The 57,671-nt window shown below is 40.6% G+C and carries 53 protein-coding genes and 3 pseudogenes (2 of these 56 only partly in view); 8 read left to right on the forward strand and 48 right to left on the reverse strand.

Annotated features, from left to right (window positions below):
- From tkt to C0638_RS01125, 3 genes are all read right to left on the reverse strand, one after another.
- Positions 1–1,702, reverse strand: partial view of a transketolase gene (gene tkt / locus C0638_RS01115; RefSeq protein WP_013369972.1) — the 5' portion only. Its footprint begins 344 nt before the window's first position; the window shows 1,702 of its 2,046 coding nt (coding positions 1–1,702); the start codon lies at positions 1,700–1,702; its stop codon lies off the left edge, out of view.
- Positions 1,703–2,104: 402 nt separating this feature from the next.
- Positions 2,105–3,004: a formyltetrahydrofolate deformylase gene (purU, locus tag C0638_RS01120; protein ID WP_058711837.1), complete on the reverse strand. Its 900-nt coding sequence runs from the start codon at positions 3,002–3,004 to the stop codon at positions 2,105–2,107.
- 22 nt (positions 3,005–3,026) lie between these two features.
- Positions 3,027–4,154 (reverse strand): deoxyribonuclease IV, encoded by a 1,128-nt coding sequence (locus C0638_RS01125; RefSeq protein WP_058711838.1) that lies wholly within the window; start codon positions 4,152–4,154, stop codon positions 3,027–3,029.
- A gap of 294 nt (positions 4,155–4,448) precedes the next feature.
- Here C0638_RS01125 and C0638_RS01130 point away from each other — a divergent pair, with 294 nt between their 5' ends.
- Positions 4,449–5,357, forward strand: a complete 909-nt coding sequence (locus C0638_RS01130) for a TIGR01777 family oxidoreductase (protein WP_040101851.1) — start codon at positions 4,449–4,451, stop codon at positions 5,355–5,357.
- 212 nt (positions 5,358–5,569) lie between these two features.
- Here C0638_RS01130 and C0638_RS01135 read toward each other — a convergent pair whose 3' ends face one another.
- The 10 genes and pseudogenes from C0638_RS01135 to C0638_RS01180 all read right to left on the reverse strand — a co-directional run bounded on the left by C0638_RS01135 (position 5,570) and on the right by C0638_RS01180 (position 15,954).
- The gene (locus C0638_RS01135; RefSeq protein ID WP_040101852.1) at positions 5,570–7,354 is read right to left on the reverse strand and encodes a DUF6382 domain-containing protein; all 1,785 of its coding nucleotides are present in this window, start codon (positions 7,352–7,354) and stop codon (positions 5,570–5,572) included.
- 61 nt (positions 7,355–7,415) lie between these two features.
- Positions 7,416–7,928, reverse strand: coding sequence for an A24 family peptidase (locus C0638_RS01140; RefSeq protein WP_013369967.1), 513 nt, complete (start codon positions 7,926–7,928; stop codon positions 7,416–7,418).
- Between the two features lie 88 nt (positions 7,929–8,016).
- Positions 8,017–9,012 (reverse strand): pilus assembly protein, encoded by a 996-nt coding sequence (locus C0638_RS01145; RefSeq protein ID WP_058711839.1) that lies wholly within the window; start codon positions 9,010–9,012, stop codon positions 8,017–8,019.
- A complete protein-coding gene (locus C0638_RS01150) occupies positions 8,981–11,197 on the reverse strand; it encodes a DUF5702 domain-containing protein (protein ID WP_058711840.1) in 2,217 nt (738 codons plus the stop codon). Before C0638_RS01150 ends, C0638_RS01145 begins: the two co-directional genes overlap by 32 nt.
- 40 nt (positions 11,198–11,237) lie before the next feature.
- Positions 11,238–11,906 (reverse strand): TadE family protein, encoded by a 669-nt coding sequence (locus tag C0638_RS01155; RefSeq protein WP_019686580.1) that lies wholly within the window; start codon positions 11,904–11,906, stop codon positions 11,238–11,240.
- Positions 11,906–12,100, reverse strand: a complete 195-nt coding sequence (locus tag C0638_RS01160) for a Flp1 family type IVb pilin (RefSeq protein WP_013369963.1) — start codon at positions 12,098–12,100, stop codon at positions 11,906–11,908. Before C0638_RS01160 ends, C0638_RS01155 begins: the two co-directional genes overlap by 1 nt.
- A gap of 10 nt (positions 12,101–12,110) precedes the next feature.
- Positions 12,111–12,995 carry a type II secretion system F family protein gene (locus C0638_RS01165; protein WP_082689660.1) on the reverse strand — a complete coding sequence of 295 codons (885 nt, stop codon included), beginning with the start codon at positions 12,993–12,995 and terminating at the stop codon, positions 12,111–12,113.
- A gap of 6 nt (positions 12,996–13,001) precedes the next feature.
- On the reverse strand, positions 13,002–13,793 hold the full coding sequence (locus C0638_RS01170) for a type II secretion system F family protein (RefSeq protein WP_058711842.1): 792 nt from the start codon (positions 13,791–13,793) through the stop codon (positions 13,002–13,004).
- Positions 13,790–14,197 (reverse strand): annotated as a pseudogene (locus C0638_RS01175) (ATPase, T2SS/T4P/T4SS family); the annotation flags it as partial. The gene C0638_RS01170 and the pseudogene C0638_RS01175, both read right to left, overlap by 4 nt.
- Before the next feature lie 41 nt (positions 14,198–14,238).
- Positions 14,239–15,954, reverse strand: a complete 1,716-nt coding sequence (locus C0638_RS01180; RefSeq protein WP_158657691.1) for a recombinase family protein — start codon at positions 15,952–15,954, stop codon at positions 14,239–14,241.
- A 164-nt stretch (positions 15,955–16,118) separates the two neighbouring features.
- Between C0638_RS01180 and C0638_RS01185 the strand changes: the two genes are divergently transcribed.
- Positions 16,119–16,673: a hypothetical protein gene (locus C0638_RS01185; protein WP_102163294.1), complete on the forward strand. Its 555-nt coding sequence runs from the start codon at positions 16,119–16,121 to the stop codon at positions 16,671–16,673.
- 64 nt (positions 16,674–16,737) lie between these two features.
- Complete coding sequence (locus C0638_RS01190) at positions 16,738–17,316, forward strand: hypothetical protein (protein WP_102163295.1); 579 nt, start codon at positions 16,738–16,740, stop codon at positions 17,314–17,316.
- Between the two features lie 334 nt (positions 17,317–17,650).
- On the opposite strand, the gene C0638_RS01195 is transcribed toward C0638_RS01190, so the two are convergent.
- From C0638_RS01195 to C0638_RS01260, 13 genes are all read right to left on the reverse strand, one after another.
- On the reverse strand, positions 17,651–18,484 hold the full coding sequence (locus C0638_RS01195) for a hypothetical protein (RefSeq protein ID WP_102163296.1): 834 nt from the start codon (positions 18,482–18,484) through the stop codon (positions 17,651–17,653).
- 103 nt (positions 18,485–18,587) lie between these two features.
- Positions 18,588–19,331 (reverse strand): ankyrin repeat domain-containing protein, encoded by a 744-nt coding sequence (locus C0638_RS01200; protein ID WP_102163297.1) that lies wholly within the window; start codon positions 19,329–19,331, stop codon positions 18,588–18,590.
- Positions 19,332–19,407: 76 nt separating this feature from the next.
- Complete coding sequence (locus tag C0638_RS01205) at positions 19,408–20,436, reverse strand: hypothetical protein (protein WP_102163298.1); 1,029 nt, start codon at positions 20,434–20,436, stop codon at positions 19,408–19,410.
- 49 nt (positions 20,437–20,485) lie between these two features.
- On the reverse strand, positions 20,486–20,929 hold the full coding sequence (locus tag C0638_RS01210; protein WP_102163299.1) for a DUF1617 family protein: 444 nt from the start codon (positions 20,927–20,929) through the stop codon (positions 20,486–20,488).
- The gene (locus C0638_RS01215) at positions 20,929–21,165 is read right to left on the reverse strand and encodes a hypothetical protein (protein ID WP_102163300.1); all 237 of its coding nucleotides are present in this window, start codon (positions 21,163–21,165) and stop codon (positions 20,929–20,931) included. The genes C0638_RS01210 and C0638_RS01215 overlap by 1 nt, the downstream gene beginning before the upstream one ends.
- Before the next feature lie 179 nt (positions 21,166–21,344).
- Positions 21,345–22,277: a Gabija anti-defense Gad2 family protein gene (locus C0638_RS01220; RefSeq protein WP_102163301.1), complete on the reverse strand. Its 933-nt coding sequence runs from the start codon at positions 22,275–22,277 to the stop codon at positions 21,345–21,347.
- Between the two features lie 807 nt (positions 22,278–23,084).
- Positions 23,085–24,602, reverse strand: coding sequence for a DEAD/DEAH box helicase (locus C0638_RS01225; RefSeq protein ID WP_102163302.1), 1,518 nt, complete (start codon positions 24,600–24,602; stop codon positions 23,085–23,087).
- A gap of 891 nt (positions 24,603–25,493) precedes the next feature.
- On the reverse strand, positions 25,494–25,715 hold the full coding sequence (locus C0638_RS01230; protein ID WP_063208064.1) for a hypothetical protein: 222 nt from the start codon (positions 25,713–25,715) through the stop codon (positions 25,494–25,496).
- Between the two features lie 11 nt (positions 25,716–25,726).
- Complete coding sequence (locus tag C0638_RS01235) at positions 25,727–26,803, reverse strand: WXG100 family type VII secretion target (protein ID WP_102163303.1); 1,077 nt, start codon at positions 26,801–26,803, stop codon at positions 25,727–25,729.
- A gap of 492 nt (positions 26,804–27,295) precedes the next feature.
- A complete protein-coding gene (locus C0638_RS01245) occupies positions 27,296–27,850 on the reverse strand; it encodes a hypothetical protein (RefSeq protein WP_102163304.1) in 555 nt (184 codons plus the stop codon).
- A 52-nt stretch (positions 27,851–27,902) separates the two neighbouring features.
- Complete coding sequence (locus C0638_RS01250; RefSeq protein ID WP_102163305.1) at positions 27,903–29,039, reverse strand: hypothetical protein; 1,137 nt, start codon at positions 29,037–29,039, stop codon at positions 27,903–27,905.
- A 393-nt stretch (positions 29,040–29,432) separates the two neighbouring features.
- The gene (locus C0638_RS01255; protein WP_102163306.1) at positions 29,433–30,851 is read right to left on the reverse strand and encodes a helix-turn-helix transcriptional regulator; all 1,419 of its coding nucleotides are present in this window, start codon (positions 30,849–30,851) and stop codon (positions 29,433–29,435) included.
- A 545-nt stretch (positions 30,852–31,396) separates the two neighbouring features.
- The gene (locus C0638_RS01260; RefSeq protein ID WP_102163307.1) at positions 31,397–32,011 is read right to left on the reverse strand and encodes a recombinase family protein; all 615 of its coding nucleotides are present in this window, start codon (positions 32,009–32,011) and stop codon (positions 31,397–31,399) included.
- A gap of 278 nt (positions 32,012–32,289) precedes the next feature.
- On the opposite strand from C0638_RS01260, the gene C0638_RS25100 reads away from it, so the two are divergent.
- The gene (locus C0638_RS25100) at positions 32,290–32,463 is read left to right on the forward strand and encodes a hypothetical protein (protein WP_158657692.1); all 174 of its coding nucleotides are present in this window, start codon (positions 32,290–32,292) and stop codon (positions 32,461–32,463) included.
- Positions 32,464–34,110, forward strand: coding sequence for a recombinase family protein (locus tag C0638_RS01265; protein ID WP_102163308.1), 1,647 nt, complete (start codon positions 32,464–32,466; stop codon positions 34,108–34,110).
- 458 nt (positions 34,111–34,568) lie between these two features.
- Here C0638_RS01265 and C0638_RS01270 read toward each other — a convergent pair whose 3' ends face one another.
- The 7 genes and pseudogenes from C0638_RS01270 to C0638_RS01295 form a co-directional block, all read right to left on the reverse strand.
- On the reverse strand, positions 34,569–34,910 hold the full coding sequence (locus tag C0638_RS01270) for a hypothetical protein (RefSeq protein ID WP_102163309.1): 342 nt from the start codon (positions 34,908–34,910) through the stop codon (positions 34,569–34,571).
- A gap of 119 nt (positions 34,911–35,029) precedes the next feature.
- A pseudogene (locus tag C0638_RS25485) lies at positions 35,030–35,502 on the reverse strand (hypothetical protein).
- A gap of 40 nt (positions 35,503–35,542) precedes the next feature.
- Positions 35,543–36,451, reverse strand: coding sequence for a restriction endonuclease (locus C0638_RS01280; RefSeq protein ID WP_102163310.1), 909 nt, complete (start codon positions 36,449–36,451; stop codon positions 35,543–35,545).
- Positions 36,452–36,473: 22 nt separating this feature from the next.
- Entirely contained in the window at positions 36,474–37,028 is a 555-nt protein-coding gene (locus C0638_RS01285) for a hypothetical protein (RefSeq protein ID WP_102163311.1), read from the reverse strand.
- 47 nt (positions 37,029–37,075) lie between these two features.
- Complete coding sequence (locus tag C0638_RS01290) at positions 37,076–37,441, reverse strand: hypothetical protein (RefSeq protein WP_102163312.1); 366 nt, start codon at positions 37,439–37,441, stop codon at positions 37,076–37,078.
- Positions 37,442–37,475: 34 nt separating this feature from the next.
- The gene (locus C0638_RS25270) at positions 37,476–37,619 is read right to left on the reverse strand and encodes a hypothetical protein (RefSeq protein WP_199771163.1); all 144 of its coding nucleotides are present in this window, start codon (positions 37,617–37,619) and stop codon (positions 37,476–37,478) included.
- Between the two features lie 683 nt (positions 37,620–38,302).
- Entirely contained in the window at positions 38,303–38,758 is a 456-nt protein-coding gene (locus C0638_RS01295) for a hypothetical protein (RefSeq protein WP_233902264.1), read from the reverse strand.
- 326 nt (positions 38,759–39,084) lie between these two features.
- Here C0638_RS01295 and C0638_RS01300 point away from each other — a divergent pair, with 326 nt between their 5' ends.
- Positions 39,085–39,531, forward strand: coding sequence for a helix-turn-helix domain-containing protein (locus tag C0638_RS01300; RefSeq protein WP_158657693.1), 447 nt, complete (start codon positions 39,085–39,087; stop codon positions 39,529–39,531).
- A gap of 396 nt (positions 39,532–39,927) precedes the next feature.
- On the opposite strand, the gene C0638_RS25105 is transcribed toward C0638_RS01300, so the two are convergent.
- The 9 genes and pseudogenes from C0638_RS25105 to C0638_RS01350 form a co-directional block, all read right to left on the reverse strand.
- A complete protein-coding gene (locus C0638_RS25105; RefSeq protein WP_158657694.1) occupies positions 39,928–40,221 on the reverse strand; it encodes a hypothetical protein in 294 nt (97 codons plus the stop codon).
- A gap of 754 nt (positions 40,222–40,975) precedes the next feature.
- Positions 40,976–41,290, reverse strand: coding sequence for a hypothetical protein (locus tag C0638_RS01310; protein ID WP_080561176.1), 315 nt, complete (start codon positions 41,288–41,290; stop codon positions 40,976–40,978).
- Positions 41,291–41,759: 469 nt separating this feature from the next.
- A pseudogene (locus C0638_RS01315) lies at positions 41,760–42,626 on the reverse strand (CpaF family protein); the annotation flags it as partial.
- Between the two features lie 12 nt (positions 42,627–42,638).
- The gene (locus C0638_RS01320; protein ID WP_058711856.1) at positions 42,639–43,805 is read right to left on the reverse strand and encodes an AAA family ATPase; all 1,167 of its coding nucleotides are present in this window, start codon (positions 43,803–43,805) and stop codon (positions 42,639–42,641) included.
- Positions 43,806–44,325: 520 nt separating this feature from the next.
- Positions 44,326–46,653, reverse strand: coding sequence for a histidine kinase (locus C0638_RS01330; RefSeq protein ID WP_040101859.1), 2,328 nt, complete (start codon positions 46,651–46,653; stop codon positions 44,326–44,328).
- A 219-nt stretch (positions 46,654–46,872) separates the two neighbouring features.
- Entirely contained in the window at positions 46,873–47,760 is an 888-nt protein-coding gene (locus C0638_RS01335) for a metal ABC transporter permease (RefSeq protein ID WP_058711845.1), read from the reverse strand.
- A complete protein-coding gene (locus tag C0638_RS01340) occupies positions 47,757–48,686 on the reverse strand; it encodes a metal ABC transporter permease (protein WP_058711846.1) in 930 nt (309 codons plus the stop codon). The genes C0638_RS01335 and C0638_RS01340 overlap by 4 nt, the downstream gene beginning before the upstream one ends.
- Positions 48,687–48,691: 5 nt before the next feature.
- Positions 48,692–49,456, reverse strand: coding sequence for a metal ABC transporter ATP-binding protein (locus C0638_RS01345; protein WP_058711847.1), 765 nt, complete (start codon positions 49,454–49,456; stop codon positions 48,692–48,694).
- A 14-nt stretch (positions 49,457–49,470) separates the two neighbouring features.
- On the reverse strand, positions 49,471–50,442 hold the full coding sequence (locus tag C0638_RS01350) for a metal ABC transporter solute-binding protein, Zn/Mn family (protein WP_058711848.1): 972 nt from the start codon (positions 50,440–50,442) through the stop codon (positions 49,471–49,473).
- Positions 50,443–50,678: 236 nt separating this feature from the next.
- On the opposite strand from C0638_RS01350, the gene C0638_RS01355 reads away from it, so the two are divergent.
- Positions 50,679–51,458: a DUF3153 domain-containing protein gene (locus C0638_RS01355; RefSeq protein WP_058711849.1), complete on the forward strand. Its 780-nt coding sequence runs from the start codon at positions 50,679–50,681 to the stop codon at positions 51,456–51,458.
- A 5-nt stretch (positions 51,459–51,463) separates the two neighbouring features.
- Here C0638_RS01355 and C0638_RS01360 read toward each other — a convergent pair whose 3' ends face one another.
- The 3 genes from C0638_RS01360 to C0638_RS01370 all read right to left on the reverse strand — a co-directional run bounded on the left by C0638_RS01360 (position 51,464) and on the right by C0638_RS01370 (position 52,883).
- Positions 51,464–51,889, reverse strand: coding sequence for a thiol-disulfide oxidoreductase DCC family protein (locus C0638_RS01360; RefSeq protein WP_058711850.1), 426 nt, complete (start codon positions 51,887–51,889; stop codon positions 51,464–51,466).
- 125 nt (positions 51,890–52,014) lie between these two features.
- A complete protein-coding gene (locus C0638_RS01365; protein WP_013369949.1) occupies positions 52,015–52,341 on the reverse strand; it encodes a hypothetical protein in 327 nt (108 codons plus the stop codon).
- 122 nt (positions 52,342–52,463) lie between these two features.
- Positions 52,464–52,883 (reverse strand): organic hydroperoxide resistance protein, encoded by a 420-nt coding sequence (locus tag C0638_RS01370; protein ID WP_058711851.1) that lies wholly within the window; start codon positions 52,881–52,883, stop codon positions 52,464–52,466.
- A gap of 455 nt (positions 52,884–53,338) precedes the next feature.
- Here C0638_RS01370 and C0638_RS01375 point away from each other — a divergent pair, with 455 nt between their 5' ends.
- Positions 53,339–54,658, forward strand: coding sequence for an Nramp family divalent metal transporter (locus tag C0638_RS01375; RefSeq protein ID WP_013369945.1), 1,320 nt, complete (start codon positions 53,339–53,341; stop codon positions 54,656–54,658).
- Between the two features lie 104 nt (positions 54,659–54,762).
- On the opposite strand, the gene C0638_RS01380 is transcribed toward C0638_RS01375, so the two are convergent.
- The 3 genes from C0638_RS01380 to kdpB all read right to left on the reverse strand — a co-directional run.
- Positions 54,763–55,638 carry a GNAT family N-acetyltransferase gene (locus C0638_RS01380; protein WP_058711852.1) on the reverse strand — a complete coding sequence of 292 codons (876 nt, stop codon included), beginning with the start codon at positions 55,636–55,638 and terminating at the stop codon, positions 54,763–54,765.
- Positions 55,639–55,805: 167 nt separating this feature from the next.
- The gene (gene kdpC / locus C0638_RS01385; RefSeq protein ID WP_058711853.1) at positions 55,806–56,534 is read right to left on the reverse strand and encodes a potassium-transporting ATPase subunit KdpC; all 729 of its coding nucleotides are present in this window, start codon (positions 56,532–56,534) and stop codon (positions 55,806–55,808) included.
- A 19-nt stretch (positions 56,535–56,553) separates the two neighbouring features.
- Positions 56,554–57,671, reverse strand: the 3' portion of a protein-coding gene (gene kdpB, locus C0638_RS01390) for a potassium-transporting ATPase subunit KdpB (protein WP_025679881.1). It continues 913 nt past the right edge of the window; 1,118 of the gene's 2,031 nt are visible here — the last part of the coding sequence; its start codon lies beyond the right edge, outside the window; the stop codon is at positions 56,554–56,556.

The following is a 57,671-nucleotide window of genomic DNA, read 5'->3' on the forward strand; positions in this document are numbered from 1 at the left end:
CCGGTTTGCCGTCTGCTGCATCTGCAACCACATAAGCACCGCGTTTGATACCTTCACGTGCATGCTCAGCAGTAGCAGCCAGGATTGGCAGGTTTTGACGAGTCAATACCAGTGCAACCGGGTTTTTCTTGTTTTCCAGCGTGTAAGCCCAAGCAGCAGAAGTTTCATTACCGTCAGCCGGACGAATGACCGTCAGGTTCGGAATAATACGCAGAGAAGCCAATTGTTCAATCGGCTCATGAGTTGGACCATCTTCACCAACAGCAATACTGTCGTGAGTCAGAACGTAGGTTACAGGCAATCCCATCAGAGCTGCCAGACGAACGGCCGGACGCAGATAATCTGTAAATACGAAGAATGTACCGCCAAATACTTTTACACCTTGGTGCAACGCCATACCGTTCATTGCAGCAGCCATACCGAACTCGCGAATACCGAAGTAAATATTACGGCCAGCGTAGTCTTCTGGCGTAAAGTTCGTCAGGTTGTTCAAGTGTGTCATTGTGGAGCTTTCCAGGTCAGCAGATCCGCCTGTCAGGAAAGGAACGTTTGGAGCCAATCCGTTCAATGCATTACCAGAAGCTACACGAGTTGAAACTGCTTTGTCTTCTGTGGAGTATTTCGGAAGATCACGATCCCAACCTTCTGGAAGATCGCCGTTTACAGCTGTTTCGAACTGAGCTGCCAAATCAGGGTGAGCCGCTTTGTATTTCGCAAATTGTTCATCCCATGCTTTATTAGCAGCGATACCACGCTCTTTTACTTTAGCAAAGTGCTCGCGAACCTCTTGTGGTACGTGGAAATCCTCTTCGTATACCCATTTGTAGAATTCTTTAGTCAGTTTAGCTTCTTCTGCTCCCAGCGGGGAACCATGAGTACCGCCGTGTCCGCCTTTACCTTGTTTGTTCGGGCTTCCGTAACCGATGACTGTTTTTACTTCAATCAACGTAGGACGAGTCGAGTCGGCTTGTGCTTCTTCAATTGCTTTTTGGATCGCTGGAAGATCATTACCATCTTCTACGCGCAGCACTTGCCAGTTGTAAGCTTCAAAGCGTTTGGCAACACTCTCGGAAGAAGACAGATTAAGCTTGCCATCCAGTGTAATATCATTGGAATCAAACAATACGATCAGCTTACCCAGTTGAAGGCGACCAGCCAGCGAAGCAGCTTCGTGGGAAATACCTTCCATTAGATCGCCATCGCCACAAATAGCATATGTGAAGTGATCCACAACTTTAAATTCGTCTTTATTATATGTTGCACCCAGTTGTGCTTCTGCCATAGCCATACCTACGGACATTGCTAAACCTTGTCCCAGAGGTCCAGTTGTAGCATCTACACCGGCAGTGTGTCCAAACTCAGGGTGACCCGGTGTAAGGCTGCCCCATTGACGGAATTGCTTCAGCTCTTCCATAGGCAGATCATATCCGCTCAGGTGCAGAAGGCTGTATAGCAACATAGAACCGTGTCCTGCAGACAGTACAAAACGGTCACGGTTCACCCATGTTGGGCGATCTGGGTTATGGTTCATTGTTTTAGCAAAAAGTTGGTAGCCCATTGGCGCGGAGCCCATCGGCATACCAGGGTGTCCTGAATTTGCTTTCTCGATGGCATCAATTGCCAACGTACGAATTGTTGTGATGGACAAATTGTCGATAGTGGAGTTTTCATCCTTTTGAATCGCTTGATTCTGGTCAGTCATGGTTTGCCTCCTCATATTGTATGAAGTATGTCAATTGCATTCGGTCATACTCTTCAAAATCACCGTCTCATATAGAAACAGAGACTATTGAAGTGAGTGAATCTGCTTGAATGTTTCAATATGACTTATACACTCATAAGTATTGTACCATTTGCCGTGGAAGTTTGCCAGATCGTTTGTAAAGATGATTGTCGAAATGCTCGAAATATAGTACAGCCCTCATATCAATATACCCGTTATGTATTAACATCATTTAAAAGATAATGAAATCGTAAAAAAATTTATATAGGGCCCAGAAATAATGCAAATACCCCAAACAAAAAAAAAAGCCCATTATGCACTGGGCTTTGTTTAATCCAAAAGGTATACTCGCAAGTTTTCATCAATTTGAAATTTTTAAGTTCAATTAAAAACGACCGTTTTGTTCTCATGAACCAGTATACGATCCTCAGTATGCCACTTCACGGCTCTTGCCAACACGACCCGTTCAATAGTACGACCGATCCGTTTTAGCTCATTTACATCATCTCCGTGGCTTACCCGCTGTACGTCCTGCTCAATGATCGGACCACCGTCCAATTCCTCGGTTACATAATGCGCAGTAGCACCAATAATTTTCACACCACGATTATAAGCTTGGGCATACGGCTTACCACCCACGAATGCAGGTAGAAAGGAATGATGGATATTGATAATCCGGTTGCGATAATGCTCAATAAACTTAGGCGAAATAATCTGCATATACCTAGCCAAAATGATCACATCAATCTCTTCGCCAATGACCTCTAGCTGACGGCGCTCTGCCTCTGGCTTCGTATCGGCTGTCACCGGGATATGGTGATATGGAATGCCAAAGGATTCCACATACTCCTTCATATCCGGATGATTACTAACCACCAATGCAATATCCGCCTCCAGATCGCCTGCCTGCCATTGCCACAGCAGTTCTACCAGACAGTGATCTTCTTTAGAAACGAAAATAGCCAGTTTTTTCTTGCGGCTGACCGCAGAAATCGTCCACTCCATACGGAATTGCTCGGCAACAGCGACAAAGTCCTGCTCCAGTTGCGACTGAGCTGCACTCAAATTCGGCAAATCAAATTCAATCCGCATAAAAAACATACCGCCGGACGGGTCCATTGTATATTGGTCAGATTGAACGATATTGGCCCCATGCTCGTACAAAAAGCGGGACACAGTCGCTACAATACCTGGACCATCTGGACAAGATACAAGCATGCGCGCACGGTTTTCATGTGTAGATACAGTGCTGTTTGACTGATTTTTTACGTGAAGTTCCATGTGGCTATTAGTCCCCCTTATCTTATACCGTCACTGGCAGATGACTACCGGCAAAACAGGCAATCAACCGTTGATTAATGTGTTCTTCGCTCATCTCTGGAAACAGTCCTGCTTCCGTTATCATGTCATACAGACGCTCCAGCGGCTCACGTGGGTCTGCTTTTCTTGCTTTGGCATCATTTTTCAGCAGAGTCCAGGTGTCCAGTACAAATTTACGGACATCCACATCCTGTTTTTTGAAAAACGAATGCAGCTGCTCCACCTGACCCAAAAACTCATCCCCAAAGCGTTCCTTTACATTACCACGAAGCAAAGCAATCTCAACTTCATACATTGGTCGTTGAGTTTTGGCTTCTTTTCCAATCCACGGCGTCTCCAAAATAAACGGACGTCCTTGAAGTGCTTCATGATGTACCACATTATGAATAGTCTGATAACCAATCCAACCTGATCCAATCGGAGTATGGCGGTCTTTATGCGCGCCAACTGGGTTCTTACTGTCATTAATGTGAACAACTTGGATGCGATTCAAGCCGATAATACGGTCAAACTGCTCCAGTACACCGTCCAAATCATTGACAATGTCATAACCCGCATCATGAATGTGACAGGTGTCCATACAAACCGTCAGACGCTCGTTGCGCTCTACTTTATCTATAATGGAGGCAATTTCCTCAAAGCTACGACCCATTTCTGTGCCTTTGCCAGCCATCGTTTCAAGTGCAATGTTGACATCTGTCTCCTTCACACCGTTCAGTACCTCGTTTAAACCATCGGCAATACGCCCAATTCCGTACTCTGCATCTTTATCTGTAAAAGCCCCCGGATGCAGCACGATATTTTTCACACCAATCGCATGTGTGCGCCGAATTTCCTCCTGAAGAAAGCTGACCGCAAGCTCATAGGTATTTTCTTTGTAGGAGCCGAGATTGATGATATACGGAGCATGCACCACGATATCTTCCATTCCCTTTTCCGCCATTAGCTGCTTGCCTTCCTCTAAATACATGGACTCCATCGGCTTACGGCGCGTATTTTGCGGTGCCCCCGTGTATATCATAAACGAGCTGGACCCGTAAGAAGACGCTTCTTTTGTAGCGCTGAGCAAACCCTTGTCTGAGAAAGACACATGAGAACCAATTTTCAGCATGATTTTGACTCATCCCCCTATCCTGTTATGCTTGTCTTATTTTAATTTATTCATTTTAACGTGATTATTGAAATCAAACAACATAGCGTTTATGGCAACTTTTTTAGGTGACTCCCTAAGGGAACCTACAGACATAGCGCACATCAGAATATATGTTATTGAAATGTAGGTAGATTAAAGCATGAATGGACTTTCTTTTGCGTACACCAGATACATTCAATATGAAGCTTTTGTATCAAAAAGGGTTATATTTTATAACAGAAACATTTTTTGAATTGGAAGGAGAATAACTCCATGAATATCATCGTATGCGGAGGAACTGGATTGGTGGGGAGTGCACTGGTCAAAAGTCTGCTAGATGACGGATATACCGTGAAAGTCATTACACGCAAGCCGCTGGTTGGACATGAAGCGAGCCCTCGCTTGCAGTATATGAGCTGGAACGAATTAAAACAAAAACCTGAATTACTGGAAAGTACAGATGCGGTCGTTAATTTAGCAGGTGAGACGCTGAATCAGCGCTGGACGGACAAGTCCAAACAAAGAATTCTTCAATCACGACTGCTGTCCGTTGCCCGGTTGGCTCAAGCGTTGAATGCTCTGCAAAAAAAACCGAAAGTTATCATTCAGGCTTCGGCTGTTGCCGCCTATGGTACTTCCCTGACCGAAACATTTGACGAAAAAAGTCCGCGTCGTTCGGAGGATTATCTGTCTCAGGTAGTTGAGCAGTGGGAGGAAGCAGCCAACGCCTACCCTACCGATGCCCGTTTAATTAATTTACGCATCAGCCTAGTGCTGGATAGAAAAAAAGGAGCATTTCCACTCATGAAGATGCCTTACGTCTTCGGATTCGGTGGAAAAATAGGTAGCGGCCATCAATGGATAAGTTGGATTCATATTGCCGATATCGTTCGTCTGATCTCGTACTGCATTCATACACCAGAGATTTCCGGGGCAGTGAACGCTTCATCACCACACCCCATGACGAACGACCAATTTGGGAAAACAGTAGCTAAGGTATATCGTCGTCCGCACTGGTTTCCCGTTCCTGGCTTTCTAGTCCAAAAGCTATTGGGTGAGATGAGCACGCTTGTATTAGACGGTCAAAAGGTAATACCGCGTAAAGCGCTGGAGCACGGATTTAAGTTTAAGTATTCTTCACTGAAGGAAGCGCTAGAGGAACTCCATTCTTCTCACAAGTAGCGTTGAATTAAAAAATGAACTCTATGGATGATAGATAATATCTTTGTATCTCTACCAGCTTAGGGTTCATTTTTGATTTAGACATAATCTATCAATTAAACTTGAGATCTTTGAGTTGTCTTGTTTTAGGCCTATGAATGGTCTTCTAGTTATAAAAAAGAAGCCCAGAATATAACAGGCCTCTTCTTAACATATATCCATTTAACGTTTACTCAAGATGCATTAGAGGATTTAAAAGAGTCCAATCGATAAATATAAGAGACTCCAGCGATTTTAAAAGTATCTCCATCCTTCATAGTATACTCCTTATAAGGCACCATAGGCTCTCCATTCAGCACTGTTCCGTTCGTCGAGGATAAATCTTTAATGATATGGCTTTGTCCTCCTGTAACTATACAAAGCTCAATATGAGAACGGGAAACTCCATCGGTATGCTCTACAAACTGGACCAATTGCGGATCTCTTCCGATGATAAAGCTACCTCCAACGAATTGGTCTGGCTGCAACCGTATGCGCTCGGTTTCTCCACTCCCAGATAACTTACGATCCAAACAAGCAATCGGCGAGTGCTGAACAGTTGGACTCGGTATCTCTTGATCCGGACGAAGCAGCACGGTTTCCTGCTTGGATATAGTATTGAGTAGCTCCGTTACCCCGGACAAGGACTTATAATAAGCCTCGCTAGTATCGCTGTCGTCCAATTCATTTCCCCGCATGGCACCTTTCCTCGAAGGCTCGTGCAAGTCATAATTTGTACTTACTTTCCCTCCATCCTCCGTCGTTCGGCTTCCCATGCTTTTAGATTCTGAGTCTGGAAAAGTCCAACGCCAGCTTTCCTGTCCTTGATCACTTGAATCGGATGATTGCTTGTCATGATGATGGCGTCCCGCTACAAACCCAGTTAGCTTATCTACCTGATAACGGTCATTTTTTCGCTGTGCTGGAGAAGCACCTCCTAACCATTCCGAATCCAATACAGGTACTGCCTCGCTATAAAAAGGAGATAAAGCTCGATTGCGCTCTAATTTCCCCGTCCAGCTTATATAAGCAACAGCGACAAGCACTAAAGTCAGCACAATCGAAATAAGCAAGGGAACCGTCTCTGGATGATCCAAATAAATATAACGCCAAACAATGGCCGAGGCGAGCAAACATCCGAGAGAAATGTATGTTTTATATTTTTGTAATTTAGGCTCCACCTCTTCATTTTCCATTTCGTTGTCGGCTCCTACCTCGACATTCTCCTCTGATTTTGCGGACTGCTTGAGTCGATTGACTCGCTTAAGCCCCTGAATTTCCTGCAGAGTCTCCCGATGTTCTTGGCCGTACGTTCTTCCGCCACGATCTGTATCGTTATCCTGTATGGTATGAGAGGAATGAACAGATGATCTACCTTCAGCCTGACCGCTGATGCTCTGTTCACCAGTCGCCATCCCTTGTAATAGTAGTTCCTTCAACGCGCTCAACTCAAATTCATTTCTATCGCATAGATCAAGTATGCGCTGTATAGATTCTCCCTGAAGGTGAGCCACACGAGTCATCAAACGAATAACCATCTGCTTAAAATAGCTACCTGTTTGTTGCGTATACTGTACACTGCACAAAGGAACATAGGTTAAACTAACGTTCTTCCTTGTGCCTGAACCGCTTATAAAAATGTAATCTTCGTGCAAAATAAACTGGCGGATATTTAACATATATTGTGGGCTACGATGAAGAGCATCTACTACTTCAAAAAGAATCCGGTAGAAATCAGAAGTCGACACATTCCCACCTTTCCATACTTGGGAAAGCATACGTTGCCCCGAAATATCGTAATGTAACTCGATCTGAAAATCGACTTCTTTTATTCTAAGTTCCAGCAGACCGGGAATCCGATTACCAGTCATCATTCGGGTCTGTACAGAATTTAAATCATCGGTCTTGAGCCCGCCTTCCTTGTTTAGAATCATAAACGTCCCGCCATTGCGAGCAAAATCCCTGCTTAAACCAAACAATTCATGACCTCCTTAACAATTCTTATTCCCTGAGGTAGCATGATCTCCCCAAGCGGACACGTCATGACAAGAAGTAAAGATAAGCGCTGACCGCTCCTGGAATGACTGCCGTCATAAAGGGAAACCTGAGGTGCGCTTCTCTCCCACTAGTCAGCGCTTTGCCGCTGCGAAATAGGAAAAATCCTCCTAAATTAAACGCCACGCGTCGTAATCTCATGATGGTTTCCCTCCTCCATAGCAAAATCCCTATACCAATAATGCCTGCAAAAAAAATCGAATATAGAGCCGATTGCCACGCAAAAGCTGCACCTGTCCATGCTCCAATTAAGCCAAACAGCTTTACATCTCCTGCACCAATTGCTCCCATCCAGTACAAAATCAGCATGAATCCAAAGCCGGTGCCAAGACCAGCAATAGCAAATAAAAAACCGTGCCAGCCTCCGAACAGAGTATTGAACAGCAAACCCACCGCTATGCCGGGCAATGTAAGCTTATTAGGGATTTTCATGCTTCGTAAATCTGTCACTAGCGCGATCGCCAGCAGAACTCCACACACAATATACATCCATGTCAATGCGGTCTTCCCCCTTCATAACAATGAAAATTAGCAGGCCTGCCAAATCATTTTTCATTGTAGTTAACTCTATAAGTCTATATCTAGCCTATCCATCAGTTGTCTTCTGCACAGAAAACGGAACCTCAATACGTTGGCCATCCTCCGTTTCAATGACAAAGCTCCATTGACCTGGTGTTGTGTTTGTTCCTACAAACCAGTTCCATTCAACAATCCCGTCTGCATTGGCTGAGGTCCAGCCCAAGTGCTGAGCTGTGCTTTCACCTGACTTATAAAGTACAGAAAGGGTAGCATTCGTCCCAGGTTCAACCTTGGCCTTGATCAAATTGTATACACCCTTCACAGCAGGCTCAGGCTTGACAAGCAACTGTATGGAATGCTGCGCATCCTTATCCCCTGTTTCATCACCTGTACCTGCTCCCTCTCCTGTATCACCAATCCAAAGACGTTCCTCAGCCGCCGCTTGGAGCACAATGTTGCGATACAAAAAGGGGACTTTCATCGGTAGTTCATACGATAGCTCTACTCTAAAATAAGGGTCCTTAGTTTCTGTAAGAGAGGGTACATGTACGCTCGTTATATGAATACGGTCATACTCCAGAATACTTTTCTCCATAAAAGGCTTTAGCATCGGCTTCAGAACAGGATCAAGTGCAGCCTCCGTCAAGCGTCCCCGCAACTCCTCCAGCGGCTTTTGACCGCCTTGAACAGCGTTTTCTACCCAGTCGCCGATTGGAGGTGGCAGTTGGGCAGCGAATTGGCTTGCATATTCACTCACAGATAACTTAGGAAGTTCATCTAGCGGTTTGCGGACTGCATCTATTTTAGCGGACGCCGCCTCCACGGCTAGAGACACCGGGTAGATTTTAGCCGAAACCTGCTTAACCGTTTCTGAAGCGGTAGTCTGCAAGGCTGTGGAGACCAGTGTCATTTGGACCATATAAATGAGAAAAATAATAAAAAACAAAAACAATGGCAATACCAGTGACGCTTCTAAAACAATACTTCCTTGTTCACGCTGCTTCAATCCACAAGCCTGCCGTAGATAATGATTAATAGGAAAAATGCGCTGTTTTCGTGACATAGTACACACTTCCCTTAATACTCTCGTCTTCTTTGGAGGCGGTTCCGAGCATTTTCATTACTCCAGGTAGAAACCACAGCCTCATCCCATTCTTGACCTCACCCTTCGCATACGTCCGTCGCTCAGCTGGATTGACATCTGTATTCAGGCGGATCAGAGCAAGCATACGGGACATTTTTCGTTCATTATTGCTATGGAGCATCAGGAACAATCGCAAATGATCCTTGTAAGTCATTCGAAATTTCAGAAAATCAGACAAAGGCACATCCCCTTTTTGTGCCAGCATGATTATATCTTCAATCGCCTTCTCTACTCCATATAACAAAGCTGCCGCCAAAACGACCAACGGGTTACCCTTTGAACTGTTTTTGACCAGTCCCTCCATCGTTCGAATGGCAAGCCTCATAGCAAAAATCTCCCCATAGGCAGATGCCAGATTACCCGTCGGATTATGAAACCCATACAAGATGTACTCAACTTCCTGATTATTCACCTCCAGCTGGTCCCCTAAAATCTGTGCAGCATTACCCACATTTCCACCTGATCCGGCCAAACTACCAAATCGGCTGAAATCCACATGATGGAAGTAAGAAAGCGCGTACTCATTCTGGTAAAACTCGTCTCCCAGTTGAATCAGTAAGTTAGATGCCGCCTCATATAGACCATCCATTCTATCCATGGAAGCCCCCGTTGCATCATAGGTGTCATAGGACAAATCAGCGGATACAGATGGACTGGATGAAGACTGATTGAACGAAATACTTTCATTGTAATACTGCTCCACTACTTGGAATTGCTCAGCACTTTGTTTACCTTTAGAAAGAACCTCAATGATCCGATAAGCTTTCTTGAGCTTGTTTTTTGCCTCTCTTTCCATTTTTTTGCGCTCTTTGTCAGGGCCGCGTCGCGTATCCATCGTTCTGGCCTCACCGTCGAGTACATTGGCGGGTCCTGCCCAAGCATATGCATTTAAGTATTTATCTATCTCCTTGAGCGTTGAAGCAACTTCTTGCTTGAGCATGTCTGCATTCAAAAATGGATCTGTATAAAAAGACAGCGTACGCATCATGCTCGTTATTCTATTGTTAGCAGTATTTATTGCGATCCTTTGCTTTTCGATTCCTGCTTCCCATTGCTCAAATTCATTGCTCGGAACCAACAAATCCTCTGCCCTTTGCCGGGCACTTCCTACAGACGGATCAGCGTTGGAGCCTGCTCCGCTTGGGGTGGGGGCTGCAGAAACCTCGTCATAGCCTGCATTGGCCGCCCTCTGCTTATATTGAACAATGACTTTGCGCATTTCTTCATTAATCTGCCGGGCTTCATTTAACGGTTCCTTGGCTTGCAGAAGCAGCTTATCATGCTCCTCTCCAGTCTGAACCATGACCTGTCGCAGGCGATCCAGTGCTTTCCTTGCCCTTCTTGCATATTTCTCCATCTGCATGATTTTAACGTCATCCACACTCTTCTTGTTGTCCTCATATACATGTACGTAATGCTTATATTGAGCAGCAATGTCGGCTACAACTTCAAGTGGGTCCCATATATACTGATTAGGCATATATGTCCCCCTCTGTTTAATAATCCGTTTGCGAACCTCTTCCATATAAGCTCCTGCCTTACGCTGTTTCTCCAGCATGTCATCCAGTTTGGCCTCACGTCTGTCATACAGCTTTTGCAGCCGTTTCAGCAAATCTACCGTGTGTGAAGCCTCCTTCATATTTTGAGAGAGTGGCTTTAGCTTTTCTAGCACTTCCATCGTAAAATCGACAGGCGCTTTATACTTCATCTCTTCACGGATCTGCTCGTTAAATATGGCATATTTACCAAGCTCCCTTTCCATTTGCAGTGAACTGGAATCCAGCTTCATATTCATTAGCGGTAGCGCTTCCGCGCGCGCCGTACGCCGCGCACTGTCATTCAGCACTTTAACCATAATTTGTTCTCCGCCGCCTTCACCATAAGCAAACAAACCATACTCCTGTTGTAATGCCGGATCATAAGCAGACATCACTGACCGTACCGCTGCATGGGTCAGCCGTTCGGTCTGCACATGCAGCGCAGCAATTCTCGCGTAATCAATAAATACAGCAATAAAACCGAACATGACCGCCAAAATCAGAATGAGGAATACCGTGACAGCACCTGATTCTCCGTCCTTTGTATTTCGTCCCTTACCAAACACCCGCTTCCTCCTTTCCAGTTATATTCCCGTTAACTACTCCTTACTGACCGTTTTGCCCATATTGCATCAATACTTTCCCTACAATTGCCGGATCTACCTTTTCACCTGAGCCTCTACCCATAAACTTCGCACCATAATAACGGACCAACTCGACTGTACGAATCCATTCCACAGGTTCCACCACACCCGAGCTCATTTTTCCTTGTAAATCTGTCTGATCTAAAAACTGATTCAACAAAGGTACCTCCACGATCTTATTTAGCTCTGTGGTCACCTTACGGTGAATCATACTGTTCTCATATGTCATCTGCCCATGCATACCCGCAGGCATTCTATTTTCTGCATTGGACAGCTTCTGAGCAGGTAACGAGCCTCCTTCATTGCCGCCCGGTACCTGTACACTTTCCTGATTATTGGCTCCGGCCCAGCCAAACAGGGCGCCTAACATAACGTCATCCTTCAAGCGCCAATAAAGAGAATCCCGTTGCCCTTGCGCAAATGCTCCCGTACGCGGGTCCTTAAAGCTGTTATCCCAACTGTAAGCGGCTCTTTCCGAAGCAGTAGAGGCAACCTGCACCAATATAGATTTTTGATATATATACAGGCAAAAGAATAACATTATAAAAATAACCAGCAGCAAAATGGGAAAGACGAGGGAAGCCTCCAAGGAGAAGCTTCCGTCCTCTTTTTGTACCAATTTGCACAGCATTATGAATCCATAAAATCGTTACTTTTTTTATCCGCCTTTTTCAACAGCCCTTCTACAATTTTCTTGATCTGATCTTTAAAAATAATGGCCACCGCAATTAGAATCGCAATGATCAGGATCATTTCTAACGTCCCCAAACCATCCTCATCCTTGTGCAATTTACGAATACTACCTGCTACAATTGTCATCATCATTTTATTCCTCCTACATATTCATCATCATTAAAGCCGGAGCGCCCACCAGCACAATGACCGTTAGCAAAATTAGTGCCATCGGGAAGACTAACTTTGAAGAAGCCTGTTCCCCTCTTGTGCGGCTAATCGAAGTCCGCTTGCTCCATAACGTCTGAGATAACTCACGTAAAGCCATTACAAAATCGCTCCCGCCACGCCTCATATTCAATAAAACTGTTGTTGTAAATATCGTCACTTCTTGAATACCACAACGTTTGCTCAGATGTTCAAATGCCTGTTGAAAGGAATAGCCACTTTCCCATTCCCCCACTGTCTGCAGCAATTCCCGATACAATGGGTGTACCGTATCCGCCCCTTTACGCTCCACGCAATGAAGCAAAGCCCGTTGTACTGTCTCTCCCGCACCAACCAAAAGCATCATTTTACTCAATAATTCAGGCAATTCCATTAAGATTTGCTGATCCCGCTTCTGTACTTTTCCATGCAAATCCTTGACCAGCGCTACTGGCACCAGAACACCGAGCCCCAAGCCAAGCACCAGTCCGGTCGCTTCCCCGCCCATCATAATGGATATTAAAGCTCCACCAGCAGTCACCATATATCCGTACCCCAACATTTCTGCCAGAAAAAGCATCGTTTTTTCTCCGCTGTTGCGCATACCATACAGTTTCTGTATGGAACGCTGTAGCTTGAACATTAGCAAAGGCAACCTATGAGTGGCACGTGAAACATGAAGCATGTGTACAAAAGGCACCGAAAGTTTTTGCAGCCGCAGTCCTTCCAGCTTCAAATGGCGAAAATGTGCATACTTAGCAGTGTACATTTGGTTCAGCACCACCCAACCTCCCACTTGCAGAACCAGCATAACCAGACAAACCAACGTCACCACACCCATCACTCCTTACACTTCAATCTTCATAATGTGGTTGATCCACACAAGACAGCCACCAAGCACCAGTAGGCAAAAGGTTGATAGAATCATACCTGTACCGCTGTATAAGGGCATCATGTAGTCTCCTGCTGTCACTGTCATAAACAAAACAAACAAAAAAGGCGCTGCAAACATAACCCTCGATTCAAAACGTTTCTGCGCAATCATTACACCGATCTCCTGCTGAATTTCCAGCTTCTCACCAATGACACTTGAAGCCCGTCGTACGACTTCCACCAGATCACCTCCGGTTCGTTTGCAAGCCGCAAATACGTCCGCAAAATTCGTAATATCCTCAATCTGAGCCCGACGAGCCAAATCCTGCAAAGCAGCCTCTACAGGCTGTCCGATTTCGAGGCAGGCCGTAATAATGTTAAATTCAAAAATCAGATCGTGATCTCCATCCGGACTAAGCAACCTCAAATCCTCTACAGCCTCACGAAACCCATTCTCCACCGACCTTCCCGCTGAAAGAGAAGACGAAAGCGAGTATAAAGCCTGCTTAAATTGAATGCTTAAAGCAGACCTACGTCGTTGCAGCAAAAACTTTCTAAAATAACGAGGCATCACCACAGCTCCAGCAGCACACAGCAACGATAATATCCATTGGTGATAAAATAGATATCCGATCGTCGCGAACAACACTCCACTAGAGAGAATGCACATACTTTTTTGTACAGTCGATAATGTATACACCGTATAATCTGGCAGAGAAGGGACCTCACGTGACACTTGCTTGGCAGTCGCCTTTCCTGTTCTCATGCCGATACTCCTCCCTTGTGCCAGATTTCCGGCTTGATCCCGGCCATTTGCAGCTTCAATGTATGTTGTAGCCCCCCACCACAACGTTCCAGTTCCCCTACAATTTGTCCTTTACTTTCTCCGTGTTCCTGGAAGCGATAAAGGGGATTCAGCGTCACCTCACCATGTTCAAAACCAATCACTTCGCTAATTTCCAGCACCCTTCTGGATTTGTCGCGTAGCCGTGACAGATGAACGAATATATCAATGGCCGAGCTGATCTGCTGCCGTACTACTCCAAGCGGAAGCTCTGCCCCACCGAGTACCATCGTTTCCAGCCGGCTGACCATATCGCGGATATTATTCGAGTGCCCAGTTGACAACGATCCATCATGTCCCGTGTTCATCGCTTGTACAATGTTTATAAAAAGGTCATTAAAAAACAAAAAAAAGTGAGAGATACCCCTCACTCTCCATACTGCTCCATAAAGGCTATTTCCTCCTCATAGAGCATTTCCTCTTCGTAGATCTCTTGCTTTATAGTTGGGTTATTATTTATAATGTCATCCTCATCAGAATCAAGAAGTCTCCAGTTAATTTCTCTAAAAGTTTCACCCTCATAAGTTGTTATGGTAATTCGTTGAAGAAATTTACGTAATACCACATTACTTAAGTCATTCAAATCGAGGTTATTCAATTCTTTATTAAAATCTTCAAATTTTAACTTTAGACTATATATTTCATCATCAATAAAGTTCAATCTTTTAATTTCATTTTGTAACTTTTGCATTTCTGAATCAATAGATTGATTTCTAGTATTATATTCTTCGTCAGAAATAAATTTTTTAACTACCAACCTAAAGTTAGTCTCCTTCTCTTCAGCTAATTCAGTCAACCTTTCAGTATGTTCCTTTATTGTTTTAGCAAAGTCAACTGTTTGATATCTATTTTCAATTAGCTTTGTGTAGTACCAATCATTTACTTCTGGAGCATTGATACGTTCCTTTATCTCTTCTTTTATCCATTCAAGCATTTCTTCTTCTCTTACTAAATTACGATATTCACATACAGAATTTCCATATTGTTCATGATTACGACAATAATAATAATGGTGCGTCTGACGAGTTGTTTTTTGTACTTTTTTTCTCATCATCCCACCGCAATTTCCACAACATAATAAATTACTAAATAAATGAGAGGTTGAATATCTTCCCCTACCATTTGTCTTGGCACCTGTTCTAACCTTTTTCCCATCATCATGTTTTGTGTTGTATGTGAAGCTCTCAATATGCGGTCTACTAGCCATTTCAGCCTTTGCCCTAAAGAAAGTCTCGTCATCTATGATTCTAAGTAGTTGGTCATCATAAATAATCTGCTTATCGATTGGAATTTTCTCAATTAGGTTAGAATTAATATCAGACTTTCTTGTTCTATGCTGTCTAACTTTACCTAAATAAATTTCATTTTTTAAAATCTTAGCAACATGTGAACCAGTCCATTTCCCTCCTCGTTTAGTTGGTATTTGATCATCTACATACAGTTTTTTAGCTATTTTATTTACTCCATATAAATCATCAATGTATAACTTATATATATTTCTGACTACTTTAGCTTCATACTTATTAATAACTAATTTTCCCTGAACAATATTATAGCCGTATGGTTCTCTACCTGACCAAATCCCTTTTTTTGCCGCTTCTTTCTTTGCCCACTGTATACTATCACTCTTTGATGTACTTTCCGCTTCAGCTAAAGTTGCAAACAGTTGAATCTTAAGCATATCTGCATTATTTAGTGTAAAAGATTGTATATCTTCAAACCATACGCCTACACCAATTTTTTTCAGTTCGTCAATGTGAATCAACATCTCTTTTACATTACGACCAAATCTGCTGACTGATTTAGTTAATATAACATCAAAGAATCCAGCTTTAGCATCTTTCATCATTTGAAGAAAAGCTTTACGGTATTTAGTGGATTTAGCACCGCTAAAACCTTCATCGACGTATCCCTTGTATGGGATATTCCCTCCATCCCTACTACTAAAGACACCAGACTCAGACAATATATAATCATGATCCTCTGCGTATTTCATTAAACCACTAATTTGATTATCTATTGACTGCTTTTGCTCTTCTTTGTCTGTTGAGCATCTGGCATAGTATGTAGCTATTCCCTTCATATAAACCTCCATTTGTAAATAATACAATATCTATATAAAGGTTATCATTAAAACAAAAAAAATAATAGCTTAAATACGTATCAGACACACTACAACATGTTAATTGTAGATATTTTTTTTATTACCACATAAAATGTATTTATCAAACATAAGGAAGTGTACCAATGAAATCATTAAATCAGCAAACAACGGTAATTCTATTATCATTCTTATTATCTGTATTCGGAATTTTTATATTAATTTTCCCCATATTCGAAAAAATACTCTTTATCTTGTCATATGCTGCTCTTCTTCTTTTTTTAATAATACAACTACTACAAATTTTTTATTCTAGGAAATTCAATAAGCTTCCTGCCAAGTGTCAATACAACTGGTTTAACCGAATTGAAATACACATTGGAAAAAAAATAAAATACCGAAGAGATTTCATTAGGCAAATGCACAAAGTATTAGTTATATCGAAAAAAAGAAAAGCGAAAGTAACTGCATATACTTGGCTAGTTTCATCTAAAAACATCAAAAATTTATTAGGAGATTGCGCAACAGTAACAACGCCTAGTCCTTTCGAAGAATTTTCCCAAAAATTTCTAAATAAGATATATAGAAAAGTTCTAAAAGAAAAGAAGAATATCCTCCTACCTTTCATAAAGGTTGAGATAGATACTAATAAAATAACTCAAAATCAGTTAGATGACATTGCGCTTAAATATAAATTATAACCTGCGATATCCTTCTATTCTATTTGTTAAAAAGTTTAGACAAGATTACGAGGAGATAATTTATATGACATTTACTGCTTGGATAATTCTCACAATCATTATTCTGATTATAATTGACATTAATGTTCTTGACAGTTTTGAAAAGACACTTATACATCCAATTAAACAGAAATTTAAATCCTGCTCCACATTCTATAACTATAGAAAAACTAAATTGTTGTATCAAGCATATCAAGGCGAAACATCCTATGACTTAAAGCTTCATAAAGATTATTTAGAGCATATTACCCCCACCAGTAATATTTTTTTAATCCTTATAGACTCATTTATTAAACTTATCTACCCTCTGTTCACTTTTATTATTCTATTTCTTTTAACATCTAATAGTACTTTATTCCAATTAAGAATCAATAAATCTGATAAGGACAATGCTCCTACACTCATTGAAAATTTTACTAAAGTAATTAATAATATTGTTGAGAATAACGTAACAAGCATTTTGCTTATCTCTCTTGCTGTAGCACTTTTATTCGTTTGCACAAGTTTAATTCACAATAGGAAATTAAAAATTGTTGAGCTTCACAAGAACCTTATTAACCGAATAATTGAAGAAAAAAAAGAGGAAAAAGACTCTTTAGGTTAAGCTTAAACAATGTAAACCCAGATGTGCTCTGATTTGGGTAATTGGTTTTTCACAAAAAAGAGTCAACCCATAATTGGGTTGGCTCTATCTACTCCTTCTATATATTTTCTCAAGGACATTAATCAGATCATCATTATAAAGGATACCTATAAACTTCAAAATCTTATTATGATGTAAAGGAACCATTTAACTACACCGAGCGACCACTAGATATCTAAAAAACAATTTGCTTGTAATTCTATCATTTTTTTATATATAACCTTGGTTCCTACCCCTAGCTCTAAACCTTCTTAAAACAGCCTTTACGTTTGTCTGAAGCGACTTCTATGTATGTTCACTCTACTGGTGTTTCCTTGATTATTACCGCTGACTGAGTATATGTAAATTCTTTGCTTATTGTTGCGGTACGTCCGTCGCCAAGTTCTATTGTTGCTATTAAAATTGATCCTCGATATGTCTTTTCTTTATTGTCGTCTTCTTCTTTCTGAATCAATTCCTTCTCCCCATGCGTAAGGGCAGATGATTGCAAGAGATAGACACAACCATCTGCTTCATAATACTTTCCACTATCTGATTCTGTTTGAGACAGGCCAATAGCCTTTAGAGCTTCCCTCTTAGTATCGTATTTCCTGAACGTTCTTGAGCTTTCAGGATTTTTAGAGTCGTACATTTTTATCAAAAAGTGAGGTTGAGCTGTCGCCCGTTGGGTATTGTCATGTTGACTCATCGCTGCTATGTTAGAAAAAGTATAGCCCTCTGTTTCATCAGTTCTATCTATACTTGGGCGTAATCCCCTTGGCTTACCCTTTTCTAGATATATATCTGTGAGCCGCTTCCATTCTAACCACATTTCAGGCTTACACTTGATAATCTGCTCCACTGTCTCTTCAGGAATAGTCCACTCGCAGGGTATACGTCGATAGTACTCATCACCATGTTTCGTGTTATTGATCCTCGAATTAACCGATCCATAAAGTAAGAAATAAGCAAATTCCTCATCCTCACTGATCAGACCACTTTCTCTTGCAATCAAACTATACTTTATTCCGCGCTTTTTATAATCCACGATTTGGATATCTTCACCATATTTACTGATCCACCGTTCAATTTGTTTTTCACTCAGAATCCTAGGTCTGCCTCTACCTTTATCTTGTTTTGATTCGTTCAAATTATTGCCTCCAATTTTTGTGATCAAATGTTGATTTTATCCGCTGTTCTCTTCTATAGGAGAAGGAAAGCGCCCAATTGTTGGACGCTTGGATTCATGCTTATTATTGTGTTCCTAAGCGAAGCATTAGAATTTTTAAGAATGTTTTGTCAGCAGAGTTCTTTGCTTCGTCTATTGGCATTCTACCATTCTTATTTTTTGTCGTTGGGTTTGCTTTCATATCTTCTAATTCACCCAAATAAAAATTATTCCCAGATAGTACAGCAATATGCAAGGCTGTATTTCCCTCGTTATCCTGCAAATTTGGATTCAATCCACTTTTATGAATAATTTTATACAACTCATAGTCATTTTTTTCAATAGCATACATCAACAAGCTTTTACCTGTAGCTGCTTCCTGTGAATTAATCGTCAACTCACCACTAGCAATGGCTGCTGCAATCTTCTCACTGTCCAGCTTATCTCCTTTTAAAAATTGCTCCACGTTAAAGGTTTTACCTCCTTGTTTAACCGCTGTAGTTGATGCTGTGTCAACCTTTGTTGATTGTGTTGTTGCTGTCGATTTACTCGAATTAGTCCCATCCTGAACCAACTCAATTTTGCTACCACTTGCCGACTTAACACTGTAGCCCATTGCTGAAGATACGTCTCTTAACGGTAAATACGCCTTACCATTAACGCTGATAGGACTGTCATTCAATTTTGCTTGCTGTCCGTTGACCACAATCTTTGTATCTGGAGTAAGTTTAGCTTTGACAAAATTAGAAGCACCAACTGAAGCACTAGCAGTTAGAATCACTCCTGCTCCTAGACCGACAACAAAAGTAAAAGCTCTATTTTTAATCATTATGTACTCCCATAAATTTAGAATAGATTTCATCAATGTTATCGGTTTTTGGAGTGGAAAATTTTAGATGTGATTATTAGACAAAATCATAACGGGGCGCGTCAAATTTCATCCCTTTGCTACTTTTAATGCTTACCGATCCCTGAATATTAGCATTTAAACCTTGATTAGTTAGTTCGAATAAACTTCCACTATCCATAATTATTGATATGTTTTTTCCACTGATAGTAATTAAGGCACCTTCTGCTGAAATCGTAACATCATTATCTCGTAGTTTAACGCTTCGCTCTTTTCCAGTATTTGAAGAGTAATACAAAAACTCATATGAGCCTTTTGGCTTAATCATAAACCCCTTACTGCTCATCGGCTCACCAATCATTGCTGGGTCGAATGCATTAGAGGAGTCGAATTTTTTTGCTCCATCACCCTCACCAGCTATTGTACAGGGAAAAGCGTCTTCGCCATCACCAATGAATGTTGAGTGATTTCTAACCTTTTTCATACTTGCCTTACGAATATCTACAGGGTCAGCAATAGGAATTTCCTCTGTGCGTCCGTGTTCATCGAACTTAATATGATACATGTAGATTGATCGTCCAATGCCTTCATCTGCTACAGCTTCGTAAATAGGAATGAAGAAATCAGGAGTAATATATGTGGTTTTTAGGTCAATATGACTCCCTGCTAACCTCATTTTCGACCCATAGGTAGTAAACTGAATATTGGAACTCCCATAATATATTGGCTGAGGTTTGAAGTCTAATTCGCTATTGTTAAATTGCATCGTAGCCTTTCCATCTTTATCAAACCCATATTTAGCGAAGGCTAGTTTATCGCCGGGATCAGCGTATTTATCAAACAAGTCTTTTGCAATCTCAGTTAATTTAGTAAAACTTCTGTCCTTCTGTTCCATAAAAGTAACCTGAAGCATTAGACACAATTCAATATCTCCGCTAAAAAAATAGGCTTCTCCATCAATAATTTTAATTTTCTCGGAAAACCCATCTACGTTACGATAAACAAGACCATTTTTATGAAATGAAACCGCCGTATCGACTGCCAAATAGTGCTCTCTCTCAAATGAAGCTGCTACACATAAACTCATATTTTTTATCCACCTTTTATTATGTATTTGTTAAATCTATTGGTATATGTTACTTGCTAATCTCTTTGACTTGCTTATCAAAAAATTCCTCGAACTCTATGCAAATATAGTGATAAAAATCGCTTTCAATCCCCAAAAACATGTCCTCATGATTTAGATAAGCGTCACCGACTACTTTTAACATCAAAATATTCTCTTTCGTCATATTTATGTAATTATATTCCAGTTGTAGCTCTATAAATTCTTTCATATAGCCATTCTTGTCTTTTACGTCATAACAACGCTCTCCATTATCAACAACTATCAACGGTTCCCCATGCGCATCCTTTGTTGCGTACAGTTCAATTAACTCCTGTCGATGCTTGCGGTATTCCTCTATCTTATCCTGAAGGATTCTTATAAACTTAGAACGCTGACGACTCCCCTTAGCATTCATCTCAAATTTCAAGCAAAATTGTACCAGCCATTCAAGTTGCTGATTTTGAATTCTCATTAATGTACCTCGGCTTCTACAATAAATTCCACAGAATATAGGTCAGAATATCGTTTCGTTACCTGCTCATCATCCAGCACGACATCAATTTCCGAGTTATTTCCCATTCCAATAGCAAAACCATTAACCCACTTCAATAATTCATCTTGCTCTGCTTGAGTGTTGGTATAATTAAAACTGCCATTAGCCTTGTATTTCTCTCCACTTTTAAAATTGAAAAGTACACCTAATTTCATTTCACTTTATCCTCTCTAATTTTGTTTTTTTGCATTCACTTCACTTTTACCAACTAATTCAACAAGTCAACTCGGTTCAAATCTACATCGGACTCACCCCCCTTCCAGCTGTAGCAAAAGTTGGTTTCTACTTATTCACATTTTATATATCTCAATCACGTTCAAATTCTATATATGTATTATTCGTAATTCTCGTCGTCTTCACATTCAATGGTAATGCCAGTGTTGCTATTGGTACTGCTATTGCTATCACTACTATATGTATCTGATTCTTCATTCTTTGTAATACTGTTATTAAAGCTCAGAATCTCTCTCTCACTTAGACCAACATCATTTAGTTTAATCAACAATTTGGAAAGCTCTTTATGTGAAATCGTCCATCCACGTTCTACAAACTTAAGAACGCGAATGAAAGTATGACCTATGTTTCTTCCTCGGTCATCATTGTAAACCAACTTTTTTTCATCAAGGTATTTGAAATCACTCAACGTTCCAATCTCACCATTGTAGTAGTAGAACATATTGTGCTTGAAATCAAATTCTGAAACTACATCATGAATGTTTCCCACCCATTGGGTAATGATCTGATACTTGCCAATTGAGATAGCGTTGTCTGTGATGATTAGCGGCAGTCCTTTATACGCGCCTTTCTTTGCATTACCTTTCTCTTCCAAACCTTCAATATTATCAAAATACTCCTTTAGGGTTTGTGCATACTTCTTGTTGGTAAGAAAAAAGTCATAATCATTCGGCTCTTCCCCGTTGTAAATGCTATGAACACATCCTCCAGCAATGAAGGAGTAAACTTCAAATTTGGTTCGTAGATGGTTTGGTAATAGTTCTTTAAGCGTTCGCTTTGCCTGTTCATATAAATTATCCTCAATCTCTTTTTCTGGTTCTGACAGATGGACATCATAACTGTCATTCAGGATCTGCTTATATTTTTTATAGAATGAATCCCTATTTTTAATCTCTTTTCCCTGCTCAAAATGTCTCACTTTTTTATCTGAACAATTCATCTTATAACCAATACTTTGTTGAGATAGCCCAAGCTCAATACGCTCCGCCTTCATGCTTTTCCCGATGGTCATCCAGTCATGTTTAGTTGTCAATTCTTCATTCTCCCTTTGTATGTATTTTTTTATTTTATATAATTCTGGCTTACTTCATGTGAAAACAGTCCAACACTAGCTCAATCCACATCACCCCTTTCAATAAACCGCCTCTATGGTAAGTCTATGCGGCTATATGTAAAACGTAAAGATGAGTCCCTAAATCAATTTTAACGCCCTAATCCCGATGGATTTATCTATAAATAACAGGTGTTATCCTTCCCTATACAAATACCCATCCTAAAACGAAGCATCTTAATTTCTATAGATTATTCAGAAAATGGACGCACTAAAGACAAGTCCAAATATCATTCCATTTTGACCAAGTGTATTGCTTATTTGATATCTACCTGTCAACTAATCTGGCTCTGTGACTATAATCCCTATAATTTATGTACAACAAAGCAATGGAATCAAAATCAGCTTCCACATCTATTTTCTACTTATGTAACTGTAATTAATAAAGAGATCCAAAAATACAGACAGTCACTTGTGACTGGATGACGTAGCAATAGCGTAGCGCTTGCGGAGACTCTTTTGGCCTCGATCTTTAAAAGCTCTAAGTGCAAGGGAAACTCAATGGCAATAAAACTATTCCGCTACGCTGCATAGTAGTATTGCTTGTCACCGTTTCCCCTCTTGCCTTTGGCAATTCACCCCTATGCTCCTAATTTTTGATTTCATCAATTTGAGTATGCTATCCATGTTCTGGACGCACAAAAAGCAATATAAACAAAGGATTATTTATCAATTTTGTAGTTTGAGGGTGTCTATATAGGTATTTTTCCACGTTTTGGACGCAACATATTAGTCAAAAACCATATGCTTAGCTAATATCCAGTACCTCTTGTTATAGTTTGGATTGGCATTACCATTATCTAATCGTCTTCTTCTGTCCTTGTTCATTTTAGAATCATTGTTGATATTGTATGGTAGACTATTCTTTTGAAAGTAGATATTCAACTGTTCAACATCTTTCTGTCGCCTACCTCTTCCATCGCGCAAATTTACTTTTTTAATTAGTTCTGCTTGTTCTTCCTTGTATAAACGTTTACCTATAATCGTATCTAAGTAATCGGTAATATCGGCCTTGTCATATGTATCATCTAGTATTATATATGTATCTTGTTGAAGCTTCGTTTTTATGTAGTTCATATATCCGTTTTCTTCACTGGCTATTTGTTCAAAAAACTGCTTGTCATAGATTTCTTTGAAGAACATTAAATCATTGATGGCTTTATCATATCCAACTTCATTATTTACTGGACGATCATATACAATTCGATTAGACTGCTTCCTGTACTTCTCCACATAACTTGATGTGCCATGTTCTTGTAGGTACAAAGCAGGCTCAATCTGTTTGTCACAGTCTCTAATCAGCTTATTCAACATCTTATTTGATATATTTTTGATTATTACAGTAAGTTTGTCTGACTTATCGATGATCCTCTTTCTACCTAAACATTGTATCAAAATGTCTACATCCATAATATCGGCAACTATGTATTTGATTTGTTTGTCTCTCAGATTGATTCCATTATCTAGGGTGGATGTGCTGAATACAAACTGTTCATCGAATTTTTCATCAATTAGCATCTTAGTTACTTTGTCTTTGTCCATGTGACTTTTCTCTGGAGCTACTCCAGAAGGTGAACACACAAACATGGAGTTTTTAAATGTAGCATGTAGCATGAATGCCTTTTTTGCACTCCCAGTGAAGCAGATTACTTTATGATTCTTGGGTATTTGATGTAGAAACTTTTCTAACACTTTGTCGCTCTGATAAAAAATCAATTCCTTAATGTGACTGTAATCATGAGGAATAGAATAACTTTCGTGTTTTATATTTTTATACTTAAAGAAAGCAATCATAGCGTAAGCAGTTGCAGACATACATATTCTTATCTTACTTTTTTCATTGATCATCGCATAGAATGAGTCTTCTGTGTTTTTGTTGTACCTTGATTCAGTTAAAAAGTAATGAAACTCGTCACACACTATATATTTATAGTCCTCTTTCACAACTGCACTATTTTTTCGTAGCTCCCATTCATACTTTTGATACAGAATAATTGTGATTACATCTGACTTGCCATCCCGTTTAATTTCCTCTCGAAACTGTTCATTTAGCCTAGTCCGATTGAGGAAGAAAAGAATTCTAGCTCTCTCCTTCTTCGCTATGGGATAGAGTTCATTTTTTATAAAGTGACTTTTACCCACACCCGTACCAGCTTCGATTGTTATAATGTCTCCACGTTGCCATTTTTGGATATGTTCAGTTAGTACATCTGAAACAGTAATCCTTTTCTTTGTTGATTGTGTCAAAATTTCTCCTTTCTGCTCAGCACATAAGTATCTTTATTTGAAGATAAATGGGCAGTTTACTCAACCTAATGACATTGTTACCTATAGAATATAGACTACTCCCGTTTTTTTATAATTCCTCAAAAAAGCATACAACAAATAACTTTAGATCATAATTAGATAAGAAATAACATCAAGCTCCACAAGCTCGATATAAATTCCGCTCCCAAAACTGATTCAAGCCTTGTCATAATTGAGCAAACTATAATGAAGCGCACACAAAAACAAAGCTTTCCCAGAAACAAAGAAAGTCCACCTAAGTGTGTATCATTAATTCAGTTTTCAAAGATCGCACAACAAATAAACTTAACGATCTATTTTAGATAGAGCAAATAAAACAATATTATGTTTTCCAAACCTAAAACTATTTTAATCCATCTATCTAATCTAGTATACATTCTATCTACTTGCTGTGTTTTGAATCTACTTTTTTGGTTGTATTTGTGGTAAAGCTTATGTATTTTCAGCTATTTAACTTCATTTCCTTTGAAGTGGTTTCACCTTCGTTTCAAATTTACGTCTCCTTTCAATTTATTTTATCGATTCATTTCTCTGTTACTATTTTAGTATAGCATATATCCCATTAAATGCAAGCATTTCTTATATACTCTATTGATATACTTTTTGACTATAAATTTTATTGCTACAAAATAGTACATATAATGAAGGAAAAATGCTGATCACCATTTTATCGCGCTCTGATCCCCCACCCAAGCACAACAATTTATCACGGTTGGGAGCATGGTGTATGCAAATACTATCCCTCTATCCCCCTTTATTGAGATTAGATAACTACGAAAAAAAGCTTACTCCCATTTTATTGTCAAAGGAGCAAGCTTAAATTGTACTTTTTCAAATCTCTATGTTATCCCACAATTCTAAAATAGTCTTATCGTCAATCTTCCCATTAGCAAACAACTCTCTTGCTGATTCAAACGATTGCGAAAAACCGTCTCTTTCACGAGTAAGAAAATACTCTTCTTCATTCTGGCTAATCCAGTAGCTATCATTTTTATAGTAGAACTGAAATTCTTCCCCCATTTCAAAACGTTCCACCAATTCATTGTACTCCAAAGCAATCCCTCCTACTTCTTGTTAACTCGTTTAAATGTCCCATCTTCTTTCCATTCAAAAACATGTTCATGAGGCCACTCTGGATGCTGCTTTGAATTCCCATGATTTGTGTAGTCTACATCGCGTGTAGCTCTTCCATTCTCATCATAATATCTTCTTGTTTTTATCTCACCTGTATTTTTATCCAGAATATCAATAGATGAGTTAGGTTCACCTTTTGCTGGATGTGGATTCGTTGTCGTACTTGTATGATTAGATGAAGGAGTAACATCTATCGACGTTCCCTTGTTGGAAGTAAGTGTTTGTTTAGATGAGCCTCCACCTTCTCCTTTCGCCATCTGCCACAATTCTGCTGAGCTTTCCCCTACTCCTTTTGCACTTTTAACCGCAGTTGTAGCTCCATGAGCCGCCAAAGCTGCCGATCCAATTAATCCGGGTACCCCAATAATACTCCCTACACCTGTAGATGATATAGCAACTGATAATCCTTCTCCACCCAATCCAGCTACTACCTCACCAGCCCCCTGCAATGTTGTAGCTACATTCCCGAGGAGTTCTCCTACTTTAGCTGCCATGGGATGATCATAATCTCGTTCTTTATCAGGCCATATCCCCAATGTCAAATTTCCCTGAATAGCTCCTTTTGCTCCCTGTGCAGTATCCCAAAGGATTTCTCCTTGAAGTTTGCTAGCTTCCAATTGAGCTTCAGCCTTGGTGATCTCAGCTTGTCCAATCTGTTCAAAGATTTTATGTAACCAACCTTCACCTGTGGATGCCGTTTTAACAGGGGTGCCAAGCCACGGCACATCAAGTACCACTTTCTCTCCATCTACCTGTGTAAAACTTTTTGAAATAAAGATGAGTTCTTGTGCAAACATAGATAGTCGTTCAAGCGTCACGCTCATGGATTGTCGAGAAACCTGAAATTCCTGAAAAAATCTCTCTTGGGTGGCTCCAGACCAGCCTTGTTGCACAAAATCAATTCGTCCACTCAAATGATTCAGCATACGTTCCATTTCATGCTTTCCGTGTAAGAACTGATCAGCAACTTCCATCAGTTTGTCAGGTGGAACTAATATTCTCCCCATTCTACCACGCCCACTTTAATTTTGATGGAAATAATCTTATCAGAAGGGGTGATTTAGGGAAATCCATCTACTATCCTGTTATTTCCTTTTAATCCATGTGACCTTTGAACTGAGCTAAACAGATTTACTATGTCTAAAGTATTATAATCCTTTGTTATAAGATACATTTATCAACGTAGCACTATTAACCTTAAACTTCGTTCTGGAACCGTATCTTGCAATTCAGGAATAAGAGTGAGAAGTTTTTTGTAGTTATGTAACTGCTGCTTCGTGATATTAAGTTCTTGAGCTATATCAGTCTGCGTTTTTTTGTGAGTAAAATTATTTGACTCACCAATTCCATTTGTATACTGGTTACTCCCTTCTAGATTGGCGCTCCCATCCCTCACTCCATAAATTCTTTCCAACTCAACAATACATTTAGTAAGTTTCATAGGGTTCACAAATAAAAAAGAGGTGCAGTTTTTAAGAAGCAACCACACCCAATTAAGATTATTTATTGTTGTAAACTACATTCACAAATAAACCATCACTTTTGACATCAGGTAAACCAACCGTTTCTTTAATATTTAAAAATGATAGTTTGTCTTTCCATTCCTCTCTTTCTGAGTCTTTATAAGCATCTCCCTCACGGTCAAAAATATAGGCAACAACAGAAGATTTTATCTGAATAGAACCATTGGATAATCGAATCCATTCTGAAGGAGCTACAACTTGATTATCAGCAGATCTAATCATTCCTCCAGAAGCATTCAAGATTAATTCTGAGCCTTGATTTTTAATTACTACAATCTTCTTTTTACCATCCCACGTAATAGAATCAACATAATCACGAAATAAATCTTTAACAGGAATGTATCCAGAATTGTAATTGTACTCTTTCTTCTTTTTGGCACGAGAGATGACTAAAAAAGTCTTCTTTAAAGATGAACTATAAATTTTACTAGCATTTTTTTCAAGCGATTGTTTACTGTTTGCTGCGTAACTAGTGGTCGATAACACTAAGATCAGACACAATGAAAGCATGGTTACAAATGTTTTCCTCATTTCAACTCCTCCTTATAAATCCAAACGGTAACTAGTGTGAAAAAGTTGCGCTTTAGAATCCTACAGTATTTACGGATACAGTTTGTGAAGATACGCTACCTGATTTACTTACAGCCCCACTTGGAGTATCACTAGTCCCATGAATCTTGCCCCCAAAATTATGAGAGCTAAGCATGCCTTGTGTCATTTGCGTAGTTGTCCCATCAAGTCTCGTTACCTCGGTACTACTATAGTTTACAGTTACCTTACCAATATTCCCACCTGAATAATCATTCTTTGCTAGAGCAGTGACTCTTTTGACAGCTAGATTAGAAATTTCAGAATTACTTAAGGACTTACCATAAGTAAAAAGAATGTATTGGTTCACACCGTTTACATTAGTACCATTCACAAAATATTTGAATTTCGAGGTAGTTGTATCATATAAAATATTACTAATTATAGAAGTACCTGCTTTGTATCTTGGTGCGGCACTAGAATAGCCATCTGGAATTGGATTCTGAGTAAGCCCCTTTGGACGAATGATAGCCTGATAATCATTTTTCGCCTGACTATATTGAACCCCTCCTTCAATTTTGTAACCATCAGGATACAAAGAAGAAAGTACATCAATACCATTATACAAATACCCAGATACACTATTAGGAGTGTTTATAGCGGGAGATGACGGGAGAACGAACGAAGTCCGGATACCCTTATAACCAGTAGATGTAACTTGTCTAGCAAAAGCACCAGTGTCAGAACCACCGATAGTGGGATCAACATATGCTTGTAAAGAAATGCTATCTGAATTATCAAATTCTTGTTCGTTTATGTCTACTTTATTTACAACTTCTCCATTTTTGTCATAAACAAATCCATTGTCATCCATTGTATAAATATAGGCATTGTCCAATAAGTTTTCAAACTCATCTTTTACTGATTCATTATTGTATGTAGACTCAGATGCAGAAATGCTTTTTTTATTCACTTCAATACCGAACTCGCTTAAGTAGTCACTCCCATCTGTCTTGTTCAGGTGTGCAAGCTCATTAAGATGGAACTTCACTTGATCAATACGATCCTTGTCAATTTGTTGTTTGACGATTTCCTTATCCAACGGTACAGCACTACCTTCTGCTTTTACTGAGGTGAGAGGAGCCATACCAATTATTAAGGCTAGCCCCGCAATTGCTAAATGCTTTTTCATCTAAAAACCTCCCAATGTTTGATAGACACAGGATATAATATACAATGTTATACATTCTTTTACAATATTTTTTTATAGAAAAAGGAATTTTTATAATAATTTTAAAAAACCGCGAACAATTCATTGTCACATTTACAAAACAAAAAGGCTAGACGGACAATTCCATCTAACCTCTTTCTAAACTGATTATATTAGTGTACTACCCTGTTTACCATTGTATCCATATTAAGAATGATTAAATTTCACCGTGTTCATAATTAGACCTATTTCAGGAGTGCAGTTTTAACGAACTTTAACCTAATTCGTATTTAAGAACCTCCATGTTGTGCAAAGATTTGAAATCCCCCATTATGACTGTCCAGATAAATAGGTACAGCTAAGGTAAACAAAAAACTACTCGCAACGATCAGCATTACCACTTTTTTCAACATTGTTTAACCACACCTTTTCAATGAGATTGTAAAACTCTGTTTTGGTTTCAGATACCGCATGGGCTTTGAAACGCACAAACAACCCCATACAATTTATAAAATATGTCTCATTATTTAGTATATGCGCTTTTACCATTGCACAAAACAAATGATTAAAGCCATCATAATGCATCCCATGATTTAAATAATAATAAGCCAATTCATATCCACACAATGCCGAATAATCTGGTAACACTTGCTGGGTATACATGTCATCTGATGATAGTCGCTGAGATAAAGACGCAATCTCAGTTTCAAATCGTTTTAGTATATCATTTACATCTAGCTTATAACGGTTAGCTGCTGTCATAATGTTAAGTAGTTGAGTGACCCTATCTTCTTGAATCGTATCTGATGAGTCATCAATAAAGTTTATATATTCATGAAGCACACTCACATCACCAGATAAAAGCTTATTTGCAAGTATATTAGCTTTTGACCAGTGTAAATACAGTTTCATCCAATGCAGAGCATCCTCATCGGTCTCTCTAACCCAATCTAAATTGGAATAAGCATTTGTATAATGTAATGCCCCCTCATAATCACCCAGCTCTTCACATACATTCGCGCGCAGCAAATCGGCATAAGTAATGTATACAAACAGGGGACGACTTAGCTTATAACTTGATTCGCTCTGTGCTCGGCTGTTCTGTTGATGTTTCAGTGCATATTGTATTTCCGCTTTAGCTCTCATTTGCCTTGCCATTTCGTCTACCTTGTCCCATTTACGCAAAGACCTGTACACGTTTGCCAAATCCTTTAATGCGTCAAGTTGGTCTATTTCGTCCAGACGTTCCACAAAAACTTCAAATATCGTAGCTGCACTAAGGTTTTTACTTTGGTCGTCTCCAATTTGGATTTTGAATATACGATATTGACAGACTGCTAAACGTTCAGAATGTTGATATTTCTCCGCTTCAGCTACCCCTTCATAGAGTATCAATGCCGCTTCTAGTCGTCCCTGCGCCAGTAATTCCTCTGCAATTTCGAATAGCTTGGGTATATAGAGTAGATTATCCATGATGGCTCCTACCACTCGACGGATTGCATCCAACTTGTCCAACTCTGCACAGCGAAACAAAAACGGCTCAATTCGCCTCATATTCGGGGGGTGGTCGATGATGAAATTTTCTATAAATAGATCATAATAGTAACCTTCTGGTAAACTCATAGCCTCAGTAATTAGGTCAAGCTGTTTAACAGACATCGACTTATTCCCTGACACAATGGCACTTACCGCTCCCCTATTCATCCCTGCGATTTGTCCAAATTGCGATAATGTTAAGTCCTCTTGTTGTAGAAATTGTTCCAATTCTGCTCTAATCGTGGGTGTAATTTTCATCGATAAACCACCCTTTCAACATAGACTAACAATACGATGCATAGTTAAAATTATTATGTAGTTGTGAAACAAGTAGTAAAATGCTTTAATGATCTTGATTGTACCATCTTTTGGAATAAAATCATATACCTTTCATATATGTACTTAAGATACCTTTTGGGATAGTTTTTGAGGATTTTATGATTAAAAGTATCGTCCTCATATTGATGTATAGTTTATTGGAAAAATCATAATACAACTCATCCAATATAAAGTTACCAGATTAATAGTTAGATTCATATTCCCTTGTAATTAATCTATGAATTGAGCTTAAATTGGATGTATGACATATAAGCAACCTTAATGATATTAGGGATGATATCCAGTCAAAAAATAACTTGAGTGTAAAAGTGGATGTGCTAGGGGCAATTCTGGAAATTAAATAGACGTTTATGATGTAAAACACCCCCCACTATGTAATATTTGACCTCCGAATATTGAGCAGAATGAACATGAAAAAGAAACCTAGACATAATCATCTAGGCTCCATACACATGAACAATATATTATCCTACTTGTTTCTGTTGCTCATATTCTTTAACTCTACGATAAAACGTTCTGTTTTTCATACCTAGTTCTTTCATTGCCTCCACAGCCTTGATTGCTCCAGATTTCCATTTGTCATACACTCGAGCAAATTCAGTTGTGATCTCCTGCTTAGGACGGCCAAATTTCACCCCTGCTGCTTTGGCTACCTCTATCCCTTCACTCTGTCTTTGCTTATTTTTTAACCTTTCCTGTGCAGCTACGTATGCAAGCATACTTAAGAATTGATCCTCTAAAAGTTTTCCTAAATCACCCATTGTTTTGAATTTGCGACTGTCAAATAAAGTTTCATTATCCAGACATATAATGTCTGCTCCAACTTCCCGCGTAATGTATTTCCATTCATCTATAATACCATCATAATCTCGGCCTAGTCTGTCCAGTGCATCTATGTAAATTAAATCACCCTCACGAATCATTAACCGCATTGCCTGATAGCGAGGTCGGTTAAAATTCTTCCCACTTAACTTGTCCACAAAGATATATCTTTCATCAATTTTCAATTCTCGAAACTTTACTAGTTGTCGCTCTGGATTTTGATCCTTAGCAGATACTCTACCATAAGCTAGTTTCAATACATTCACACTCCCTTATTCCAATATTGTGCCAAAAAGTATACACAATTCATGTCATGCGACTAAATTCATTATACTACTTTTTGGCACGCTTAAACAGGTATCTTTTTAATATGTCTAAAAGCATACTATATGACACAGTAGAATAGCTTTTAACCCAATGAAATTATAGAAATACCTTTCTATTTCTATCAGGTATATAAGATATATAAAAGGGGAAACATGAACTCATATGATTAAAAAATATTAACATACGATAAGGATGGTGACACTACACAATGAAATATAGCAGAAAAAATAATTTTTATGTTGATATCCATTACGCAGATGAAGAAAGTACAATACCTGCTGAAACAATCGAAAAAGAAATTATCGAGTGGATTGAATTAATTCTTCAAGAATATTCTCTTTTAATTCCTTTAGAAATTAATTTAGTATCGGAGGATATATAAATGTTAACTCTTGCAGGATCAGAAAAATTTAATAAAGCTGAGCTTGAAGCCCTGCTCGCTAAGATCAAGATCCTTATTTATGCTCGTGTTTCGACAGACGGACAAGTAGATAACTATTCAATAGAATCTCAGATTGAAAGATGTATGGATTTAGCCAAACAAAAAGGCATTACTGAAGATGAAGTAGTGGTTCTAGTAGAAGATGGTGAAAGTGGAGATAACCCTAATCGTCCAATGATTAATTATGTTTTATTCTTGTTGGAGTATGGGATTGGTGATCACGTTATTTTTCTACATCCTAACAGAATGAGTCGCTTTCTTCATTTACAAACACAACTATCTAATCGTATTTGGAGCCTTGGAAAAGATTTCTGGTTCGTTGAATTTGATTTTGACAAATCGAGTCCAGAATCAATGTTGAACTTCAACATCCAAGGTTCTATTGCCGAATACAACAAAGCAAAGATATTAGCAGATACTAAGCGTGGCAGAATTACAAAGGTTAAAAATGGTCAAATACCGGGTTTAAACAGAATTTATGGGTATACCTATGATACTGAATTGGACACACTAGTTGAGAATCCTGTAGAAAAAGAAATTTATTTGAAGATGGTTGATATGCTTTTACATAAAGATTATAGCTGTTCTAGGATAGCCGAAGAATTATCTTTGCGTAACGTGCCAGCTCCTAAAAAAGACAGATGGTATCAAGTTACGATAAGTAGAATATTTAAAAATGAAACCTACACAGGCAATTATTATTTTGGCAAAACCAAAGTAATCCGTAATGCTGATGGAACAAAGAGACAAGTCCCACAACCAAGAGAAGAATGGAGACGAATATCTGTACCTGTTTACATTGATATGGAGACATACCATAGAATTCAGAAGAGACTTGATGAACTAAATAAGAACAAACCCGGAAGACCTACAGAAGATTACCTGTTACAAGGAATTTGTCGCTGTGGCAGATGTGGGGCAGCAGTATCATCAGGTGTGACTACGAAAACTAAAAATAGATTGCTGAAGTATTACGTATGTCAACATAAAACAAAGAAGTCTTATGAAGTGGGAACTGGTGAATCCAATCCAATTTGCAAAGGACGTAATTGGAGAGTTGATTACGTAGATAAAATTGTTTGGGTTTACGTAAAAAATATAATATCTAAACCAACAGAAATTTTTGAGCGTATAGTTAAACAGCAATCAGAAAACTCAAACTCTGATGATTTACTTAAACAGAAAACCAAATTGGAAAAGTCTCTACAAGAAAAAGAAACAACTCGTGAACGGTATACGGAAATGTATGCAGCCGGGATAATTAAAATGAAGGATTTAGAAGATAAAGTATCGGCTGTGGATATGCAGGTAAAAGACATAAAAAAGGAATTGCATACGATTAAGCATAAATTATTAGCCACTTTTCACAACGCAAATGATGTGAATCTTATTCAAGATACACTTAAAAAGTATCAATATATTATGAATGAAAATTTAATAACTATGGAAAATAGACGAAAAATAGTTAGAGTATTTTTAAGTAAAGTTGTATTAAATGACAATAAGATAGATCTTCATTTTAAAGCTTCTAAGAATATCATGGATGGAATAATTGATATGGAAAAAGAAAAAATTCTCAGTCTATAGATTTAAAATACAGATTCAGAATCTCAATCGTCAAAATTGATCATATATTCAAAATCCCCATTCCATATGCATTTCTTAAGTCTTATGGTTCAAAATTGTATCTGTATAAATTTACATCGTGCTGTATCGAAGAAGCAGTGAAAACACAGGTAAATGAAGGTTTCTTTGTGAAAATAGTTAGAATCGTAGCTTCAATCGTACTAATCGGAAGGAAATTCGCTAAAAAGCTAATGAATCAATTGATTTTTTAATTTTTTAGCAATTAATTTTTTCAAAATTTAAATTTAAAACCCCTTTATTTATCTATGTTTCTTATCGTAGCTCAATCGAATCGTGAATCGTAACAAGAATCGTAGAGTGGGAGTGTTATTTTCATGGTTTTTCACTCTATCAAGTTGGTTCTATATATAGAAAAGACTCATCCTTGGACAAGTCTAGATGCATACTGCCACCTTTATCTACTCAGAATAAATATTGTAGACTTCTTTCCAATTTATAATGTTATCGATTAACTGATCTTTTGTAATATCGCCCTCACTGTATTCAAGGAACCAATTACCTGCCATGTCTCTAGAGAAAGTATCCTCATGCACAAATCCCTCTGGATCACCGTGTAATTTTAACATCTCAACTGTGTTGTCTCTTGGCATACCAACAGAATCTAGAATAATTTCTTCAATCTCTGAAGTATATGATTCGTAGACACTCCATCTTATTTCTAGAATATCTTCAACTGTTCTTTGTTTAGTTTTCATATCGGTTATTAAGTCAATCAAGCTGGACATTGTTGTTTGGTTCATAGTTATCACCTCTATTTATAGTAGGAATATTATACCACCAAATACCATATTGCGTTATATCCTCAATTATGTGATCACACCTATAAAAAGAGGGTTATTTCAATATGAAAGAAGCCTCATCACCTCTCAACAAAATACCTGTTGGTCATATACCAAGCTTTACCCTTCACTGTATCAACCATACCCTTTTTGCTATCCAAGAATACAATATCCCCACATTCTTTACATCCCCATTTATTCCTCTTGTACGCCGATTCCTCTACATAGAAAGCTCCACATTTACACTCTACCTGAATCAATACCTTGTGCTGGCTGTATGCGTCTGCTAACTGCTCTTTACTCTTACTCGCTACTACTGGTTGCTGTATTGCTGCTACATGTTCCCTCTGCTCTGAAAATTCATTATGTACCTTAAAATCTGCTACAAGCTCAGGATTTAATCCAAAATGTTCTTTGCCTACTGTTGTTACATATTTACTACCTACACGATAAGATTCTATCCAGTCCTGTATTTGTTTGCTAGATAGATTGACAGTTCCTTTAATACCCTGTTTAGTGTGTAGGTCATTGTGTAATGCTGATTTAGATTCATATGAAAGTGTTCACCCTAATCTATGCAATATTTTCAAAGCTCAAATTTTGTTTATAACCTCTCCATTTTCAGCAAATTTCCACTTTTCAATCTGATGTTGAAAGATCAGACTCCTAGATTCGTTATTTAAAATTTCAAACAAGAGTACAGCAACTTTTCCCCCATCATCAACGTTGACTTCAAGTGTACTCTTTCCAGAAGTAAATTCATAATCAAAACCTATTACTGGAATATAGTGTCCATGCATTTTAATAAATACGGTTTCTTCAAATTCAAATGTTTCTTCTGTTCGTTCATTTGGTATTCTTTTAGCTTTATTTAAAACAGGATTTAAGACTTCTTCGTAGTTAGAAATAACTTCATGATTGCTATTGTAAAGATATTCATCAAAAGTTCCTTTCGTTTCAACTTTCCCCCAATCCTCCCCCAGTAAATTCCTAACGTCCTCTATAGCTTCTTCATTGATTGCTAACCATGTTATTGTTGGAGTACCAATTGTTATTACTGTTGCGTTTATCTTAACCTTTCTGATCAGACCATCCCAATCAGAATCCTCAGCTTCTCTTAAAATAGCAAGCTTAATGCCTTCATCATTAGCAAAATCAATGGCTCCCTTTGTAAAACCTTTCGTGGTAACAACTACTGCTTCATCCGGTTTGATTTGGCAAACTGCTCCAAAAAAATCTCGTACAATTCCAATCCCAACTACTTTGTCATACTCCTTACATTCAACGAGTATTCTTTTAGTCCGACTGTCTTTTTCTATTGTAACGTCAATCTGATGTTTTGCTTTCTTACCATTCCCTCTAAGTCTCAGATCGTGGAAAACTGTATTGGTCTCCTCCAGCAGTTTATAAACTACAGCCGTTATTCTTTCATACTTTGTTCCATTCTTTAGCTTCTCGTTAGCAATTAAATTATTATATATATTTTCAATATTATTGTGCATATTTTGCTCCTCCGTGAAAAAATCAATTAATCATTGCTTGTTTCTTCAAAAATTTCTTCAGCTCTTTTTTCCATTCAATATATATATCATCTAGTTCATCTAGTTCATCAGCAACAGTTAATATTCTTTCCGAAGTTAAGCTCCTGTCTAAAGGCATTTCTAAGATTCTCCCCCAATAAGGATTAGGTGAAAGTCCATAAGGGACAACTGGATTTTCGACCATTGAATCGACATTACCATCTATAATATATTCTCCACATACCACCCAAGAATGCTCCCATGTAAAAATAGTTTCATTATTTGTGTATGTTCCATCCCCTATATAAACATCAGATTTATGCCCCATTAACCTCAATGCATAACGCACTAGACAAGCAAAATATATACACATATCTGATCTCCCACAAAAGGCTTGATCAACCAATGAACCTGCAATATCAACAATTTTCATTCTTGACTCAACTTCTAATAAGTCTCCATTTGTAATTAATCTGTCAGAAGGAAATGGCCTGTTTTTTTCCTTCTTCTGAATTTGGATATCCTCAAACAACTTATTAAAATCTTTTTGATTTGTCATTTAATCTGTCCCCTTATAAATCATCATTCTACATATAACCCCCCAAGCTAAATCACTTGGGGAGTAATACCTTGCTGGTCTAACTCTTTAAATTTGTAATACAATTTTATTTCATGTCTATAGTAAAATCGCCAAAAATAGCTATCTACTTTAGCAAAAGCAAAATGAGTTGCGAATCTGGTTCTGTCTTCCTTTGGTAATTGTTTATACCTTTGAGTTATACTTTTAGTGCAACCTGCATGAATATCACCAAATCGGTCAACAGCTATAAATACCCCGGGAACATCGTGTAATTTTATGTTGTTATCCATTGCTTGTAATCCATATATCCACTTCAATTCTTTTAAACTATTTAGGTTGTTTTCTTTGAGAATTTTATAAATAAATTCGTTGCCATTAATGAGATTTTCCAATAAAATCACTTCCTCCGTAGTTAAATGAAGTTTCCTATTTACGACCAGCGCGGGACTGAGACAATACAGACCCAGCAAGTGATTTTGCTATTTTGCTTGAAGACTTGCTTTTCAACACGGAAGAAGCTTTAGAAGACATTGTTCCAGACGACACTTTACGAGTGCTAGATTTAGCCATTGTGAACACCTCCTTTGTATGAAATAATTGGTACTTTTTTATCTTATTACACCATATATAGATTGTCAATGTCGATTATTTCACTACATGTTGTGGTTCTTTATTGATATATACATATTGGCATTGTGTCTGCCCTAGTAGTAACAAAAAAACGCCTAGCGATAGGCGCTTATATTCATATCAAAAGGGGGCTAAATTTCACCCTCCTTGACTCTATATGCGCATTCCTTCTTATTTCAGCTTCCTTTTCATACGCCTAATCACACTCAGCTGGCTCCTAACCTCCAGCCTTCTCTCAAGCTCTGTATCCTTCCCTGCTGCCTCTTTCACCAACTGTCTATACCAGTAACCAATCCATATCCATGTTACATAGCCTTCCTATTAGCCTGAGCTAATGTTTTGAGACTAATTAATTGACCATCCCAAGTCTGTAGAAAAAGCTTCCCTTTAATAAGTCGTCCGCATCTATACATGGTTATCGCTCCTTGGTTGATTTGATAGAACGTATTGTCAACGTTACATTATTTTGATTATGATGATAAAATGACTCTTTTACATTTGATTGTCATAAGTGTTAAAAGCCCTAAAAAGGTTATTGAAGCCTACTTATTGTTAACATTACGTTGTTATAAGATTAAACAGGACGGAATATGTAATTGACCTGTCCTGCTATGTATATTGGATTAGATGAATAATGCCACTTCGCTAGAAGTTGAATACTTGCCACGTTCAGTGTAAACGTCATAGATACGTTCAGGATCGTCTGAATTCAGTCGATTGAGCTTCCAAGCTGGCATAGATTCTTGAAACAACTTTTCCAGCGTAGATTGTTTGTTGCGGTAATAGTCATAAACGAATGTCGCTTTGTCGGTGTAGCCATGAGCATCAATATCTTCTTTTCGCATGATTGTGAGCAATGACAAGGGATGATTAGCAAAAGTTGAACGTTGAAGAAATTCATTCATGCGTTCAATGGTTGTTAAGTGGAAGCTCATATCGCCTATAATAATAGTAGCTTTAGGTGAGATATCGAGGAACCAGCAAAGCTTTTCAATTGTCAGGTCGGGGTGATACATAGTGGACACCTCTTTTTCGTTAGTGGATTGAGTTGGTTGGATTTTATTCAATGCGATTGTCATATGTATCATTTCCCTTCGGATTAGGTTTGTTTTATTCGATATGTAGTATATAGATCATACCAAGGCTGCTTCAGTGTCGAAGTGGTCTTTTTACTGTGTTCGGACGATTTATAGACGAATTTTGGATTTTGGTTGTGCCTCAACTTTATTAACTATAGTTATCATTGATTAAGTTTAATTACTAAAATCAACTATACATAACTTTAACTATATCGTCAAGTATACTTATTGAAATCGATAATTATACTTTTCATTTATTATCGATTATAATATTGTCAATATGGGAAATTGAATTTCCTACTTGTACAAAAGTGAGGTTGATAATTTTGAGCGATGAAACGCTAGGAGAAAGAATAAATTTTATTAGAACTAGACGGGGAATTAGGATTAGCGATTTGGCAGAAATGATAAAAATTCCTGTGTTTGATAAGAGTGGTAATGTCATTAATTATAAAAGTTATACCAAAACTTCTCTTTCTCTTATTGAAAATAATAAGCAACGTCCTTCTATTGATGTTGTCACGGCTATTAGTGACATTTTAGGGGTTTCTATTGATTGGTTAGCACGAGGGGTTGAATATGAAGGCAAGAAATTGGAATCGCTTGGACAGGAGAAACTAAGGTTTTTGTTTGAAACAACCAGCGAAGAAGATTTGAATAAATTTGATGAATTTATTAGAGCAATCAAACAACAGATGAAAGAATACGATGGTAAAATTGATGATATTGAAAAACGACTTACGCAATACACAGAGAAAAAAGAGGATTCCTAAATCAAAAGGTGTCCTCTTTGTATGTATAGCAGCTATTGGCTTTTAACAAGTTATTATAACCCTTGATATGACTGGGTTGCACGGTGCATAAAGCTATTGGACACAGCGTCCAACCGCCAACTTTGGCGTGTCACATGGTGACATGGAATAGTGACCACATTGCAAAATGATATTCCCTTGTGGTGACACTTGATGACACCCATTTTGTTATGTGAACTATTCTATCAGCTATGACCCTGTGGAAAATTTTCCACACCCTTATTAACTACGACAGTTCAATTTGGGACTCTCCTATTTAACTTAGTAGCCTAATACTGAAATTATTTAAGTATTAGTAATGGCAACAGTTAGGACACCAATAAGGTTCCCCGAAATTTTCGTAGAAGTTTCCTCAAGCTAAATCCACATTCCACTATGATTCTTGTCTTCTCTATATAGGGCTATTGCACCTATACAAATCACTGTAATTAATCCTGCTACTATCATATGTAATGGATCAACAATGTAATTCTGTATCTTATTCATTGCACTATATCCATATACGGGAACATTACCGTCAATCAAATAAACGCTACTCTTCACGCGATAGCCAGTTAATTTAAGAATCATTGCAGTAATTGTAAATATGCCAGCTACATACCCAATTGCATGTAAAATATTTATTACACCTTTCTCTAATTGTCTATCCAAGTTAGTGGCCTCCTTTAGTTTTAAAACTGACCAATAGAAATATATAGATTGATACAAACTTGTATAGGAATAATATACCATGTATCTGTATGCTTGTTCCACTTCACATAGTTGTGATTGTTGTATCTTGTGAATTACTTCCCACAAGTTTTTGCGTAATGTTGATTTTAGTTGCAGATTAATCCTTGCCAAAATCTTGGCAACCTTTCCGTATCGGTGTAGCATCATAACTTCGTGGAAACAATCCACAATGTTGATTTCATTTTCACCAATTGACTCAGCTACATCTTTCATTGACCGCTGGACAGTTTGACCAGCGCTTTTATCACCATTATTCAGAAGGACCATTGGTCCTTCTGCTTCTCAATATTAAAGTAAAATCCAATGTAGGAAAAAAAGTCTATACTGAGAATAAGACACATTAGGAATAAATTTGATTTAGCGAAACGTCAATTTGACGTGTTGCAGGTAAATCGGACGGCATCGTCCGTTTTCCAAACTGTTCAAATACGTCGATGTCGTCGTATTTGGATACAAAAAAAACCAGTCACCGTCAATATGGGGCAACTGGATGGTAAAATTGGTGTTTTATATGGAGTACTAAAGATAATAAAGATAATTCACTTTTATTTGAAGAAGAAAGAATCAAGACAAAATAAAGATTTTAATAAAATGCAACTTCAACAAATATGCGAGGTTAAAACCTCCTCAAATATATAAAAATACTCAAGGAGGTCTTATACATTTTTAAATATTAATAAGTAACCCATCCAGCATAAGTGACTGTCCAAGTGTAACCAGTTTGTCCATCGACTGAACTCAGCGTTAATGTTCCACGATATGGATCTACGTTATAACTAGTAGTTGTTGGAATATCTCCAAGGGTAGGGAACTGAGATTTTGGTAAAACAATTTGCCAAGTGATATATTTTGTCGCAGAAGGAGTTACAACACTTGCCGTTGATACATTGTTGGGGTTTGCTGTTTCAGTGCTTGCAGCAAAAGATGTTGATCCAAGAGTGAAACACGCAACAACAGTCAACAAGCCAACTAAAAGTTTCTTTTTCATCTCAATCATCCTCTCTTATTTGGGATACAGATCTATCATAGAGAAAAAATTACCATAAGTAAACAATAGTTTGAAATAAATGTAACGATAGTGAATATAATATGAACAACATATTAAATTTAAATTATATCGTGTGTAAAATTGATACTTCACATGAACTTGGAATGAATTAAACATATATTGTCCTTTGTAAGCTCTCACATTCGTTTTAAGGCTGTTATTCACGTTATGAATATGGAAGTCTCAAAATTCCAGTAACTCTAATCTGCGTTGGCTTAACTCTCTCTTTTGAACTTATCTTATTTACTATTCTCTCCTCCTGATATTCGTAATCTTTTAAGGCCATTTCACAATTCACAGTTGTAGTTCTTTTCTCCACAATAAACTTTCCAAAACCATTCTTACGAAGAATGCTGTAGCGTACAATCATTTTACCCATATGTGTATGTCTCCTCTTTAATAACCTTTTTATAGATTTGTCATGCAGCATATCCAACGCCTCACTCCCTCTGACCTCACCCACCACAATGCGGTTAGGCCGCATACGTAAGGAGGAACGAATCAGATCACGAATCGTGATTTCTCCCTTCCCCTCGGTGTTCGCGTTCCGTGTTTCCATGGAAACCAGGTTGGGGACAGTCACAATTTGTAGCTCTGCCGAATCTTCAATCGTAATAATCCGTTCAGAAGAAGGGATGAACTGGGATAATGCATTCAGAAAAGTTGTTTTACCAGAGCCCGTTCCGCCGCTTATAAAAATGTTGTACTTGCTACGTACCAAGTCTTTGAGCATAGCGGCGACTTCTGTATTGAGCGCACCCATTCGTATCAAATCATCCATCGTCATGGGACGCTCGGGAAACTTCCGTATGGTCATCGTCGGACCCTTGAGAGCAACTGGCGGCAGCACGATATTTACACGTGATCCGTCCTTTAGTCGGGCATCCACAATGGGAGAAGCCTCATTCACAATTCGGTTCACCCCGGCTACAATCGTCTGGATCAAATCCTCCAGTCGTTCGCGGGATTCGAATTGATCGGGCACCTGAATCACCTCACCTGCCCGCTCCACGAAGATTTCCCGATGACTATTGATCATAATTTCCGTTACGGTCGGGTCGTCAATCAACGGCTGGAGCACATCCAGCCCACGGAAAGAGTTGAAAATTTTGCGGACAAGTGCATGCTTTTCTCGGGAAGTTAAGCTCGCCAGCTCTACGTCGTGTAAAATTCGCTTTTCGATATGCCGTACTAGATCTGTATCCTTTACCGAGGACGTTACGTCCAGCCCGTTACGAATATCCGCGCGCAATGCCTTAAATTGTTCCTCATTCATGTCATCATCCCCTTAAGACCAAGCAAGCGTCGACTGTGCTGCGCTCTCCATATCCAGCAGCTCGCGGCACAAATGACGAATTTCCCGCTGATAAATCGGTGAACTAAGCAGCAGCTCACGGTGCTGCATTTGTTTCCATGAAGGTATATAGGGTAACGCTCCGTTCAGTTCCATGAAGTCACGAGGTAACGAGTTGATCATAGTTCCCATGTAGCGATTCACCACAAAGCTGGTTTTGCATATCATGGCTTCAAGCCCTTCAGGCTGTGTAGTTTCTAAAACATCCAGCCATAATCCGCACTTGTGCATACTCATTAAATCGTCAGCCAGCAACCAGATCAGCTTATGACTAGCTTCAAGCACGGCTTGAGCCCGCTCACCATGTTCAGAATCGCAATCTACGATCACTACATCATACTGCCCGCTTTCAGCAATCGTTCGAATGAGCTCTTTCGCTTCATCACAAGTCATGTCTGTCAATTCCTTGCGATTATAGACAGGTTGAAACGTATCAGCCTGAATTTCAGGACGACGCACACAATACGAAGCCAAAGATAACGAAGTGTCCTCATTTCCCTCCGACTTGAGATCATACAGCAGTCTGGACAGTCCTTCTCCTTGTACTCCGCTAGAACTGTCTGAACCAGTGAACAACGAGCTTGAATCCACCGTTTCCAGATTCAAATAGAATACCGAATATCCCTCATTCCCCAGCTGCTTGGACATATTGAGCGCGGCCGTTGTCTTGCCCAATCCACCTGAAGCTGCCACCATGCCGATAATCATTCCACCTTCCCGACTGTTTACGCTTTTCCGACCATTCGACCTCTGTCTCGCCGTTTCCAAAATAATACCGACCAGTTCAGATAAAGGCTTATATTTTAATACAGGCTGCCCATATTCGCTTACTTGTTCTCCCTCATGCAATACCAAACAAGGAATATCCGCATCTTCCCGAGCTGTCCATAGATTCAGAAAGGGCATTTCACCTACTACCACATCTGGTCTTTTCATTCCGCTAGTTTCCATCATGTATTGATGAAATGCCTCCGGCTGCGAAAAAGCCGTTATTCTGAGCCTTCTGGCGTACTCGCTTCCGTGAACATAATTCAGCAGAGGCTCAATATAATCCCGGCCTTCTACGGCCAATACCACTTTTACCGGAACCAATATGCTCATCCCCTTTCCCAACACAACAACGCAAAAAAGCACCGTTCATCCATCCGTAAGTACATACGGTTGGTGAACGGTGCTTCCGTCACGTGCAATCTATTTATTGGTAGAATAGCATAGCACCTGTGTTAGAGCAAGTATTTTTTGCGCAAGTATTTTCTTAGAATTCTGGTACTAGGAGAAGGCGGGCAGTCTAGCCCCGCCTCCTACGATCTTCAACTTAGTAGAATTTGTGGTGACGACGATGACAGTCATGATGGCGATGATGACGACGTTTCCGGCAATGACATTTCTTATCAAAGTCTTCATGTTTCCAGTGATCACGTTTAAATTTTGGTTTAAACTTAATGACAGTCACCTTAATGATTTTCTTAAAAACACGTTTTTTTGGCTTTGGAAAATGACAATCATGCTTACGATGTTTATACATTCAAACTCGCCTCCATTTCGTTGAGATAGAATATACTATGGAAGCAGTGAATAACCGGTAACCAGCATATGACTATTTATGAATGGATTGGGCATTTTAATAATCTGTCTCCAGCTTAATATCCGGATCATAATCCGCTACGATAAGAACATCCATATGACGTGCTTGACGGAGAATCCTCGGCACAACCGCAGTCTTCCCCCAACAGCTACTTCGGGAAGACTGCCCCACGATGAGCTGCGTACCTGAATATCCTTCTACTGGAGCAATCAAAATGTCGGCAATCTCGCGTCGGCTGGAAACAAGCCGAATTTCAAAGGTTCCCCCCAGTCGGTGGGTCAGCAGCTTTAGTTGTTCCAGACGAGGGTTCAATCTCTCCGGTATACGCTCACCGATATGGACATAAGTCACAATCCACACAGCCTTCAAACGAAATGCGATACGAAAACCGCGGCGAATCAACCTTTCAGCATTTTCACTTAGCGTCACGCCTACAAAAATCACTTCCTCCCTGCGCCACGGTCCCCGAAGTGACTCGTGCCGATCCCAGGATTCCAGCCGCTCATCTACATCATCTGCCAATTCCCGCAAAGCAAGTTCACGTAGCGCAATTAGATTACCCAGCTTAAAAAAGTGGCTAAGTGCCTGCTCCACCTTCGCAGGAGCGTAAATTTTGCCCTCACGCATACGTTGCTGTAACGATTTGGGAGCCACATCAACAAGCTGGACTTCATCGGCCAGACGCATCATATGGTCGGGGACAGTCTCTCTCACCCGAATGCCAGTAATTTGTTCTACTGCGTCATTCAAGCTCTCCAGATGCTGCACATTCATTGTGGATATAACAGAAATACCTTGTTCCAAAATGGCCAGTACATCCTCATAACGCTTAGATCTCAGACTTCCCGGAACGTTGGTATGCGCCAGCTCGTCAATTAGCACTACCTCAGGATTACGCCTGAGAATGGCTTCAGTGTTCATCTCTTCCAAATGTGCACCATGACGCTCGATAGACTGACGGGGAATCATCTCCAGAGATCCTACCTGGGCTAGTGTTTCTGCTCTTCCGTGCGTTTCCAGCAATCCGATAACCACATCAATCCCGCTTTCCAGCAGATCATTTCCCTCTCTCAGCATGGTGTATGTTTTGCCGACCCCCGGAGCAGCCCCAATATATACTTTGAGCTTGCCCCGCAGAATTTTGGCTTCCTCAGCCTGTACTTCCTCAACGCTCAAACGATGATACGGATCAGTATCTCCTTCCTCCTGTCTCATCGTTGGCAAAATCCGTTCGCCCTCCTGCTCGGCTCGGTCTGCAATCAACAGCAGATCCATATTTTTCATTCGTTTTAAAATTCCGTTCACCAGTGATCCTTTAACCAGCTCCTGCCACGGAGTCTGCCGAGAATGCCCCATAACAATTCGGGTAACATTGTGAGTCACCGCATAATGGATAAGTTGACGTGGCAGCCTTCTGCGGGAAAAGAGCGGGATTTCTTCAAATGTCGATCCGATCTTATCGGCCAACTGCTCAATGGAACGTTTGAAGGCTGCTGATTCCTTGGACAGCTTGCGCTTCGAGCTGACAAAAGAGACCACCAGCATATCTCCACCCAACCGCTTGGCCACCTGTTCTCCCCTACGTACATAAATGGACCCATTCCAATGATATTGGACAGGCACCAAAATACGCTCTGCTGCTCCTGACGCCCCGTGCAAGCCTAGCTCCTCCCGGTGCCGTTCCAGCGAATCATTCACATCCTCTGCCACCAATCGCAGAGCGAGCTCACGCAATTTACCCAGATTTCCCCGGTGAAACATCTCTGGATTGGGCGTATGCATGTAACCTTTCGCCAACCGTTCCAGAATCATCTCCGGGGTAGCATCAATTAGACGAATTTCATCCGCCAGCTCCAATGTATCAACCGGAACCGTATATTGCGCTTCAAAGCCTGTCAGCTGATATACCCACTCCGTGATCCCTTCGAGTTCATAAACATTAACCGTCGTAATGACGCTAATTCCCATCTCCAGCAAATACCGAATATCCTCGAGCCTTGTTGGAAACGAGGCGTCTTTTCGGTTATGATGTGCCAAATGATCCACCAGCACCACCTCAGGATTTCGCGCCACTAAAGCTTCCACATTCAGATCCTTTTGCTCTTCGCCATCCTTCATCCAATGAATACTGGGTACTCGCTCTAGCGAGCCGACCTGTTCCACGGTCTCACGCCGTTGCAGAGTCGATACCGCACAAATTACAACATCAATCCCTTCATGCTGCAGCGATTGTCCCTCCTGCAGCATATGATACGTTTTGCCAGAGCCACTGACCGCACCAATGTATATTTTGAGTCTGCCTCGATGCAATTTGTTAATGGAATCCAGTATCTCCTCTGGTGATTTACGTTTGAAGCTCTCCAATTTCGTTCCTCCCCGCAGCGTAACAGCTCGTTCCGAATCCTTCTGTGTGATTGTAAAGAATGTACTCCCGTGTCCCGGTTAATTCAAGATGACCCAACAAGCTTGCCTCAAAAAAAGCCGCACAGATTAGCATAAGCGTAAAAAAGCGTGCATTCAGGCACTTTATGCCCGTCTGCACGCTATTTTGAATAATTCATATAGGATCACTTCCTACGAGACTCACTTGCTATTTTCGCCAATGATTCCCCGTTGTTGAAATAACTTTCGCCATACCACACCATGAGACGGGGAAAATAGAAAAGCCAAAAGCAGCAACACACCCGATACACACAGCATACATGCCGCAATAGAAGCATCTAACACAGTTGCTGTATAAAAGCCTACGATCGAGCTAATGGCTCCAACTCCCACGCTGTATGCAATCATACGGGACAGCTTCTCCGTCAGCAAATAAGCGGTAAGAGGCGGTACAACAAGCATGCCAACCACTAGAATTGCACCCACACTCTCAAATGACGCCACTGTCGTTAGTGATACGAGACTCATTAGCAGATAATGAAAAAAAACAACTGGAATGCCCAATGAAGCTGCCAATGCGGGATCAAAGGAAGTGACTTTAAATTGCTTGAAAAAGCCCCCTACCACGAGCAGATTGATCAAAAACATTGCGCCCGTAATCCACACAGCCCTCGGACCTATATCGAAGCCAGCAATCTCTATCGTATTCCACGGGACATAAGCAATTTCCCCATACAAAACGTGGTCCATATCCAGATGAGCATTGGAAGCAAACACACTGATCAGTAAAACACCGATAGCAAACAATGTTGTAAACACCACGCCAATGGCAGCATCACTTTGCAGACCGCTTTGTTGGAATAGCTGAATCAGATACACCGTTAGAAGCCCCAGCACGGCCGCACCAAACATCATCCACACCGAATCCCTCGATCCGCTGATGAGAAAGGCAATGACAATACCAGGCAGTACCGCATGACTGATGGCATCACCGATCATAGCCATTTTCCGAAGCACGAGAAAGCATCCGACGATACTACATCCCCCTGCCACTAACATTCCCGTCAGGATCACATAAAATGAACTCATAGGGCACGCTCCTCCCTGGGCTGTGTTCCAACTCCCTGCTCCAGACTTTTTCTGGCGTTTAACCGAACGATAGCCTTGGAAATCATTCCACGCTGCGGCGCAAAGATCAGACTTACACCAAATACCACAGTCGCACACAACACGCACAATGGTCCTGTAGGCAAATTTTGTCCCAGAGAGCTAATAACAGTCCCACCAAGACCCGCTATAGCACCAAACAAGCCTGACAGGCATACCATAACACCCAGCTTCTCTGTCCAGTATCTTGCCGACACGGCCGGGGTAATCAGCAGGGCAGCCATCATAATGACGCCCACGGCCTGAATGCCAGCCACTACCGAAATGACAATCAACAGCATTAACAACTTATCCAGTAAGCCTGCCGGAAAACCAAGTCCACGGGCAAAGCCAGGGTCAAAGCTGAGCAGCTTAAATTCCTTGAAAAATAATAAACATATTCCAATGAGCACCACCGAAATTACCGCCATTGTATAAACATCAGACAACACCATTGCCGCAGCCTGGCCAAATAAAAATTTATCCAGCCCACTTTGGTTGCCTGCGCCACTATGCTGAATTTCGGTCAACAACATAATGCCGAAGCCAAAAAATACGGACAGCACCGCTGCAATCGCTGAATCGCTTTTAATTCGCGAATACCGGGTTAACGCACTGATGGCAAAGGTAGCAACAATCCCTGCAATGGTTGCTCCAATCATAAATCCAAACATGGATTTTGTACCTGTGATCATAAAAGCCACACATACTCCCGGCAAAGCCGCATGTGCCAAAGCATCTCCCATAAGCGATTGCTTACGCAAATACATAAAACTGCCAATCACCCCGCTGCTTAAACCGAGTAAAATACATCCAAGCAAAATCCATTGCATGTTCGGGTCTGTCAAAAGCGCTGCCAAGCTTGTCATACTGCTCACCTCACTCCGAGTATCGTGCCGGATTCCGAACCTGTTTTGAGTATACTCAGACGCCCGCCATACGTACGTTGCAGATTTCCCTCGGTAAAAATATCTGCGGTCTCTCCAAATGCCATCAGATGCCCGTTCAACAGCATAACCTGGTCAAAATAATCCGTGACCGTAGATAAATCATGATGAACGACAAGCACGGTTTTCCCCTGCTGTTTCAGATCGTTAAGCAATGAAATGATAGCTTTTTCTGTTGCAGCGTCCACACCGACAAACGGTTCATCCATAAAATAAAGCTGAGCGTCCTGCGCAAGCGCTCTCGCCAAAAAAACGCGTTGCTGCTGCCCGCCTGACAATTGACTAATCTGCCTGTCTGCAAATTTGCTCATTCCAACCTTGTCCAAACTCTCCATCGCAGCCTGACGATCTGCTGCTCCCGGACGGTTAAACCAGCCCAGTCTGCCGTAACGTCCCATCATAACCACATCTAGAGCATTCGTCGGAAAATCCCAATCCACCGACTCCCGCTGCGGTACATATCCAACCTTGAGCAGCTGTTGCTTATAGGGCTTGCCGTAGACCAGCACCTCGCCCCTGAGCTTTGGAATCAGCCCAAGCACGGCCTTGATCAGTGTAGATTTGCCAGCCCCGTTGGGGCCGATAATACCAATCAGCTTACCTTCCGGCACCTCAAAGGAGACATCGAACAAAACGGGCTTTTTTTGATAGGCTACCGATAAATCACGAACAACAAGTGGTGAATGTCCCATGTGTCTACGCCTCCTTATTTAAGAGCTCTAACGATCGTATTCACGTTATGCTTGACCATTCCAATATATGTTCCATCTTCTGTCCCCTCTTCACCCATAGCATCCGAATACAGCTCGCCGCCAACCTGTATGGTATGACTTTGCTGAGCTGCACCCTGAATAACCGCATCTATGGCCTTTCTCGGAACACTTGATTCTACAAATATGGCTTTAATTTTATGCTCCACCAGATAATCTCTCAGCTTGGTCACATCTTGTGAGCCCGCCTCTGATTGTGTACTCATGCCTTGAAGGCCTCTTACTTGAATCTGGTAAGCGTCTCCGAAATAGCCAAATGCATCATGTGCCGTGACAAGTACGCGCTGTGCCTTCGGTATACTGGCAATCTGCTCTCTCGTGTAATCGTCCAGTTCTCGTAGCTCAGCGAGATAAGCTTCGGCATTGGCCTTATAATCCTCCGCATGAGCAGCATCAAGTGCCGACAATTCATCTCTGACGGTTTCTACCGCAGACATCCAGTTTTGTACATCAAACCAGATATGTGGATCATACTCAGATCCCATTTCTGGGCTAGCTGCACGCAATTGATTTTGGGCAATGTTTTTGGACACGGGTATAACAGGCTTTTGCTTGCTGATTTTCTCCAGAATGTCCTGCATTTTCCCTTCCAGATGCAACCCGTTATAAAAAATGATGTCGGCTTTATCCAGCTTACGCATATCTCCCTGAGACGCCTTGTACAAATGCGGGTCAACGCCTGACTTCATAATTCCCGTGACCTCCACATGAGCACCACCGACCTTCCCGACAATATCAGAGATCATACCGATGGTAGTCGTAGCCTTTATTTTCTGTCCCGTCTCTCTCGTAGCTCCCTGTTCTGTCTTCTTGGCATCTGTACATGCAGTCGCTAAAACCAGAACTAGAGACAACACTCCAACCGTCGCTACCCATTGTGGCAAAGCCTTCTTAAACTGCTTGTTCATGTTTTAAAATCCTCCTTTTAATATTTGTTTTAGGACAAACTATTTCCTTGAGACAATTATTTTTTACCTATACTATATTTTAGAGTATACACTAAAGTTTTTACCTAAGGAAACATTTTTGAAATATAAATCTTAACTATTCTTTTATATCGTTCGATTTTGGCTCTCCGAATGTGTAATATATAGAAGATATCCGGTCGTTATACCAAAGAAACCATACAAAGAAGGTGCAAGTCATGGACCCAACAGGATACAGCCCTAATTGGAACAAACGTCGGCAAATACAGTTACGAAAAATACTGCTTATTTTTATGCTGGTGTGTTGTCTGTTTGCCCTAACTTCCTGTGCTCGGGGTGACATTCATGTAGATGTTCATCTGGATCAAAGTGTAGATATGGATGCAACGTTCAGTGTAAACAACCAGACACTGATGATGTTGGACAATCCGGGGCTGCTCGATCGATTAGTTCAACGTATGCAAAGCAATAATGTAGACGTACAGCCACTATCGGAACAAGGGAGAAAGGGATATCAAATAAAGGGGCATTATCAAGGGGATTGGGGTACAAACCAAAAAAATCCCGATCAGGGTTTAAACCTGCCTGAGGGATTAGAAATAAATCGCGCAGTGAGCCAGCATTTTTTTACAACCAATATGGATCTTACGCTTAAGCTCGATTTGCCTCGGATGCTTCCTGAAGAAGCTCGTGGCCTGAGTGATAAATTAGAACAAATGAATGTGTTCGCACGCAAATTACTAGAACGGCAACTGGATCTTAACTTCAGCCTATCCCTGCCCATCCAGCCTGCTTCCAGCAATGCGGACCGTGTGTCGGATGATGGGAAAACACTCTATTGGGACATTGCTCCATTAGAGTCAAACGAGCTAAAATTGTCGGTCAACGTACCCAATGTACGTCATATCGTGTATGTATCGGCTACGGGTCTCATACTGATCGCGGTAGCTGTGATATTAATGATTCGTAATTATCGTCGTAAAAATAAACATAAATAAAGCAACTAAAAAAATCGTTTCCTAATTTCTGGTGGGGGGATCTGACATTGATCCTCCTCATCCTTGCCAAACCAACGATATCGGTTACGCGCTACCCAGTTATAGGCTGCGTTGCGCACAAAGCGGGGAATCAAGATGAATACATAGGCCAGCGGGTATGGAAAACGAAGGCGTTTGGCAATCCGTAAAGCTGCAGTTGACCTTGTATAATACGTACCGTCTTCAATCAGCACGAATGTATCCAGTTGATCTGTAGACAGTCCACCTGCACGTAAAAGTTCTTGCCCTACCTCAGATTGCAGGGAACCAAAATGGAATATTCCCTTAGGATCACGTTTGATAATGAAGCGGGTTGCTCCCTGACAAAAGTGGCATACCCCATCCACCAATACAATGGAATGTTCGGTATGGACATGATCAGACTGGTTCATCAACGCATTTCACCTCCACAGAGAAATCAACGGCATGAAAACGCAACGGTTCGATTATAAACAAAAAAACGCCGAAAGTATCCGACGCTTGTCTAGAAATGTATAATCCTTGCCTGTTCAAAAAACTAGCTCAATGCTTTCTCAAACAGCTGTTTTGCATTAATTTGCTCTAAAAACTCATCATGGAACTGATCCATACACTTGCAGATAAAATCCTTATGGCATACCGGGCAAGGCGTCGTTAGCAGTCGACTAATATTCGTCAAAGTCCACTCCGGATTACGTTGAGAAAAAACGCGGCACTCCGTTCCATCGGCCAAACTCATTTTAAACTCATAAAGCCCTTCCTTTTCGTTGCTACCAGCCAGCGTGAAATTAACAATATTCGGTCTGTAAGACATCATATCACCCGTATTTTTCAAATTTGTTTCGTACCTGATGACCAGAATCACCTATGACATCTTAATGAATTTTGGCGATGATGTCAAATGGACGCCATTCTCAGCGAATCAAGATCTAGGTGCAAAAGCCGCCGATCAATCGGCGACCGTGTGTGAATTTTTTTAAAATGTGGTCAAATGACGTTAAGTTCAACATCAATGTTACCGCGAGTGGCTTTGGAGTACGGACAAAAATCATGTGCTTGGCGTGCCAAATCTTCAGCCTGGGAACGCTCAATCCCCGGTATTTTTACATCCAGACGCACCGCTAACTGGAAGCCGCCGTCGTTTGGGTCCTTGCCGATCGATACGTGGCTGGTGACCTCTACATTGTCCACCTTTACCTTGGCTCTACGGGCCACATTTGCCAACGCACTTTCATAGCATGCGCCATAGCCTGCCGCAAACAATTGCTCCGGATTCGTAGCGTCTCCACCTGCGCCACCCAGTTCCTTTGGTGTGCTCAGCTTATGCTTCAATACCCCGTCTGAAGAAGTCACTGAACCGTCTCTTCCACCATGTACCGTTGCTGATGCTGTGTATAACGCTTCCATGATTTCATCTCTCCTTCTTCCATCTTATTGGCATTCCGCAGGAATCCTCGTCATGTTAATACATGATTTCCTTCTCGTATGTACTTTAAACGAGCCACGCAAAATGAATCATTTAAAAAGGGATGATAACCCGTTTATTTACCGTATTATTTACCGTTTAGTTCCACCTCTTTTGTGTTTACACTATATGTTATAAGCCCCTAACCCCTAACTTGATGGGCCGCCCGCATTTAGAAAATCCAAAACAACCAAGCTGCCCTTTGAGAGCAATATAGCTTGGTTTTTTCCATTGTTTAGTTTTAATTAAGATGGTCAATTGCTTCAAAAATACGATGATTTTGCTTGACCACACAAAAGTTGCACTAGACAAAAACTATTGTGGGTGTACAATAGGGATAACGCAATCGCTATGTCACTAATAATATATTTCAATATGAACAAAGAAGGTGAAGCGTATGAAAAATTCAAAGGGCAACTTCGCGGAAATCGCTTCACTATCAGAAGTGAATCGTTCTTTGAGCATCCCGAAGGATGGGACCTGGTTTCGGAAGTTTCTTGCCTTTGCTGGACCAGGCTATATGGTTGCTGTCGGCTATATGGACCCTGGCAACTGGGCTACAGACATCGCTGGCGGATCAAAATTCGGCTACACACTACTTAGTGTCATTCTAATCTCCAACCTGATGGCCATTCTGCTGCAAGCCTTATCCGGCAAGCTCGGTATTGCTACAGGTAAAGATTTGGCTCAAATGTGCCGTGATGCTTACAGTCGCCCTGTCGCGATCGGCTTATGGCTTTTATGCGAAATTGCCATTGCAGCCATGGATTTGGCCGAGGTCATCGGTTCAGCCATTGCTCTGAAGCTACTGTTCGGTCTCCCGTTACTATACGGAGTCATCATTACCGCTTTTGATGTTATGCTCATTTTGCTGCTGCAAAATAAAGGTTTCCGGGCATTGGAAACCCTCGTCATTGTATTAATGGCCACGATTGCCGGCTGTTTTGGCATCAATCTCATTTTGGCACAACCAGAATGGGGCGGCGTATTGGGTGGCTTTGTACCGGACTCACAAATTTTGACGAATCCAAGCATGCTGTATATTGCCATCGGTATTATGGGAGCTACCGTAATGCCACATAACCTGTATCTGCATTCTTCTATTGTACAAACCCGCAAATATGAGCAGACATCAGCAGGTAAACGGGAAGCTATTACATTTGCAACTTGGGATTCCAGTATAGCGCTCATGTTCGCTCTATTCATTAATGCAGCCATCTTGATCGTAGCAGCTGCCGTATTCCATACAGCAGGAAGAACAGATGTAGCAGAGATTAGTGATGCCTATTATCTGCTTTCGCCATTGCTGGGAACCACACTTGCGAGCATACTGTTTGGAGTAGCGTTACTTGCCTCAGGTCAAAACTCGACCGTGACAGGTACTTTAGCCGGACAAATCGTGATGGAGGGCTTCTTGAATCTTCGTCTCTCACCTTGGTTGCGTCGTCTGGTGACCCGTCTTATCGCGATCATTCCAGCGGTCATCGTCACTGCGATTGCAGGTGAAAAAGGTGCGGAAGAGTTGCTTGTGCTGAGTCAGGTTATTTTATCCATCCAGCTTCCTTTTGCCATCATTCCATTACTGCTCTTTACCAGTGACAAAAAGATTATGGGTGAATTTGCGAATAAAATGTGGCAAAAAGTACTAACCTGGATCGTGACCGCTATCATCATTATCTTGAATGTAGTGCTTATTATTCAGACGATTACAGGTTAATCGGTAGCAAAATCATAAAAAGGTATCTCACTTGCCTCCATGGCAGCGAGATACCTTTTTTTTACTCACCCTATTTTATTGGACCTCTATAAATAAGTGTTGGTCTAATCGTTAAAATGGTGTATTGCACTCACATAATAATGAGACTCAGCAGAAATCTCAAACCCTATTGACCTGTAGAGATTCAAGGCTCGTTTATTTTGAGTAACCACTCCTAGTCGAATCTGAGTGTACTGCTTGGCAAGCAAGATGTTAACTACACGAGCAAGAATTTCCCGGCCATACCCTCTGCCTTGGTATAATGGATGTACACAGAAGTCATGAATAACTGCTGTATCCGTATGAACATGATTGACTCGGACCATTCCAACCGGTGTCAGTCTATCTACAGCGAGGTAGGTAACACGTTCTGGTTCTCTCGTATGTTTAAAATAGTTCCTTGTCCAAGACTCTGAATCCCCAAAAGCTTGTGACGAACATTTAACCATAAAATCAAAATCTTGAGCTTCTTCTAGTCGCAAAACTAAGCCGGAATGATGTAACATATCAGAGCGGAACTGAACTAAATGCATAGTAAATTCAGACGTATTAAAGTTCGCCCCCAAGTGCTTCACACAATCTATTCCAGGTTTTGAATTGGACGGGATTCTGATACGACATGTTTTGATGCCTTGTATTTGCATCTCTGCTGCAGCTTTGTTCATTAAGGAGCGGAACACACCCTGACGCCGATAATCCGGATGAACCATAGCGTTAATATTAGCTTCGATTTCATCTGATGTATACCAACTGAGATAGCCAATGAGCTGGTTGCCCATTTGACAAAGGAATGCTTTATCCCCACCGTTTTCTTTTAGGCTTTCTATGCCCACTCTCAAACTTGAACCATCAAAATCCTTGCATAGTTGTTCTAACATTCGTACCCGAGAAATCTGATGATTTGAAAAATCATTCATTTTTAAAATTTTATATTCCTGCATATTATTTGTTGCCCACATCAAGAAGAAAACACGCAGTTTATGGACGATTAGGCGCTGTCCTTCTATAGTCTGTCCGCTTATTCATCGTTACCATTCGGACCGCCTCCTTGAGCATATGTGAGTATAATTTTAACTTAATCATCAGACAAATCAATAATATTATATTCTCAACGCTTGCCAGCCTTCGTCTGCACTTGAGCTTCAAGCGCGAGATTCAGCTTGAGCACGTTCACACGCGGCTCGCCGAATACCCCTGCGCTGCGGCCTTCTGTCTGCTCCTGCACCAGCGCCTTCAGCTGGTCCTGACCAATCCCCGTCAAGCCGCTAATACGCGGAATTTGAGCCTGTGCCGCCTGTGGCGAGATGTGCGGATCTAGACCGGAGCCGGAGTTCGTAATCAGGTCCAATGGAACCTGACTGACGGGTACATCCGGGTTATGCTTCTGCCAATCCGCAATAGAATCCTTGATCCGCTGCACCAATGCCGGGTTCGAGGGTGCGTAATTACTTGAGCCTGAACCAGCCCCATTGTAATCGATACTTGATACCCGGCCTTGGAAAAACGCCGGATTGGTAAAGGACTGCCCAATCAGCTCAGAACCGATTACCCGCCCCTCCGTGTCACGAAGCATACTGCCGTTTGCTTGCTGCGGAAACAGAACTTGTGCCACTCCTGTGCTGACTAGCGGATATGCCAATCCGCACAATAGGATCATTAGCACAGAAGTTCGCAAAGCCACTCCAATAACCGCGCTTCCTCGCATCTCTTGTCTCTCCGGTTGATTTTCTGACACTGCCTCCGTCCCCGTACGCTTGTTATGACCTTGTCCGCCAGATCCGGCTTTCTCATGTGCAGCAAACCTGCGTCCAGACAACATCCGATAAAAACCACTCATGTCGCTCACCCTTTCTGCGCTAAATCCACAAATGTACCAGCAAATCAATGGCCTTAATGCCGACAAACGGTACCACCATACCGCCCAGGCCATAAATCAGTAAATTCCGTCCCAACAAACGATCCGAGCTCATTGGCTTATACTTCACGCCCTTCATTGCCAGCGGAATCAAAAGTGGAATAATGACTGCATTAAAAATAAGCGCCGATAAAATAGCCGAGAGCGGGGAACCCAGTCCCATGACATTCAGTGCACTCATTTGTGGAATAGCCAGCATGAACATCGCCGGAATGATAGCAAAATATTTAGCAACATCGTTCGCAATACTGAACGTTGTCAATGCCCCGCGTGTCATAAGCAGCTGCTTACCGATGGCGACCACCTCAATAATTTTGGACGGATCAGAATCCAGGTCCACCATATTAGCAGCTTCCTTGGCCGCGACCGTACCGCTATTCATGGCAAGACCGACATCTGCCTGGGCCAGCGCAGGCGCATCATTGGTACCATCTCCAGTCATGGCAACCAGCTTGCCCTGCTCCTGCTCACGGCGGATAACCGCAATTTTGTCCTCCGGCTTGCTTTCTGCTACAAAATCGTCCACACCTGCTTCACGTGCAATTGTAGCAGCGGTCAGCGGATTATCACCGGTACACATAATCGTGCGGATGCCCATTTCCCGAAGCTGATCGAAGCGCTCCTTCATGCCCGGCTTCACCGTATCCTTCAAATAAATAATGCCGTATATCCGATCATCCAGCGCCACTGCTAACGGTGTACCTCCTTCTGCGGCTACCTGATTTGCTTTTTCCTCCAGATCGGCCGGAACACTGCCTTTTTGCGATACAATCCACTGCCGGACAGAGTCCACGGCGCCTTTGCGTACTCTTCGTCCATCGGCGAGATCCAGACCACTCATCCGGGTTTCTGCCTTGAACTCGATAAAGGTCCCACCTGCTGCCAAGGATTCATCCAACGTGTACTCCTGCTTGCGCATCAATTCCAGCACCGAGCGCCCCTCAGGTGTCTCATCCTTTAGTGAACTCATCGCCGCCCATTTCGCTAACTCTGCCTTTTCTACACCATCTACCACCACAAATTCACTCGCCATCCGGTTTCCGAAGGTGATGGTACCCG

This window comes from Paenibacillus sp. lzh-N1 (genome assembly GCF_002872435.1).
In the GTDB taxonomy this organism is placed as follows: Bacteria; Bacillota; Bacilli; order Paenibacillales; family Paenibacillaceae; genus Paenibacillus; species Paenibacillus polymyxa_C.

Bases quoted from the DNA above. Each gene is read 5' to 3' on its own strand.
- C0638_RS01360 (WP_058711850.1), bottom strand. From the start codon at position 51,889: ATGAACCAGTCTGATCATGTCCATACCGAACATTCCATTGTATTGGTG.
- C0638_RS25100 (WP_158657692.1), top strand. From the start codon at position 32,290: ATGAAATATAGCAGAAAAAATAATTTTTATGTTGATATCCATTACGCA.
- C0638_RS01250 (WP_102163305.1), bottom strand. From the start codon at position 29,039: ATGAAAAAGCATTTAGCAATTGCGGGGCTAGCCTTAATAATTGGTATG.
- C0638_RS01205 (WP_102163298.1), bottom strand. From the start codon at position 20,436: ATGAGTTTATGTGTAGCAGCTTCATTTGAGAGAGAGCACTATTTGGCA.
- purU (WP_058711837.1), bottom strand. From the start codon at position 3,004: ATGGAACTTCACGTAAAAAATCAGTCAAACAGCACTGTATCTACACAT.
- C0638_RS01265 (WP_102163308.1), top strand. From the start codon at position 32,464: ATGTTAACTCTTGCAGGATCAGAAAAATTTAATAAAGCTGAGCTTGAA.
- C0638_RS01160 (WP_013369963.1), bottom strand. From the start codon at position 12,100: ATGATGATGACAATTGTAGCAGGTAGTATTCGTAAATTGCACAAGGAT.
- C0638_RS01335 (WP_058711845.1), bottom strand. From the start codon at position 47,760: ATGAGTTCATTTTATGTGATCCTGACGGGAATGTTAGTGGCAGGGGGA.
- C0638_RS01170 (WP_058711842.1), bottom strand. From the start codon at position 13,793: ATGAGAACAGGAAAGGCGACTGCCAAGCAAGTGTCACGTGAGGTCCCT.
- C0638_RS01180 (WP_158657691.1), bottom strand. From the start codon at position 15,954: ATGAAGGGAATAGCTACATACTATGCCAGATGCTCAACAGACAAAGAA.
- C0638_RS01210 (WP_102163299.1), bottom strand. From the start codon at position 20,929: ATGAGAATTCAAAATCAGCAACTTGAATGGCTGGTACAATTTTGCTTG.
- C0638_RS01380 (WP_058711852.1), bottom strand. From the start codon at position 55,638: ATGCAGGAATATAAAATTTTAAAAATGAATGATTTTTCAAATCATCAG.
- C0638_RS01375 (WP_013369945.1), top strand. From the start codon at position 53,339: ATGAAAAATTCAAAGGGCAACTTCGCGGAAATCGCTTCACTATCAGAA.
- C0638_RS01255 (WP_102163306.1), bottom strand. From the start codon at position 30,851: ATGAAAATTACACCCACGATTAGAGCAGAATTGGAACAATTTCTACAA.
- C0638_RS01355 (WP_058711849.1), top strand. From the start codon at position 50,679: ATGGACCCAACAGGATACAGCCCTAATTGGAACAAACGTCGGCAAATA.
- kdpC (WP_058711853.1), bottom strand. From the start codon at position 56,534: ATGAGTGGTTTTTATCGGATGTTGTCTGGACGCAGGTTTGCTGCACAT.
- C0638_RS25270 (WP_199771163.1), bottom strand. From the start codon at position 37,619: ATGGCTAAATCTAGCACTCGTAAAGTGTCGTCTGGAACAATGTCTTCT.
- C0638_RS01310 (WP_080561176.1), bottom strand. From the start codon at position 41,290: ATGAAAAAGAAACTTTTAGTTGGCTTGTTGACTGTTGTTGCGTGTTTC.
- C0638_RS01215 (WP_102163300.1), bottom strand. From the start codon at position 21,165: ATGAAATTAGGTGTACTTTTCAATTTTAAAAGTGGAGAGAAATACAAG.
- C0638_RS01125 (WP_058711838.1), bottom strand. From the start codon at position 4,154: ATGCTGAAAATTGGTTCTCATGTGTCTTTCTCAGACAAGGGTTTGCTC.
- C0638_RS01190 (WP_102163295.1), top strand. From the start codon at position 16,738: ATGACATTTACTGCTTGGATAATTCTCACAATCATTATTCTGATTATA.
- C0638_RS01340 (WP_058711846.1), bottom strand. From the start codon at position 48,686: ATGACAAGCTTGGCAGCGCTTTTGACAGACCCGAACATGCAATGGATT.
- C0638_RS01295 (WP_233902264.1), bottom strand. From the start codon at position 38,758: ATGACAATCGCATTGAATAAAATCCAACCAACTCAATCCACTAACGAA.
- C0638_RS01145 (WP_058711839.1), bottom strand. From the start codon at position 9,012: ATGTCACGAAAACAGCGCATTTTTCCTATTAATCATTATCTACGGCAG.
- C0638_RS01270 (WP_102163309.1), bottom strand. From the start codon at position 34,910: ATGAACCAAACAACAATGTCCAGCTTGATTGACTTAATAACCGATATG.
- C0638_RS01320 (WP_058711856.1), bottom strand. From the start codon at position 43,805: ATGAGCATATTGGTTCCGGTAAAAGTGGTATTGGCCGTAGAAGGCCGG.
- C0638_RS01155 (WP_019686580.1), bottom strand. From the start codon at position 11,906: ATGCTGTGCAAATTGGTACAAAAAGAGGACGGAAGCTTCTCCTTGGAG.
- C0638_RS01245 (WP_102163304.1), bottom strand. From the start codon at position 27,850: ATGAGGAAAACATTTGTAACCATGCTTTCATTGTGTCTGATCTTAGTG.
- C0638_RS01345 (WP_058711847.1), bottom strand. From the start codon at position 49,456: ATGGGACATTCACCACTTGTTGTTCGTGATTTATCGGTAGCCTATCAA.
- C0638_RS01165 (WP_082689660.1), bottom strand. From the start codon at position 12,995: ATGGGTGTGGTGACGTTGGTTTGTCTGGTTATGCTGGTTCTGCAAGTG.
- C0638_RS01285 (WP_102163311.1), bottom strand. From the start codon at position 37,028: ATGACAAATCAAAAAGATTTTAATAAGTTGTTTGAGGATATCCAAATT.
- C0638_RS01350 (WP_058711848.1), bottom strand. From the start codon at position 50,442: ATGAACAAGCAGTTTAAGAAGGCTTTGCCACAATGGGTAGCGACGGTT.
- C0638_RS01185 (WP_102163294.1), top strand. From the start codon at position 16,119: ATGAAATCATTAAATCAGCAAACAACGGTAATTCTATTATCATTCTTA.
- C0638_RS01130 (WP_040101851.1), top strand. From the start codon at position 4,449: ATGAATATCATCGTATGCGGAGGAACTGGATTGGTGGGGAGTGCACTG.
- C0638_RS01235 (WP_102163303.1), bottom strand. From the start codon at position 26,803: ATGGGGAGAATATTAGTTCCACCTGACAAACTGATGGAAGTTGCTGAT.
- C0638_RS01200 (WP_102163297.1), bottom strand. From the start codon at position 19,331: ATGATTAAAAATAGAGCTTTTACTTTTGTTGTCGGTCTAGGAGCAGGA.
- C0638_RS01280 (WP_102163310.1), bottom strand. From the start codon at position 36,451: ATGCACAATAATATTGAAAATATATATAATAATTTAATTGCTAACGAG.
- C0638_RS01370 (WP_058711851.1), bottom strand. From the start codon at position 52,883: ATGGAAGCGTTATACACAGCATCAGCAACGGTACATGGTGGAAGAGAC.